The sequence below is a fragment of the Arcticibacter sp. genome (genome assembly GCF_045629565.1).
Taxonomy (GTDB): domain Bacteria; phylum Bacteroidota; class Bacteroidia; order Sphingobacteriales; family Sphingobacteriaceae; genus Arcticibacter.
In genome coordinates this window covers 115,344-171,998 of record NZ_JAZQRL010000126.1, presented here as the reverse complement: position 1 = coordinate 171,998, position 56,655 = coordinate 115,344, and the positions used below count along the sequence as shown (strand labels likewise).

The 56,655-nt window shown below is 44.0% G+C and carries 58 protein-coding genes and 1 pseudogene (2 of these 59 running past the window's edge); 33 read left to right on the top strand and 26 right to left on the bottom strand.

Annotation, left to right across the window (positions count from 1 at the left end; all coding sequences use genetic code 11):
• Positions 1-389 (bottom strand): annotated as a pseudogene (locus ACKI5J_RS18475) (IS256 family transposase); its annotated part reaches 725 nt to the left of the window's first position; the annotation flags it as partial.
• 149 nt (positions 390-538) lie between these two features.
• On the opposite strand from ACKI5J_RS18475, the gene nuoH reads away from it, so the two are divergent.
• The 8 genes from nuoH (at position 539) to ACKI5J_RS18435 (ending at position 10,205) form a co-directional block, all read left to right on the top strand.
• Positions 539-1,609: an NADH-quinone oxidoreductase subunit NuoH gene (gene nuoH / locus ACKI5J_RS18470; RefSeq protein WP_407431170.1), complete on the top strand. Its 1,071-nt coding sequence runs from the start codon at positions 539-541 to the stop codon at positions 1,607-1,609.
• 62 nt (positions 1,610-1,671) lie between these two features.
• Entirely contained in the window at positions 1,672-2,223 is a 552-nt protein-coding gene (locus tag ACKI5J_RS18465; RefSeq protein ID WP_407431168.1) for a 4Fe-4S binding protein, read from the top strand.
• A complete protein-coding gene (locus ACKI5J_RS18460; RefSeq protein ID WP_407431166.1) occupies positions 2,220-2,762 on the top strand; it encodes an NADH-quinone oxidoreductase subunit J in 543 nt (180 codons plus the stop codon). Before ACKI5J_RS18465 ends, ACKI5J_RS18460 begins: the two co-directional genes overlap by 4 nt.
• Entirely contained in the window at positions 2,759-3,064 is a 306-nt protein-coding gene (gene nuoK, locus ACKI5J_RS18455) for an NADH-quinone oxidoreductase subunit NuoK (RefSeq protein ID WP_407431164.1), read from the top strand. The genes ACKI5J_RS18460 and nuoK overlap by 4 nt, the downstream gene beginning before the upstream one ends.
• A 2-nt stretch (positions 3,065-3,066) precedes the next feature.
• A complete protein-coding gene (gene nuoL / locus ACKI5J_RS18450; protein ID WP_407431162.1) occupies positions 3,067-5,121 on the top strand; it encodes an NADH-quinone oxidoreductase subunit L in 2,055 nt (684 codons plus the stop codon).
• Positions 5,118-6,719: a NuoM family protein gene (locus tag ACKI5J_RS18445; RefSeq protein ID WP_407431160.1), complete on the top strand. Its 1,602-nt coding sequence runs from the start codon at positions 5,118-5,120 to the stop codon at positions 6,717-6,719. Before nuoL ends, ACKI5J_RS18445 begins: the two co-directional genes overlap by 4 nt.
• A 1-nt stretch (position 6,720) precedes the next feature.
• Positions 6,721-8,217, top strand: coding sequence for an NADH-quinone oxidoreductase subunit N (locus tag ACKI5J_RS18440; RefSeq protein WP_407431158.1), 1,497 nt, complete (start codon positions 6,721-6,723; stop codon positions 8,215-8,217).
• 86 nt (positions 8,218-8,303) lie between these two features.
• On the top strand, positions 8,304-10,205 hold the full coding sequence (locus ACKI5J_RS18435) for a class II glutamine amidotransferase (RefSeq protein WP_407431156.1): 1,902 nt from the start codon (positions 8,304-8,306) through the stop codon (positions 10,203-10,205).
• A gap of 14 nt (positions 10,206-10,219) precedes the next feature.
• Here the strand turns inward: ACKI5J_RS18435 and ACKI5J_RS18430 are convergent, their stop codons facing one another.
• The gene (locus ACKI5J_RS18430; RefSeq protein WP_407431154.1) at positions 10,220-10,834 is read right to left on the bottom strand and encodes a LysE family translocator; all 615 of its coding nucleotides are present in this window, start codon (positions 10,832-10,834) and stop codon (positions 10,220-10,222) included.
• A gap of 135 nt (positions 10,835-10,969) precedes the next feature.
• On the opposite strand from ACKI5J_RS18430, the gene ACKI5J_RS18425 reads away from it, so the two are divergent.
• On the top strand, positions 10,970-11,434 hold the full coding sequence (locus ACKI5J_RS18425) for a deoxycytidylate deaminase (protein ID WP_407431152.1): 465 nt from the start codon (positions 10,970-10,972) through the stop codon (positions 11,432-11,434).
• Here the strand turns inward: ACKI5J_RS18425 and ACKI5J_RS18420 are convergent.
• Entirely contained in the window at positions 11,421-11,906 is a 486-nt protein-coding gene (locus ACKI5J_RS18420; protein WP_407431150.1) for a CinA family protein, read from the bottom strand. The genes ACKI5J_RS18425 and ACKI5J_RS18420 overlap by 14 nt on opposite strands.
• Positions 11,907-11,988: 82 nt before the next feature.
• On the opposite strand from ACKI5J_RS18420, the gene ACKI5J_RS18415 reads away from it, so the two are divergent.
• Entirely contained in the window at positions 11,989-12,942 is a 954-nt protein-coding gene (locus tag ACKI5J_RS18415; RefSeq protein WP_407431148.1) for a 1-phosphofructokinase family hexose kinase, read from the top strand.
• Here ACKI5J_RS18415 and ACKI5J_RS18410 read toward each other — a convergent pair.
• Positions 12,932-13,903: a Gfo/Idh/MocA family protein gene (locus tag ACKI5J_RS18410; RefSeq protein ID WP_407431146.1), complete on the bottom strand. Its 972-nt coding sequence runs from the start codon at positions 13,901-13,903 to the stop codon at positions 12,932-12,934. The genes ACKI5J_RS18415 and ACKI5J_RS18410 overlap by 11 nt on opposite strands.
• Positions 13,904-13,909: 6 nt before the next feature.
• Positions 13,910-14,824, bottom strand: a complete 915-nt coding sequence (locus ACKI5J_RS18405; RefSeq protein ID WP_407431144.1) for an alpha/beta hydrolase — start codon at positions 14,822-14,824, stop codon at positions 13,910-13,912.
• 89 nt (positions 14,825-14,913) lie between these two features.
• On the opposite strand from ACKI5J_RS18405, the gene ACKI5J_RS18400 reads away from it, so the two are divergent.
• The 7 genes from ACKI5J_RS18400 (at position 14,914) to ACKI5J_RS18370 (ending at position 21,557) form a co-directional block, all read left to right on the top strand.
• Positions 14,914-15,747, top strand: a complete 834-nt coding sequence (locus tag ACKI5J_RS18400; RefSeq protein WP_407431142.1) for an alpha/beta fold hydrolase — start codon at positions 14,914-14,916, stop codon at positions 15,745-15,747.
• Positions 15,734-16,798 (top strand): DNA topoisomerase IB, encoded by a 1,065-nt coding sequence (locus ACKI5J_RS18395; RefSeq protein ID WP_407431140.1) that lies wholly within the window; start codon positions 15,734-15,736, stop codon positions 16,796-16,798. The genes ACKI5J_RS18400 and ACKI5J_RS18395 overlap by 14 nt, the downstream gene beginning before the upstream one ends.
• 343 nt (positions 16,799-17,141) lie before the next feature.
• Complete coding sequence (guaB, locus tag ACKI5J_RS18390) at positions 17,142-18,614, top strand: IMP dehydrogenase (RefSeq protein WP_407431138.1); 1,473 nt, start codon at positions 17,142-17,144, stop codon at positions 18,612-18,614.
• 5 nt (positions 18,615-18,619) lie between these two features.
• A complete protein-coding gene (locus ACKI5J_RS18385) occupies positions 18,620-19,204 on the top strand; it encodes a TIGR00730 family Rossman fold protein (RefSeq protein WP_407431136.1) in 585 nt (194 codons plus the stop codon).
• Between the two features lie 53 nt (positions 19,205-19,257).
• Positions 19,258-20,214 (top strand): thioredoxin-disulfide reductase, encoded by a 957-nt coding sequence (trxB, locus tag ACKI5J_RS18380; RefSeq protein WP_407431134.1) that lies wholly within the window; start codon positions 19,258-19,260, stop codon positions 20,212-20,214.
• Positions 20,215-20,295: 81 nt separating this feature from the next.
• Positions 20,296-20,877 carry a DUF4230 domain-containing protein gene (locus ACKI5J_RS18375; RefSeq protein WP_407431132.1) on the top strand — a complete coding sequence of 194 codons (582 nt, stop codon included), beginning with the start codon at positions 20,296-20,298 and terminating at the stop codon, positions 20,875-20,877.
• Between the two features lie 44 nt (positions 20,878-20,921).
• The gene (locus tag ACKI5J_RS18370) at positions 20,922-21,557 is read left to right on the top strand and encodes a hypothetical protein (protein WP_407431130.1); all 636 of its coding nucleotides are present in this window, start codon (positions 20,922-20,924) and stop codon (positions 21,555-21,557) included.
• Here ACKI5J_RS18370 and ACKI5J_RS18365 read toward each other — a convergent pair.
• Genes ACKI5J_RS18365 through ACKI5J_RS18355 form a run of 3 tightly spaced genes read right to left on the bottom strand, consistent with a single transcriptional unit; the run spans position 21,554 to position 23,180 of the window.
• Complete coding sequence (locus tag ACKI5J_RS18365; RefSeq protein ID WP_407431128.1) at positions 21,554-22,144, bottom strand: hypothetical protein; 591 nt, start codon at positions 22,142-22,144, stop codon at positions 21,554-21,556. The genes ACKI5J_RS18370 and ACKI5J_RS18365 overlap by 4 nt on opposite strands.
• The gene (locus tag ACKI5J_RS18360) at positions 22,131-22,628 is read right to left on the bottom strand and encodes an RNA polymerase sigma factor (RefSeq protein WP_407431126.1); all 498 of its coding nucleotides are present in this window, start codon (positions 22,626-22,628) and stop codon (positions 22,131-22,133) included. Before ACKI5J_RS18360 ends, ACKI5J_RS18365 begins: the two co-directional genes overlap by 14 nt.
• A 30-nt stretch (positions 22,629-22,658) precedes the next feature.
• Positions 22,659-23,180: a hypothetical protein gene (locus ACKI5J_RS18355; RefSeq protein ID WP_407431124.1), complete on the bottom strand. Its 522-nt coding sequence runs from the start codon at positions 23,178-23,180 to the stop codon at positions 22,659-22,661.
• A 65-nt stretch (positions 23,181-23,245) separates the two neighbouring features.
• On the opposite strand from ACKI5J_RS18355, the gene ACKI5J_RS18350 reads away from it, so the two are divergent.
• The 3 genes from ACKI5J_RS18350 to pncA are packed head-to-tail and all read left to right on the top strand — an operon-like array spanning position 23,246 to position 25,765.
• Positions 23,246-24,604, top strand: a complete 1,359-nt coding sequence (locus ACKI5J_RS18350; protein WP_407431122.1) for a dicarboxylate/amino acid:cation symporter — start codon at positions 23,246-23,248, stop codon at positions 24,602-24,604.
• 7 nt (positions 24,605-24,611) lie between these two features.
• The gene (locus ACKI5J_RS18345; RefSeq protein ID WP_407431120.1) at positions 24,612-25,112 is read left to right on the top strand and encodes a hypothetical protein; all 501 of its coding nucleotides are present in this window, start codon (positions 24,612-24,614) and stop codon (positions 25,110-25,112) included.
• A gap of 38 nt (positions 25,113-25,150) precedes the next feature.
• Entirely contained in the window at positions 25,151-25,765 is a 615-nt protein-coding gene (pncA, locus tag ACKI5J_RS18340; protein WP_407431118.1) for a bifunctional nicotinamidase/pyrazinamidase, read from the top strand.
• Here the strand turns inward: pncA and ACKI5J_RS18335 are convergent.
• A complete protein-coding gene (locus ACKI5J_RS18335) occupies positions 25,762-25,962 on the bottom strand; it encodes a DUF3606 domain-containing protein (RefSeq protein WP_407431116.1) in 201 nt (66 codons plus the stop codon). The genes pncA and ACKI5J_RS18335 overlap by 4 nt on opposite strands.
• A 155-nt stretch (positions 25,963-26,117) precedes the next feature.
• On the opposite strand from ACKI5J_RS18335, the gene ACKI5J_RS18330 reads away from it, so the two are divergent.
• Together ACKI5J_RS18330 and lysA are read left to right on the top strand one after the other, a co-directional pair.
• Entirely contained in the window at positions 26,118-27,428 is a 1,311-nt protein-coding gene (locus ACKI5J_RS18330) for an aspartate kinase (protein ID WP_407431114.1), read from the top strand.
• A gap of 42 nt (positions 27,429-27,470) precedes the next feature.
• Entirely contained in the window at positions 27,471-28,631 is a 1,161-nt protein-coding gene (gene lysA, locus ACKI5J_RS18325; RefSeq protein WP_407431112.1) for a diaminopimelate decarboxylase, read from the top strand.
• Here lysA and ACKI5J_RS18320 read toward each other — a convergent pair.
• The 7 genes from ACKI5J_RS18320 to ACKI5J_RS18290 form a co-directional block, all read right to left on the bottom strand.
• The gene (locus ACKI5J_RS18320; protein WP_407431110.1) at positions 28,621-29,214 is read right to left on the bottom strand and encodes a chemotaxis protein CheB; all 594 of its coding nucleotides are present in this window, start codon (positions 29,212-29,214) and stop codon (positions 28,621-28,623) included. The two genes, lysA and ACKI5J_RS18320, sit on opposite strands and share 11 nt — an antisense overlap.
• Entirely contained in the window at positions 29,196-30,020 is an 825-nt protein-coding gene (locus ACKI5J_RS18315; RefSeq protein ID WP_407431108.1) for a CheR family methyltransferase, read from the bottom strand. Before ACKI5J_RS18315 ends, ACKI5J_RS18320 begins: the two co-directional genes overlap by 19 nt.
• A complete protein-coding gene (locus ACKI5J_RS18310; protein WP_407431106.1) occupies positions 30,021-30,389 on the bottom strand; it encodes a response regulator in 369 nt (122 codons plus the stop codon). It lies immediately after the preceding gene.
• A 3-nt stretch (positions 30,390-30,392) separates the two neighbouring features.
• Positions 30,393-34,022: a response regulator gene (locus ACKI5J_RS18305; protein WP_407431104.1), complete on the bottom strand. Its 3,630-nt coding sequence runs from the start codon at positions 34,020-34,022 to the stop codon at positions 30,393-30,395.
• Positions 34,023-34,048: 26 nt separating this feature from the next.
• Positions 34,049-35,536, bottom strand: a complete 1,488-nt coding sequence (locus ACKI5J_RS18300; protein ID WP_407431102.1) for a response regulator — start codon at positions 35,534-35,536, stop codon at positions 34,049-34,051.
• Between the two features lie 119 nt (positions 35,537-35,655).
• Complete coding sequence (locus ACKI5J_RS18295; RefSeq protein ID WP_407431100.1) at positions 35,656-36,843, bottom strand: glycosyltransferase family 2 protein; 1,188 nt, start codon at positions 36,841-36,843, stop codon at positions 35,656-35,658.
• A gap of 3 nt (positions 36,844-36,846) precedes the next feature.
• Positions 36,847-37,770, bottom strand: a complete 924-nt coding sequence (locus tag ACKI5J_RS18290) for a glycosyltransferase family 2 protein (RefSeq protein ID WP_407431098.1) — start codon at positions 37,768-37,770, stop codon at positions 36,847-36,849.
• An 84-nt stretch (positions 37,771-37,854) separates the two neighbouring features.
• Here ACKI5J_RS18290 and ACKI5J_RS18285 point away from each other — a divergent pair, with 84 nt between their 5' ends.
• From ACKI5J_RS18285 to ACKI5J_RS18255, 7 genes are all read left to right on the top strand, one after another.
• Entirely contained in the window at positions 37,855-38,406 is a 552-nt protein-coding gene (locus ACKI5J_RS18285) for a hypothetical protein (RefSeq protein ID WP_407431096.1), read from the top strand.
• A complete protein-coding gene (locus tag ACKI5J_RS18280; protein ID WP_407431094.1) occupies positions 38,399-39,529 on the top strand; it encodes a SpoIIE family protein phosphatase in 1,131 nt (376 codons plus the stop codon). The genes ACKI5J_RS18285 and ACKI5J_RS18280 overlap by 8 nt, the downstream gene beginning before the upstream one ends.
• Positions 39,530-39,545: 16 nt before the next feature.
• On the top strand, positions 39,546-39,890 hold the full coding sequence (locus tag ACKI5J_RS18275) for an STAS domain-containing protein (protein ID WP_407431092.1): 345 nt from the start codon (positions 39,546-39,548) through the stop codon (positions 39,888-39,890).
• A gap of 11 nt (positions 39,891-39,901) precedes the next feature.
• Entirely contained in the window at positions 39,902-40,438 is a 537-nt protein-coding gene (locus ACKI5J_RS18270; protein WP_407431090.1) for a hypothetical protein, read from the top strand.
• 209 nt (positions 40,439-40,647) lie between these two features.
• Positions 40,648-41,763, top strand: coding sequence for an alanine dehydrogenase (gene ald, locus ACKI5J_RS18265; protein WP_407431088.1), 1,116 nt, complete (start codon positions 40,648-40,650; stop codon positions 41,761-41,763).
• Positions 41,764-41,820: 57 nt separating this feature from the next.
• Positions 41,821-42,174, top strand: a complete 354-nt coding sequence (gene queD, locus ACKI5J_RS18260) for a 6-carboxytetrahydropterin synthase QueD (RefSeq protein ID WP_407431086.1) — start codon at positions 41,821-41,823, stop codon at positions 42,172-42,174.
• Positions 42,175-42,273: 99 nt separating this feature from the next.
• Complete coding sequence (locus ACKI5J_RS18255; protein WP_407431085.1) at positions 42,274-43,398, top strand: porin; 1,125 nt, start codon at positions 42,274-42,276, stop codon at positions 43,396-43,398.
• 55 nt (positions 43,399-43,453) lie between these two features.
• Here the strand turns inward: ACKI5J_RS18255 and htpG are convergent, their stop codons facing one another.
• The 4 genes from htpG to ACKI5J_RS18235 form a co-directional block, all read right to left on the bottom strand.
• On the bottom strand, positions 43,454-45,337 hold the full coding sequence (gene htpG, locus ACKI5J_RS18250; RefSeq protein ID WP_407431083.1) for a molecular chaperone HtpG: 1,884 nt from the start codon (positions 45,335-45,337) through the stop codon (positions 43,454-43,456).
• 274 nt (positions 45,338-45,611) lie between these two features.
• Entirely contained in the window at positions 45,612-46,250 is a 639-nt protein-coding gene (locus ACKI5J_RS18245) for a uridine kinase (protein WP_407431081.1), read from the bottom strand.
• On the bottom strand, positions 46,243-47,073 hold the full coding sequence (locus ACKI5J_RS18240; protein WP_407431079.1) for a LysM peptidoglycan-binding domain-containing protein: 831 nt from the start codon (positions 47,071-47,073) through the stop codon (positions 46,243-46,245). Before ACKI5J_RS18240 ends, ACKI5J_RS18245 begins: the two co-directional genes overlap by 8 nt.
• A gap of 36 nt (positions 47,074-47,109) precedes the next feature.
• Positions 47,110-47,883: a DUF4905 domain-containing protein gene (locus ACKI5J_RS18235; RefSeq protein WP_407431077.1), complete on the bottom strand. Its 774-nt coding sequence runs from the start codon at positions 47,881-47,883 to the stop codon at positions 47,110-47,112.
• A gap of 17 nt (positions 47,884-47,900) precedes the next feature.
• Between ACKI5J_RS18235 and ACKI5J_RS18230 the strand changes: the two genes are divergently transcribed.
• Together ACKI5J_RS18230 and ACKI5J_RS18225 are read left to right on the top strand one after the other, a co-directional pair.
• On the top strand, positions 47,901-49,247 hold the full coding sequence (locus tag ACKI5J_RS18230) for an NfeD family protein (protein ID WP_407431075.1): 1,347 nt from the start codon (positions 47,901-47,903) through the stop codon (positions 49,245-49,247).
• A gap of 47 nt (positions 49,248-49,294) precedes the next feature.
• On the top strand, positions 49,295-49,774 hold the full coding sequence (locus ACKI5J_RS18225) for a Dps family protein (RefSeq protein WP_407431073.1): 480 nt from the start codon (positions 49,295-49,297) through the stop codon (positions 49,772-49,774).
• A 567-nt stretch (positions 49,775-50,341) separates the two neighbouring features.
• Here the strand turns inward: ACKI5J_RS18225 and ACKI5J_RS18220 are convergent.
• Positions 50,342-50,518 (bottom strand): hypothetical protein, encoded by a 177-nt coding sequence (locus tag ACKI5J_RS18220; protein ID WP_407431071.1) that lies wholly within the window; start codon positions 50,516-50,518, stop codon positions 50,342-50,344.
• 135 nt (positions 50,519-50,653) lie between these two features.
• On the opposite strand from ACKI5J_RS18220, the gene ACKI5J_RS18215 reads away from it, so the two are divergent.
• On the top strand, positions 50,654-50,908 hold the full coding sequence (locus tag ACKI5J_RS18215; protein ID WP_407431069.1) for a hypothetical protein: 255 nt from the start codon (positions 50,654-50,656) through the stop codon (positions 50,906-50,908).
• A gap of 4 nt (positions 50,909-50,912) precedes the next feature.
• On the opposite strand, the gene ACKI5J_RS18210 is transcribed toward ACKI5J_RS18215, so the two are convergent.
• The 5 genes from ACKI5J_RS18210 to ACKI5J_RS18190 all read right to left on the bottom strand — a co-directional run bounded on the left by ACKI5J_RS18210 (position 50,913) and on the right by ACKI5J_RS18190 (position 56,530).
• Positions 50,913-51,674 (bottom strand): SGNH/GDSL hydrolase family protein, encoded by a 762-nt coding sequence (locus ACKI5J_RS18210; RefSeq protein ID WP_407431067.1) that lies wholly within the window; start codon positions 51,672-51,674, stop codon positions 50,913-50,915.
• A gap of 57 nt (positions 51,675-51,731) precedes the next feature.
• Positions 51,732-52,355 carry an HAD family hydrolase gene (locus ACKI5J_RS18205; RefSeq protein WP_407431065.1) on the bottom strand — a complete coding sequence of 208 codons (624 nt, stop codon included), beginning with the start codon at positions 52,353-52,355 and terminating at the stop codon, positions 51,732-51,734.
• Positions 52,356-52,370: 15 nt separating this feature from the next.
• Entirely contained in the window at positions 52,371-53,756 is a 1,386-nt protein-coding gene (locus ACKI5J_RS18200; protein ID WP_407431063.1) for an MBL fold metallo-hydrolase, read from the bottom strand.
• A gap of 58 nt (positions 53,757-53,814) precedes the next feature.
• Positions 53,815-55,638, bottom strand: coding sequence for an ABC transporter ATP-binding protein (locus ACKI5J_RS18195; RefSeq protein ID WP_407431061.1), 1,824 nt, complete (start codon positions 55,636-55,638; stop codon positions 53,815-53,817).
• A 112-nt stretch (positions 55,639-55,750) separates the two neighbouring features.
• A complete protein-coding gene (locus tag ACKI5J_RS18190) occupies positions 55,751-56,530 on the bottom strand; it encodes an S-adenosyl-l-methionine hydroxide adenosyltransferase family protein (RefSeq protein ID WP_407431059.1) in 780 nt (259 codons plus the stop codon).
• 103 nt (positions 56,531-56,633) lie between these two features.
• Here ACKI5J_RS18190 and ACKI5J_RS18185 point away from each other — a divergent pair, with 103 nt between their 5' ends.
• Positions 56,634-56,655, top strand: the 5' portion of a protein-coding gene (locus ACKI5J_RS18185; protein WP_407431057.1) for a PhoH family protein. It continues 944 nt past the right edge of the window; 22 of the gene's 966 nt are visible here — the first part of the coding sequence; it begins with the start codon at positions 56,634-56,636; its stop codon lies beyond the right edge, outside the window.

The window sequence follows — 56,655 nt, the reverse complement described above, 5'->3', positions numbered from 1 at the left end:
GTAATTCGGGAGATCTCAGCTGCAGAAATATCCATGGCATACATCGAGAGGATATTGCCTTCCAGTTCTTCTGTAATAATCAGTTGCCGTTTGGGAACAACTTTAGGCTCAAAAGTACTGAGCCGATCACGGCCGTTTTCAAGTTCAAACTCGCCGGAACTTAAACTGCGTACTGTCTTCTTACTTTTGCCGTTCTTACGATTGGGCTGACCAGCTAGTTTACTTTCAGAAATATGATGCTCCAGTTCTCCGGTCATCATAGATTCCAGGAAGTGTTTCATCATTGGAGCTAGTACCCCATCCGTGTCAGTCATTTTCTTGCCCGCATATAAGCCAGCTATAGCTTCCTTTTTGAAGCTTTCGAAATCAAAATCTTCTTCTGTTGCCATATTCATGTCGATAGTTTAAAGTTACACTATTGACACAGTTTGGGAAACATCCTCTCGCAGACTCACTTTTATCACTGTAGATTCATATCTTATTAAATGCGCTGATTATCGTCTGTATTTTTTAAGTTTGCAAGTACGAAGCGATAAAATTGAATTTCTATATAACATATATTCTGATTGGTGTCCTGCTCTTCTCTTTCGCGGCGATCTTTGCCTTGTTTAGTGTTTATGCAGAGCGTAAAGTGGCGGGTTTCATACAGGACCGTCTTGGCCCGATGGAGAATGGCAAATGGGGAAGCCTGCAGACGCTGGCTGATGCTTTGAAGCTTTTGCAGAAGGAGCAAATCACACCTACTGCTGCCGATAAGATTCTGTTTGCACTGGCACCCATTGTCATCTTTATCTCGGTTTATATGGGATTCGCGGCCCTTCCATGGGCACAGGGAGTTATTCCGGCGGCTCTGAACATTGGAGTGGTCTACATCTTCGCTATTATATCCATCGAAGCGATCGGAATCCTGATGGCTGGCTGGGGTTCAAACAATAAGTACTCGTTATTAGGTGCGCTGAGATCCGTTGCGCAGGTAATATCTTATGAAATACCTGCGGGTATAGCCATTATCTCTGCGGTAATGATCGCGCAGTCGCTGGATATGCATGCCATCGCTTCCAGGCAGGGCCTGGGAACTCCGGAAGCTATCTGGTTCATGGGTTTCTGGGATGTGACGGATATAGGCGGGATCTTTTCCTGGCATATCTTTCAGGCACCTCATCTGATTGTTGCTTATGTGATCTATTTTATCGCTTCACTGGCTGAATGTAATCGTGCTCCTTTCGATATTCCGGAGGCGGAATCGGAACTGGTAGCGGGTTTTCATACTGAATACACCGGAATGCGTTTTGCGTTCATCTTTCTGGGCGAGTACGCGATGATGTTTCTCGTGGGCATGGTTGGGGTTGTGCTGTTCCTGGGTGGATGGAATACTCCCTTGCCGAATGTTGGATCGCTTAGGTTAGCGGACTGGACAACGGGCATGGGATGGGGCATCTTTTGGACCTTTTCCAAGGTTTTGCTTGTTGTGTTGGTTCAGATGTGGATCAGATGGACGCTGCCACGTGTCAGGGTTGATCATTTGATGAGTTTTTGCTGGAAGATACTAACGCCCCTGGCCTTTTTATGTATGGCTGTTTCGGGTGTTTGGCGTCTGTTGATCATGTAAGTAGAGGAGGTACCGTGATTATTAAAAAAACAATAAACGCTATCAGAACTTCATGGAGGGGTATGTCCCTTACCTTGAAGCATTTGTTTGCTGTGAATAAGCGGAGGAAGAGCGTTGATATAAAGTCAGACAACTACTTTGAGCAAAAGGAGGGTGTTGTGACGGTTCAGTATCCAAAAGAAAAGCTTCCAATCCCTGAGGTTGGAAGGTATCAGCTGGATGTTGTTATTGATGATTGTATTGTATGTGATCTTTGTGCGAAAGTCTGCCCGGTTGATTGCATTGAAATTGAAAGTATAAAAGGTACCGGTCCGATCGGTATTACCTCCGATGGGACAACTAAACGACTGCATGCTGCGAAGTTCGACATCGATATGGCTAAGTGTATGTACTGTGGCTTGTGCACAGTGGTTTGTCCAACTGAGTGCATTACGATGACCGACACGTACGACAGGAGCGTTACCAATGTAGCTGATCTGATCTATAAATTCTCGGAAATGACACCAGAAGAGGCTGAACAGAAACGGAAAGAGCTCGCGGCACAGCAGGCTGAAAAGCAGGCGGCGAAAGACGCGGCGGCATTAAAGGCATTTCAGGAGAGAAGTAAAATATGAACATAGAGCAGGTTGTATTCTATTTTCTGGCTGCCACAGTCCTGTCATCTGCCTTTATGGTGGTATTGAACAGAGATATGGTGCGTTCAATATTTCTGTTCTTCATGACGCTGTTCGCAATGTCGGGGCTTTTTATTTATGCCTTGGCGGATTTCGTTGCTGTAACGCAACTGATCGTGTATGTTGGAGGGATGCTGGTTCTGATGATATTCGCATTCCTGTTGTCCAGCAAAACTATTTTAAATACAAGTGCTGCACATAAGACGAGTTTGATCGGTCTTCATCATATACCGGGAATGATCATCTCCCTATTGTTTTTTCTGATACTTTTTGTAACGGTCTACCAGGCAAACCCTGAAGAGATCAGCTGGATCAGGAATGCAGGAAATAATACGTTAGTTGCCAGTGATAATACGATCCATGCGATAGGTGTAAACCTAATGACTCGTTATCTGATTCCGTTCGAAATCATTTCGGTCCTGTTGATGATGGCTTTAATTGGAGCAGCTCACCTGGCAAGAAGAACAAAGAAGCAATGATACCATTATCTCATTTTATGCTCATCAGCGGCCTTCTCTTTTGTATAGGCCTTTATGCTGTGCTATCGAAGCGCAACGCCATCATGATGCTGATCGGAATTGAGTTCATGTTGAACGCGGCAATACTGAATCTGGTGGCCTTCGGTAAGTATGATAAGCAGGTTATGGGCGGACAGATGTTTGCCTTGTTTGCTATCGTTCTGGCGGCTGCTACGGTAGCGGTTTCGTTGGCCATTATATTGAACGTTTATACATACTATAAAAATATTGATCCGACAACCATCGATCAGCTGAGGGACTAGTTTTGGAGGCACTTATATCTGAAAATATTGTATTCATTTCCCTGCTTATAGCAGTAATGCCTTTGCTGACATTCTTTGGGAGCCTGATCTTCCGGGGAAACCTGATCCGCAGCGGGTCTTTTGCCATATTTAACATAAGCCTTAGCCTGGTTCTGTCGGTTGTTCTGTTTGTGCAGGTTTGGAATGGCTCGTCTGTACATGAGCAGTTTCATTGGTTCACGATTGGTAGCTGGGAGTTGCGGATCGGCGTGTTGCTGAACAATCTGTCGGTCATGATGATGTTGCTGGTGTCGGGAATTGCGCTCCTTGTCAATATTTATTCAACGAAGTATATGCAGGGCGACCCCTATATCCGCCGGTATTGGGCGTATCTGGGATTGTTTTGCTTCTCTATGCTGGGCCTGGTGATCGTTGATAACCTGCTGCTGGTATATATGTTCTGGGAGCTGGTAGGCTTTTCTTCTTATCTGTTAATCGGTTTCTGGTTTACCCGCAGCACAGCTGTGCGTGCGAATAAAAAGGCTTTTATCATGAACAGGTTGGGAGATCTTGGTTTTCTGATCGGTATCATGATTATCTTTTCGCAGTTCCAGACACTCGATATTACCCGGTTATTCGGAGACGGGGGTCTTGTGGAGGCTGCGGTTGTTTCGGGAGGTTCCTGGGTGGGCAGTGCGGGGAGTATGCCTTCGGAATGGCTGACCATTGCGGGAATTGTTTTCTTTTTGGCTGCAGTGGCTAAGTCTGCACAGTTTCCCCTTCATACCTGGCTGCCTGATGCGATGGAAGGGCCGACTTCTGTGTCTTCGCTTATTCACGCGGCGACCATGGTTGCAGCGGGGGTTTTCCTGATCGCACGCGTTTATCCGCTCTTCGATGATACTGTACTGGTTATAATCGCCTCAATAGGTGCCTTTACGGCCTTTATGGCAGCTACAATTGCTTTGACGCAGAATGATATCAAACGTATCCTGGCTTTTTCTACTGTATCGCAGCTCGGCTTTATGATGCTTGCGATGGGAGTAGGGGCTTCTGGTTCTGCTTTGTTTCACCTGGTTACGCATGCTTTTTTTAAGTGTCTGCTGTTCCTGGCGGCGGGTGCGGTCATTCATGAGATGGCTCACCTGAAGGAGAAGTCGGGCAAAGACTTCGATCCTCAGGATATCCGGAATATGGGGGGATTGAGGAATTATATGCCTGTGACTTTCGTTACCATGGCTATAGGGTCTATGGCGCTTGTGGCATTGCCACTCACGTCTGGGTATCTTTCTAAAGACGCTATTCTGATCCAGTCGTTTGAGTGGGCAGAGGGGGCAGGCGGCTGGCATAGGCTGATTCCTGTTTCGGCAATGATCACCTCCTGGCTGACGGCATTTTATATATCGCGTCTGATCTTCAAGGTTTTCTTCGGTGAGTTCAGGCTGTCGGCGTTGACATCTGGTCTGCATGTACATGAGGCCCCCGCCGCAATGAAATATGTGCTTGTTGTTCTCAGTGTATTTTGTTTGTTTCCGGTGTTTTCGCTCAACCCACTGCTGTTTGAGGATGCCTGGATTTTGAATGGTTTTCCACAAGTTGAAAGCATGACGCGGATTAATGCGTTTCATACGGTTGTGCCGGCAGCTGTCAACTTGATCTCTATTGCGTTGATCTGTCTTTGTTACAGGTGGTATGCGGCCATGAAGACGGCGCCTGATTACAGTCGAAGTATGTTGTTTAAGTTTTCACAGGATCAATGGCATCTGGACAGGTTTTATTCATCGGTTCTGGTGAGCGGAACGACTGCCTTTGCAGGGTTACTGTATTGGATTGACCGTTATATTATAGACGGTATAGTCAATTCAGCCGGCGTGCTGGGAAGGTGGCTTGCGTCGGGTTCACGATGGATCGACCGGTATGTGGTTGACGGGCTGGTAAACTTTTCAGGATATTTAGTGGGTATTGTCGGAAACTTTGTTCGTCATTTCCAAACAGGCCGCTTGCAGCATTATCTGGTTACGATGCTGATCATTATATTGACACTTTTTATTTATAAATACTACACTGCAGCTATATGAGTTTGCTATCGATATTAATTTTCCTGCCTTTGCTGGCAGGACTTCTGATCCTCATCATCCCTTCTTCTGCAAGGAACAGCTATAAATATGTTGCTCTTGCTGCGGTGTGTATTCAGGTATTGCTAAGTGCTTACATTTATCTGAACTTCAATGGAGAGGTCTACTCAGGAGTTGATACACAGTCGAAGTTCCAACTGGTAGAGCGTGTGCCCTGGATCGATCTGAACCTGGGTGCAATGGGTAAGCTGCAGATCGACTATTTCCTGGGAATAGATGGCTTATCGATGCCTTTTCTGGTGCTGACATCTATTGTGATGCTGGTGGCGCTGATTGCGTCCTGGGAAATCAAGGTTAACCTGAAAGGCTACTTTGCGCTGTTTCTCTTGCTGGATACGGCCGTTCTCGGTGTCTTTTCGGCTCTGGACTTCTTCCTTTTCTACATTTTTTATGAACTGATGCTGCTGCCGCTTTACTTCCTGATCGGAATGTGGGGTGGTATAAGGCGGGAATATGCTGCTATCAAGTTTTTTCTGTATACGTTGTTTGGTTCTGTGTTTATGCTGCTCGTTATCATCGGGTTGTATTTCTCTGTGACAGATCCGGTTACCGGAAATCATACATTTAATATGCTAAGCATGATGGACCCGAAGAACTATGTTGACGGCTCTATCTTCTCTGTATTGGCAAACACTGAGTTTTTCGGCATCTCTGCACGGCTGATAGGCTTTATTGTGCTTTTCATTGCCTTTGCCATTAAGGTTCCTATCGTTCCGCTACACACCTGGCTGCCGGATGCACACGTAGAAGCGCCGACGCCGGTTTCTATCATCCTGGCGGGAATCTTGTTAAAAATAGGGGGCTACGGAATCTTAAGGGCCTGTGTGAGCATCTTTCCGGATTCTGCGGTTCAATCTGCGTGGTGGCTGGGACTCATTGGTGTGATATCTATTCTCTATGGTGCGCTGAACGCATTGGCTCAGAAAGACCTCAAGAGGATGATCGCATACTCTTCAGTATCTCATATGGGTTTCGTGCTCCTGGGCATCGCTTCCATTACTGCTGAAGGGATCAGCGGGGCGATGATGCAAATGATTAGTCATGGTTTTCTGTCATCTATGCTGTTTTTCCTGGTGGGAGTTATCTACTCCAGGGTGCATGACCGCTCGATACCTAACTTCAGAGGACTTGCGTTGATCATGCCGAAGTATACTGCTTTTATCATGATTGCTTTCTTTGCCTCCCTGGGGCTGCCCGGATTTTCTGCGTTTATCGCGGAGGCGTTCAGTTTAATCGGTGCGTTTAATTCTTCTTCGATCAATGGATTGCTGCCAAGGTGGATGGCTGTATGTGGCTCTGTCGGAATATTTTTAAGTGCCTGCTACTTCCTGTGGACATTGCAGAGGATGTTTTTTGGAGAAACGAGATTGATGGGTGGCGATAAGTGGAAGGTGCTTCTTACTGACGTTAACCCAAGAGAGGTGACTGTTCTGTGTATTTTGACATCTTTTGCACTGGTGTTAGGTATTATTCCATCTTTGGCTTTTGATAAAATGAACGCTTCTGTGCTTGAACTGATTCGTTTAGTAAACGTGAAATAATATGAACGAATTTGCAAGTCAGGTACCATCGCTAATGCAAAGTATCCGGGAGGGGATTCCATACTTTCTTCCTGAGGTTGTGCTTATAATGACTTTCGTTTGTGTGATCGTTACCGACCTCTTCTTTCCCGGAAAAAAATCAATATATACCCTCATCGTTGGAATAGCAGGTATTTTGGTATCGCTGGTTTTCGCCGGATATCAGTTTGAAGCAATTGGTGAACCTCTGCTCTTATTTCAGGGATCTCTTACTCTTGATCGTACTGCCGGCATCTTCAAAATATTGTTCAGTGGAATAGTGCTTGTATATGCTCTTTTTATACGGGGCAATACGCGCTTGCAGGATCACGTAAAAGGTGCGGGAGATTTGTATCTGCTATTGCCAGGGGTACTTCTGGGCTTAAATCTGATGGCAATGTCGTCGGGGTTGCTGATGATCTATCTTTCGATTGAGATGATATCCATCGTTTCGTATCTGATGGTGGGCTATGTATCCGATAGTCCAAAGCAATCGGAAGCGGCCATGAAATATGCTTTATTCGGTGGTGTCTGTTCGGCCATTATGCTTTATGGGATTTCTCTTCTGTATGCATTTACAGGAACACTGATTTTGTCAGATCCGGCGTTTATGAATGGTTTATCGGAAATGCCTCCGGCCGCAGTTGCCATCGCCGTTATACTGGTGCTCGTTGGAATTGGATTTAAGTTGTCTTTTGTCCCGCTTCATTTCTGGAGCCCTGACGTTTACGAGGGGGCGCCTCTTCCGGTAACGGCGTTCCTGTCTACAGGGCCCAAGTTGGCCGGATTTGCTATTTTACTGCGTTTCCTTGATCCGTATTATGCTTTTCAGGCTAGCAGTCAGACAGTAGTCTTTGATTTTATGCCAGTGCTTTCGCTGATAGGGATCAGCTCGATGATTGCAGGAAACTTTGCGGCTGTGTGGCAGAACAATGTCAAGAGGATGCTCGCGTATTCGTCAATCGGACATACCGGCTTGTTGATGATGGCTGTAGTAGTTCATTCTGCAAATGGAGTAAAAGCGTTGTTATTCTACCTGATGATGTACGCGATAATGAATATGGCCGCCTTTATATTTGCCGCGAAGATTGAAGAGGGGACAGGCGCAATCCATATATCCGATTACAAGGGCTTGGGCAAAAAATTTACACTTGAAATGGTTTGCTTTGTGGTGATACTGATGTCGCTCACCGGCTTACCTCCATTGGCTGGCTTCATGGGAAAAGTCCTTATTTTTACGGCGGCTATAGAGCACTATTCGGTAACAAGCTCTGTTTGGTTGCTGATGTTATTAATCGTAGCCGCCATAACCACCGTTGTTTCTTTATTTTACTACTTTAAAATCCCTCTTAATGCCTTTCTGAGAAGTTCTGAGAATGTAACGGGCACAGCGCCACGGCGTGACTTTCTCACGTATATTGCAGTGTTTTTGACGCTTCTGCTCCTGGTCTGGGGAATTATGCCCGGGATGCTGATATAAGTTAGATGTTTAAACTTGTGTCATCTTTTAATATTTAGTTCATTTTTACTTTAAATGTGCTAATTTTGCGGGCTCATTGATATTCCATGAGCGAAGCAATAAAACATGAATGCGGCATAGCATTCATTCGTCTATTAAAACCCCTTTCTTTTTATCAGCAGAAATATGGTACGGCCTTATATGGCTTAAATAAACTGTACCTATTGATGGAAAAGCAGCATAACCGCGGTCAGGACGGAGCGGGAATTGCGACCATTAAGCTTGATGTGACGCCGGGTAACCGCTATATCAGCCGCTACCGTGCGATGGGTTCCACAGCGGTATCGGAGGTATTCGAGTATGTGCAAAAAAAATTCGCAGACATTCAGGCTATTCCCGAGTTGTTTCAGAACGCCGAATGGCTGAAAGAAAATGTGAGTTTTACTGGCGAGGTATTGATGGGGCACCTGCGTTATGGTACGCATGGTAAGAACAGCGTAGAAAACTGTCATCCTTTTCTGCGTCAGAACAACTGGATGAGCAGGAATCTGGTCATTGCCGGTAACTTCAACATGACGAACGTGGACGAGCTGCTGGATCAGTTATTCGAGCTGGGGCAACATCCCAAGGAGCGTGCAGATACGGTGACGGTACTGGAAAAGATCGGCCATTTTCTGGATGATGAAAATCAGCAGCTTTTTGATCAGTTTAAGCAGGAGGGACATAGTAATGCGGAGATCAGCAGGCTGATTGCCGAGAATATCGATGTCGCGAAAATCCTTAAACGGTCAGCCAAGACATGGGACGGCGGTTATACGATAGAAGGAATTTTTGGGCATGGCGATGCTTTTGTCATGCGTGATCCTTCAGGAATTCGACCTGCCTATTACTACCAGGATGATGAAATTGTGGTGGCAGCATCTGAGCGTCCAGCTATTCAAACGGCCTTCAATATTCCGATAGAATCAGTGAGAGAAATAAAGCCGGGTCACGCACTGATCGTTAAAAAGAACGGCCAGGTTTCGGAGGAGATGTTTCGTGAGCCGGAGGAGCAGAAGTCCTGTTCATTTGAGCGGATCTATTTTTCAAGAGGAAGTGACGCCTCTATCTACCGTGAGCGTAAACAACTGGGAAGATTGCTTTGTCCGCAAATCCTCGACGCCGTTGATTATGATTTAAAGAATACGGTCTTTTCTTTTATTCCGAATACCGCTGAAGTAGCTTTTTACGGGATGGTAGAAGGTTTGCATAAATATATCAAGCGTTATCAGAAGGACACGCTCCTGAAGAGGAGTGACAAGATCTCTGATAAAGAACTTGAAGAAGTGCTGAGTATCGCCCCACGTGTTGAAAAGATTGCGATTAAGGATGTAAAGCTTCGGACGTTTATCACCCAGGATGCTGACAGGCAGGATATGGTATCGCATGTTTACGATACTACCTATGGACTGGTGAATGCGTATACGGATAATTTGGTCGTACTAGACGATTCTATTGTAAGAGGAACAACATTAAAGCAGAGTATTCTGAAGATTCTTGATCGTCTTAAGCCAAAGCAAGTTGTTGTGGTGTCTTCTGCTCCGCAGATCAGGTACCCCGACTGTTATGGTATAGACATGTCAAGAATGGGCGAATTTGTTGCGTTTGAAGCAGCAATTGCTTTGCTAAAAGAGACGGGTAGGGAGAATGTTATATATGAAACCTACGAGAAATGTCAGCAAGCGGTTATTGAAGGAAAAGAGAAGCAGGAAAATTTTATAAAGGCGATATACGCGCCGTTTACTGATGATCAAATATCTGCCAAGATAGCTCAAATCATATCTCCGAAGGAGATAAATGCTAAAGTTGAGGTAATCTATCAGACGCTGGATAATTTACACAAAGCTTGTCCTGATCATTTGGGTGACTGGTATTTCTCAGGTAACTATCCTACTCCGGGAGGTAATAAGGTTGTAAACAAGGCATTCATGAACTGGATGGAAGGTAAGAATCAGCGAGCTTATGTGTAGGCTCGCTCTGCTAGCTAGGATAGCAGATCGTATATAAGCTTCAAGGCAAAAATCATAATGAGAGAACCCGCCACTCTGTTTAAGAGTACGATGGTTCTCTCTTTAATTTTATACCGTAATTTGTTTGCATAATAGGCTTTAACGGAATCCATGCTAAATTGTGTAATCAGGATGGAACCAAAGAATGGGAATACCTGTTGAGCTTGTATCTCACCGGTAACGGAGATAATGCTGCTGGTTACTGTGATCCAGTAGATGAGTAGTGACGGGTTGAAGATGCACATCAGGAAACCTTTAAAAAAGTAGCCTGTATTTCTTTTGGTGGATGTAATGTTGTCGTAGTTGATCTTAACTTTCTTAAGCAGGTAAAAGAAGCCTATACCCATCATCACGGCGGCGCCTGTGAGTCCGATTACATAACGGTATTCGTTCTCAAACTGGATGAAAGAGGAGCCGTAGAGGGCGAGGGCCACATAAATTATGTCACTCATCAGTACACCTCCGGCAAGGGAGATACCTGCATGAAAGCCTTTTTCAATACTTGTCTTTAGCAAAGCGAAAAAAACCGGTCCAGTTGCAAAAGAAAGAACTATGCCAAGTCCTATACCAGAAATAATTGTTTCAAGCATCTATTAGTGGTTGGAAGTGTGCGAATATCCAAAAATCCTCATAATATCCTAGCAGTATTATAAATTAAATTATTTTTGAGAGGTGTTTAGATTAGACTTAATCATATACGCAGGAATGTTTTATTTATTGTTTAGATGAAAACAGAGAGACCGAGTTTCGAAAGTATATTTATGAATCTGGCAAGTGACCTTGCACAGCGGTCGCACTGCGTTAAGGCGCAGGTAGGTGCAGTTCTTACTAAGGATACGCGAATTATTTCCATCGGATATAACGGCCCACCCGCAGGCACCCATAACTGTGATGAAGAATTTCCTGAGACCGGCTGCGCGCGGGACGCAAAGGGAAGCTGTTCCCTGGCGTTGCATGCTGAAGAGAATGCGATATTATATGCCTCTAAAAATGGAGCTGATCTGGAGGGATCTACCCTCTATGTGACGCTTTCGCCCTGTCTGCCCTGTGCCCGACTGATATTTTCTTCGGGTATAAAGAAAGTACTGTACAGGAACTCCTATGCTGCCTATAAAGGCTTGGCTAATGATGAAGGGGTAGACTTTTTGAACCGTTTTGGTGTGGAGACATTGCAAATTACGGTAGTTTAGTCAGCTCGTCAAGGAGAATAGTGGCGATGGTATCGGAAGTCTGGCTGATGATTTCGTCGGGGCTTCCCTCGAAGTATAGCTTCGTCATCCAGGCTTTTTCTTTGATATATCCATTGACGAATATCGTTCCCACCGGCTTTTCGGGAGACTCACTTCCTCCCGGTGAAGCCAGACCCGTTACAGCAACCATTACGTCCGCAGGCATCAACCTCCTGAGTCCCTCAGCCAGGAGTTGAGTGACTTCCTGAGATTCGGCAGTATATTTCTCAACAATTTCCTCGCTTATGTTAAAAAGACTTTGTTTGACTGAGACGTCGTAGCATACTATTGAACCCTTTAGGATTTTCCCGCAATCGGGAACAGAGCTAAAATCGTATATAAGTTTTCCGGTAGTAACACTTTCGGCAAAAGAGATGGTGAGGTTCTTTTCCAGGAGTGTGTGACAGCAGGCGATGACTGATCTTGATACCATTCGTTTTTAGTTTGTGTAGATTACGCTTAATAACAAACACCATTGTGCTTGGTTTGTATTAAATTGCATGAAAGGAACTAGTATGAAAAATGTCTTAACGATAACATTGAACCCGGCAGTTGATAAAAGCAGTATGGTAGACCGCATTGCTCCGGAGAAGAAACTGCGTTGTGAAGCACCTGTGTTTCAACCCGGTGGAGGCGGAATTAACGTTTCGAGAGGACTGATCAGGCTGGGAGTAGATTCTACATCGTTCTTCCTTGCGGGAGGACGGACTGGTGCGCTACTTGAGGAATTGGTGGAAGAAGAGCGTGTGAAAATCAATCCGTTCCGGGTTTCAGGAAATACACGGGAGAATTTTATAGTAGTAGAGGGCAGTACAAACCAACAATACCGCTTTGGTATGCCCGGAAACGAAATCACAGAGGAAGAGCAAAACGGGATTTTGAAGGCGATCAGCTCCATTACTCCGTTTCCTGACATCGTGGTGATCAGTGGTAGTCTTCCCCCGGGTATCTCACCAGCCTTTCTCAGAACGCTCGTTAAGCTGGCAAAGGACAAGTCGGCCAAGGTGATAGTTGATACATCCGGCGCGGCCTTGAAGGAAGTACTTGAAGAAGGTGTTTATCTTGTGAAACCGAATCTGGGTGAGCTGGGCAACCTTACTGGCATTGATTCGCTCGATAACGATTCGGCAGACGAAGCCGCTCAGGAGCTGGTCCACGCAGGCAAGGCAGAGGTCGTTGTTGTTTCTATGGGTGCTCAGGGTGCTTACGTAGTGACGAAAGATTTTAAAGAATATGTGCCTGCACCCGCTGCAAAAAAACTAAGTACGGTTGGAGCGGGTGACAGCATGGTGGCAGGTATGATTTCGGTACTTGCAAGTGGAGGTGATTGCTCGGAAATGGCCCGGATGGGTGTGGCGTGTGGTACGGCAGCTACTATGAATCCGGGGACTGGCCTGTTCAAAAAGCAGGATGCAGACCGCTTGTTTAAGTGGCTAAATAAGCAGTCTGCAAACGCTGTTACGACGTAAAGGTATCGAGAAGTGTCATGACTTCTACACCTGTTTCGGCTGAGCAAGGATTGGGTCCTTTATCCAGAAAGTAATTGACCACTTGCTGGATAAAGGGAGCCTGAATGTTTTCAGGAAGCTCAAATTCAATTCTTTCTTCGTGCCCGTTTTTGGTAAGGATATAATGGTTGCCAAAAACGGAGAAGCTGATCTTTCCTTCCGAACCCATGATGGTACATTGGTCGAGTCGCTCTTCTTTTGGGACGTTAAAGCACCACAGGCCTTTGAATACTACCCCGTTTTCAAAAAGGAGCGATCCGGAAACGAGGTCGTCGGCCGGGTAGCGCTGCGCCTGGTTTAGTGAACATCCTCTGGCGTCTTTTACCTTCCCGAAGAAAAAGAGCATCAGGTCGAGCTGATGGGGCGCCAGATCGTGAAACAGTCCGCCGCCAGATATCGCCGGGTTTAGTCTCCAATTATCATCTGTCTTAGTTATCAGATCAGATTCTGCGTGCTGTAACATATGAAGGTCAGCGTACCGGATGTCGCCTATTTTTTTGCCATCAATAAGTTCTTTAACTTTATTGAACAGCGGGAGTCCGCGGCGGTAATGTGCTACGGTTAGCTTAACGTTTGTTTCAGCTGCTGCCCGGGCCATTACTTCTGCCGACTCACGTGAAAGCGTCATCGGCTTTTCCACATAGACCGGCTTGCCTGCGCGAAGTGCCTCGAGCGTGTATTGCTCGTGCGAGTCGGGTGGAGTAGCGATGTATATGGCGTTTACTTCCGGATCATTTATTAGCTCGGTGGCATCTGAATGCCATTTAGGTACGCCGTGTCGCCTTGCGTAATCTTCTGCTTTGACAGGATCACGGCGCATGACAGCAACCAGTCTTGAATGGTTAACTTTATTAAACGCTGGTCCGCTTTTCTTTTCCGTCACGTCTCCGCAACCGATAATTCCCCAGTTAATAGTGCTCATACGGTATTAATTGATTTTTTTAATTGCTTTTAGCCAGTGCTCAACCCTGTCTGTCCAACGGTCAGGTGTACGACCTGGTACCTGACCGAAACCATGCCCTCCGGTAGGATATAAGTGCATTTCTGCTGATACACCGTTTCTGATAAGTCCTTCATAGAATTTAATGCTGTTGCCTACCTTAACGCCTTTATCATCCCCGGCATGTACTAACAGTGTGGGAGGTGTCTGGGCCGTGATTTGCAGGTCGTTGGAAAACTGTCTGATCATCGCTTCGTTCGCATCAGTACCCAATAGGTTGTCTCTGGATCCTTTGTGCATAAGACTGTCGCTGAGATTGATTACCGGATAAATCAAGACCATAAAATCAGGTCGCAGATTGGTGTTTTCTTTATTTTCAATAACAGCTTTGCTGAATTGCGTACCTGCTGTTGATGCAAGGTGTCCGCCTGCCGAAAACCCAAGAATGCCCACCTTGGAAGTGTCAATTTTCCATTCAGCGGCCCTCATCCGGATCGTTTTAATTGCTTGCTGAGCGTCTTGTAAAGGGCCGATGGTCTTGTCGGCCATAATTTTATCGGAAGGGAGGCGGTACTTCAGAACAAATGCAGCGACCCCGAAGGAATTGAATTCTTTTGCGATGTCCATCCCCTCATGAGTGTATGCAATGGCTCCGTATCCTCCCCCGGGAATGATGACTACTGCCGCTCCTGTGCTTTTTTCAGCCGTTGGAAGATAAATTTCAAGTGTTGGGGTCGTAACTTTAGTGTAGCGGATCTGTCCCTGATCGTTCACTGTCTTTTCTTCAGCGTAGTCAACTTTGATCGAATTCGGTATTTTCCCGCTATACAACGGAATAACTGTTTGTCCGGAACCCTGCATAGATGCGAAGATAAGAGACAAAATCATTAAATATTTGCTCATTTTGGCTAAGTTTTCTGCAATATAGTGATACTGTACAAAACACCTGACGAACCAAGTGGAAAGTTTTTTGTTAACCTGTAAAGAACGATATGATAGAGGAAAAACAACTGGAGATCGACGATCTGCAGATTTATTATAAGATAAAAAAAGCTGGTAAGGCGGAGTTAACAGTGGTATTTATCCACGGATTCCCGTTTGATTCCAGCATATGGGACAAGCAACTGGAAGCACTTCCTGATAATGTATGCGGTATTTCCTATGATATCCGCGGGTTTGGAAAGAGTAGAGGAGGTCATCATTTTTTTAGTATTGATCTTTTTGCTTCTGACCTGATACGCTTTCTTGAGAAGCTTTCCGTTCAGCGGATTGTACTTTGCGGCGTGTCAATGGGAGGTTATATCGCTTTGCGGGCAGCGCAGCGTTCGTCTGATCACCTGGCAGGACTTATTCTGTGTGATACAAATGCTTCAGCGGATTCCAACGAAGCTAAACTGAAACGCTTTGAATCAATAGAAGAAATTACCGGTGGAGGCAAGGCGCAATTTACCGAAGGTTTTCTGAAAGGTCTTTTCAGCAAAAAGACAAACCAGGAGAACCGGCAACTCATCGACCAGATTGGCCATATCATCTCAGAAACGCATGACGACAGTATTTGTGCGGCACAGCTTGCCCTGGCATCCAGAACGGAAACCGTTTCTTTCCTGCCAGCTATCTCTGTTCCATGTCTGATTATTCGCGGAGCAGAAGATCAGATGATGTCTCTCGAACAGGCGGAACAGATGGACAGTCAATTGAATTCTCATGGGATTTTGGAAATAGCGGACGCCGGCCATCTTCCCAATGCAGAGAACCCTGAAGCCTTCAATGAGGCGATCAACCATTTCTTACAGAAGATAAGCAAGGGTTCAGATGACAGAAGTTGAGCAATTACTGGAGGAAAATGATCTTTTCTACCTTTCAGACAGCACCAAAGGCATTACACGTGTTAAAATAAGAGATGGATTTGTATACCATGATAAAAGTGGAAAAGAGATTAATGACGAGAAAACGCTGGAAAGGATTCGAAAGCTGGCTATTCCGCCAGCTTGGGAAAACGTTTGGATAGCGCCAAAAAAGAATGCGCATTTACAGGCCACGGGAATTGATCAAGCTGGGAGGAAGCAATATCGTTATCATACCAGCTGGTCTGAACTGCGTAATGAAAGCAAATTTTACCGGCTTCTTGAATTTGGGAAGAAGTTGCCGGAATTCAGGCGCAACCTACAGAAGGACCTGCGCAGAAAGAATCTGGATGAGCGTAAGGTTTTAGCGGTAGCAGTTAATTTTATGCAAAAGACGAATATCAGGATTGGCAATGAGTCATATAAAGAATTATACGGATCTTACGGTCTTAGCACCCTGCGCGACAAACATATCCAGATAAAGGGAAGCAAGATGAAGTTGAGCTTCAAAGGAAAAAAAGGTGTTATGCATGATATGGACATCACGGATGTGAAGCTGGCCAGGTTGGTTCAGAAATGCAAAGATATACCGGGACAAGAACTTTTCCAATATTACACTGCAGGAGGAGAGCGATGCTCGATAGATTCGGGAATGGTTAACAGGTATATTAAAGAGATAACCTGCTGCGATTTTACCGCAAAGGACTTTCGGACCTGGTCAGGGACGCTGGAAGCACTCAGAGCCTATGCGACTATTGATTATCCGGAAAGCGCTACAGCAAGAAAAAGAGTGACCAATGAGGTCCTTGATAGGGTATGCCGAAAGCTTGGTAATACGCGCACGGTTTGCAAGAAGTATTATGTCTTCCCTCCCCTTATAGCCGCATATGAAGAAGGTGTACTGATGTCTTACCTGAAGAAGGTGAATAAGGAGTCGTCACTGGGGACGGAAACATCATTAAATCAGGACGAGAAGGTTCTGCTGTCTTTCCTGAGAGCGGAAAGGAAGAAGAAGTCATCGCTTAAATCCTGAAATATACAGCGATAATTTGCTGTACGCCTCCAACTACAGTCCACATCTTCACTTTTAATTTGTTGTAAGTTCTCATAAGTAGGTGTTTTTATACCTACTTACTAGACAAAACCCTGCCAGGATTGAATCGTGAATGTTTTTATGCCGAATTTTGTGTTTTGAAGCTGTGAGCAGGCGCACATCCTCCACAATATCGCCTGTCTTTCTCCCAGATCTTCCGATAAATGGGAAAGTGTCTTATTCTGTGGACACCTTGCGGTGAATTTAGCATTCAGATGATATTCGCTTTTGCAATATTTCCGGATTTTTAGTAGCTTTGCCCCGCAAATAATCACTATTTGCTATGCAGCTCGATCCAGAAAAATTCGTTTCAGAAGGTCTCACATACGACGACGTTTTACTTATCCCAGCTTATTCCGAAGTTCTTCCGAGAGACGTGAATACCAGCACGAACCTCACGAAATCTATTCGTTTGAACGTTCCTATTGTATCCGCAGCAATGGATACGGTTACGGAGTCGGATCTGGCGATTGCGATTGCCCAGGCCGGGGGTATAGGTATTCTGCATAAGAACATGACGATAGAGCGTCAGGCTGAACAGGTAAGGAAGGTAAAGCGTTCTGAAAGCGGAATGATTCAGGATCCGGTAACGCTTCCGGAAGATGCTTTGGTTGGTACGGCGAGCAAGATTATGAAGGATAACGGCATAGGTGGGATTCCAGTGATCAATCAATCCGGTGTACTGGTAGGTATTATCACCAACAGGGATCTGCGTTTCCAGAAAGATATGAATTTGCCTTTGAGTAAGGTGATGACCAAAGTGAATCTGGTGACGGCACCTCATGGGACGACCTTATTGCAGGCAGAAGAAATTTTGCAGGAATATAAGATAGAAAAGCTTCCTGTAGTTAACGCGGAGGGTAAGCTCGTTGGGTTGATTACGTTTAAGGATATTCAAAAATATAAAAACTACCCGCAGGCTTGTAAAGACGAACACGGCCGTTTGCGGGTTGGCGCGGCAGTGGGAGTTGCGTCAGACAACCTGGATAGGGTAACGGCATTGGTTCAGGCAGGAGTGGATGTGGTTACTGTAGATACAGCACACGGACATTCTGCAGGAGTTATCAATATGGTTAAAGCGATTAAGGGCCTGTTTCCGGATCTTCAGGTAATTGCCGGAAATATCGGTACAGCTGAAGCTGCGATTGCGCTTGCTGATGCGGGCGCAGATGCTGTAAAGGTCGGTATTGGTCCGGGCTCTATCTGTACTACCCGTATCATTGCAGGGGTGGGTGTACCGCAGTTGTACGCAGTATATGAATGCGCTAAAGCCTTAAGGGGGCGTGGAATTCCGGTTATCGCCGATGGCGGAATTAAGCAAACCGGCGACATAGTGAAGGCAATTGCTGCCGGAGCAAGCACCATCATGGCAGGCTCGCTATTTGCGGGCGTGGACGAGTCGCCAGGTGAAACCATTATTTACGAAGGAAGAAAGTTTAAGTCATACAGAGGTATGGGATCGGTTGAGGCGATGGAAAAGGGGTCGAAAGATCGCTACTTCCAGGATGAGACGGATGTTGTGACCAAGCTGGTGCCGGAGGGAATTGTTGGCCGGGTTCCTTATAAGGGTACGCTAAGCGAAGTTATTTACCAGTATATAGGCGGTTTAAGAGCGGGAATGCACTACTGTGGTGCTGCTACTATAGAGGATCTGCAGAAGGCGCGCTTTGTAAGAATTACCGCTGCGGGAATGAGGGAAAGCCATCCTCACGACGTAACGATTACTAAGGAGGCACCAAATTACACGAGCAGATAATCAGTATGAAGAGCGTATGTGTCTACTGTGGGGCTTCTTTCAATGGTGATCCGCAACTTGCGAAGGCAGTTGAGCAATTAGCTACAGAATTAACGGAAAGAGGGATTGACCTGGTATACGGAGGCGGTAGCGTGGGCGTGATGGGACTGATTGCGGATGCTGTTATGAACCGTGGAGGAAGGGTTACAGGTGTGATCCCGCAGTTTCTGCTTGACCTGGAGGTTGCTCATCGTGAGGTCACCCAATTGGTCGTGACGGAGAACATGCACCAGCGTAAGAAGAACATGGCTGATATTTCTGAAGGATTCATCATTCTGCCCGGCGGCTTCGGTACTCTGGAGGAATTTTTTGAGGTGCTCACCTGGCTTCAGTTGGGACTACATAACAAGCCTATAGGTGTACTGAACGTAGGTGGCTACTATGATAGCTTGTTCGCTCAGCTCGATGTGATGGTGAATAGAGGTTTTCTGAAGCAGCAGAACCGTGATCTTGTATCGAATGAATGTGATCCTGCCGTTTTGCTTACGAAGATGGAACAGTTTAGTGTCCAGACCGATGGCATGTGGCTTAAAGACCGTAATCTTACTTAGGGCTGATCAGGATTGCTTATTTAAGTTATAAATTTGTACTAGAAAATATTTTTATGTATCAGGAAAAAGAACATGTTCAATGCCTAATCATAGGCTCCGGTCCCGCCGGATATACTGCAGCTATTTACGCAGCCAGGGCGGATCTTAAACCGGTACTATATACCGGAATTGTACCGGGGGGACAGCTAACGCAGACGACGGATGTAGAAAACTTTCCTGGGTATCCTGAAGGAATTATGGGTCCGGCGATGATGGAGGATTTCCGCAAGCAGGCGGAACGATTTGGAACGCAGATCAGGTTTGGTTACGCCACTTCCGTTGATTTTTCTCAAACACCCCATAAGGTTATCATTGATGAAATAAAGACAATCACTGCGGATACAGTTATAATTGCAACCGGAGCGTCGGCGAAATGGCTGGGACTTCCAAGCGAGCAGAAGTATAATGGTTTCGGTGTATCTGCATGCGCCGTGTGTGATGGGTTCTTTTTTAAGAATCAGGAAGTAGCAATTGTTGGAGCAGGTGATACTGCAGCAGAAGAAGCGACCTATCTGGCAAAGCTTTGCAGCAAAGTTCATATGCTTGTCAGACGCGACGAATTCAGAGCTTCCAAGGCGATGCAACGTCGTGTCCTGAATACTGCAAATATTGTGATCCATTATAACACCGAAACGGAAGAGATTGTCGGAGATGGGCTGAATGTAACGGGGATCCGTGTTATAAATAACAAGACCCAGGAGGAAAAAATTATCAATGTGAGCGGTTTCTTTGTGGCAATCGGACACAAACCGAATACGGATATTTTCAAAGGCTGGCTGGACATGGATGAAACCGGTTATCTGATAACGAAGAGCGACTCCACTCAGACCAACATTGAGGGGGTATTTGCCTGCGGGGATGCACAGGACAAGATTTTCCGCCAGGCTGTTACCGCTGCGGGAACCGGCTGCATGGCTGCGCTGGAAGCGGAGCGGTATCTTGCAGCGAAAGAATATGAAACGGTTATTTAGAGAATAGCCATTGCTTAAACAAATAGAAGTGCCATAATTAGGCACTTTTTTCGTTATATACACATCGTACTCACAACATTTATGAGATCAAGAACCATATTTACCATCGTTATATCCCTTGCAACGGTAGCTTTTTTCGCATACCTCTTCTTTTACATTAAGAAAGAAACGTTTGAAACAAAGACGGAGATTACCGAGGATGTTATGATAGAAAAAATAACGAACATTGGTAAACTAGAGCTTGTGAAGTACAATATGAAGGATGTGATTGAAAAGAAGGAGCTGAGGACTCTGCTGCCGGATAGAAGGATACTCCTGGTTGCAGCTGGTGAAGTAGCCGGATGCATCGATCTGACCAAGATCAAGAAGGATGACATTGAAAATGTAAGTCTGGACTCAGTTACTGTATACCTTCCTGAGCCTGAAGTATGCTATTTTAAGCTCGATCATAAGAGATCCAGGGTTTACGATGTTACCGGAGCCTGGTTTTCTACGGATACGAAAGCAATGGTCGAAGATATTTATAAGATTGCTGAGCAACGTATCCTGGAGAATGCCAAAGAAATGGATATTCTGGGAAAGACCCGTGAGAATGCGTTTATAATTTTCAAGCCGATCCTGGAAAATATTTCAGGTAAAAAGGTAGGGATCAAGTTCAAATAATTAATTTAGTTTCTTATACAATTGTACCCAAGATTTAACGTATCATGAAATTCACTGCCTCTCCGCTTACACCTCTGAAATTTCTGGCTTTTACCTTGATTCCGTTGGCGATTATTTCTTCGTGCAATACGGATGGTGAGAAAAAAGAAGTTAAGTCGGAAACGCGTGTAGTTCTTCCGGAACCTTTCCGCGCTCATAAGGTGGTGGAAGTACGACCTGGGCTTACTTTTGATATTTTAAGCTGGGGAAGGGGATCACAGCAAAGTGGTGCTTTCATCATTCTGCGGTCAGATTCCTCCACAATAAAATACCGCTCGGTATCCGGTGAGCTGGAAGGAAAGATAACGGATGCATGGAATATGGATATGGATTCTGACGGCAACCCTGAGATCTTTATTCAGGCCATATCAGGAGATGCGGACGGCAATCTCCTGATGTATGTGTATGAATTCAGTGATAATGGCTCTGCGCGGGAGATACGCTTTCCAGATTTAACATCCGCAACAACAAAACAGTATAGAGGTAAGGACTCTGTTTATGTAAAAGAGGGATCATTGTTCAGGGAATTTCCATTATTTGAAAGCAGTGATACTTCCGGAGTTAAGGCTATTGGAAGAAAGAAGCTCGAATACTTGCTTAGAGGAAATAGTTTTTCTGTTAAAGAGCACAAAGAAGACTAATTGAATTGCTTTTTGATGCGCTCCAGTTTGGTGATCATTTCATTTAGTCTTTCCTGTTCTTTTCTTCGGTAGGTGATCATCCATCTCCAACACATAATGAACCACCCGATGGTAAACATCAAGCCGAGGATGCTTTGCCATACTGGCGATATGTAATAAAGCTCAATAGCAAACAATGCCATAGCCAGGCCGATGAAGACACTATATATTTTATAGTTACGTGTGTTGAAATTATATCGATCACGCTGGTATTTCTGAAGGTAGGTTATATAAGATTCAGGTTTCTGAAGTATGTGTTTTTCGGATGAGAAGCGTCGGTAGTCTGTCAGTTGCACTATTAAGTAATATAGGCAGCATGCGATCATGATTGCAATGGAAAGATGAGTTGTCCACAGTAAGAATGAGGCCTCCAGCCAAATCCACCCAAATATCAAGATCCCTGCGAGCATAGCCAGAGCCTCGGTCAGCAATTTGCCCGCTATGGAAGATCCGGACTTCCTGACATCTCTCAGTATATCCTCATGATCCATATTTGGACCATTCATTTGACCGTTCCACAAATCTTTCAGTGCATCAAAATCTTTCATACCGGTTATATATTTCAGTCAGCTTGTGTTTGATACGATGTATTTTCACCCTTAAGTTTCCTTCTGATACACCTGATATTTCCGCAATTTCAGGGTAAGGAATCTCGTCGAGTACCATGGTGATTATAAGGCGTTCGTTTTCTTCCAGTTGGGCTATACATTTGTATAGTTTTTCTACCTGTTCGTTTCTTTCCGAAATTTCCTCCCGGCTGTTCTCAATGATGTAATCAGTCAGGGGAGCTCTGGCTTGTCGTTTTTCGACACGAAGCCAGGAAAGGCAGGTGTTAACCGCAATGCGGTATATCCAGGTTGAAATCATGGCCTGATTGCGGAAGCCGTCAAGATTTTGCCATACTTTCATGAAAGTCTCCTGCATGAGGTCATGTGCGGCAGCATCGTCTCCGGTGTATCCGTAGCATAGATGGTAAATTTTCTTTGAGTTTGTTTTGAAAATCTCACCAAACAGAACTTCCTTTTTCGCCATTTTTATTTAGAGCTGCGTATTTGCGAATTGTTACAGCATATAATGGTCTTTGTAAAACCCGCTGATTTGGTCGGAAGACCGTGAAAGCAGATCATTATAGGGTTGCTTATAATCGAACTGGAGGTCTTCATGAAGTTTCGGGAATGCTTTCCTTATTTTTTCGAGTTGGCGAATAAACAGGGTATAAAGGGCTTTGTTGGACTGACGCACCCCTGCGTGTACGACGAGCATTTCGGAGAACCAGATGAGCAGTGTGATTTCGACCTCTGTCGACGACGTATAACGAATATGGCGGGTCAGTACCCTCAGATGTTTACGAAGTTCTTTTACTTTCAAGCTAGGGTGTCGGTTTAGGTTAGTGAGCGGCTCTTGTAAAGATTCCTTTACATCTTCCGCATAAGCGAGTGGATCTGAAGATTCAAAAAGTAAAAAATGAAGATATTCTTTGTTATCTTTCTTGAAACGAGCGAGCTTCAGGCATATTTCTGCTAGTTCTGCCTGACTGATGTTTTTAATCGTTTTTTTTATCTCCGCAATTCCGTTGGTTTTCATCAGTACGCCTTTTTATTGTGGGGTAAAGTTAAAAAAATTACATTTGTCGCGCTTATTACGTCCATATGAAGTTAAAACAAGCGGGGTTCACTGCGATTATAACGGTTTTTATAGCCGCACTTTTACTCTTTCTGAATCATTATAATATAGTCGCTATCCCTCCAGTTGCGTTACTCTTCTCCAGATGGCTTGCTATTGCGGGACTTGTCTTTTTTGGATTGATGAAACGCTCACTAACATCCTGGATTCTGATCTCCATGGTGATAGGCGCTGAAATAGGGAATGATTACCCGGAGCTTGCTATGCAGTTGCAGGTATTGAGTAAGATCTTCCTGAAGATGATAAAGACCATCGTTGCCCCTCTTTTGTTTGCCACACTGGTTTATGGTATTGCAGGCCATGCTGACTTAAAGCAGGTGGGGAGAATGGGCTGGAAGTCAATTGTGTACTTTGAGGTCGTTACGACTATTGCTTTGTTTATCGGTCTGGCTGCGATTAATATCACTAAGGCCGGTGTCGGGATAGCAGTACCCGAAAGTATCCATGAGGAGCTGCCTTCAGTGCCCCCTCAGACCACCAACGATATTATACTACATATCTTTCCTGAAAATATTGCCAAATCAATTGCGGAAGGGCAGATTTTGCAGATCGTAATATTCAGCGTGTTATTTGGTGTGGCTCTGGCTATGGTGCGCGAGGATAAGCGACTCCCTATGCTTAAGTTCACAGAAAGCCTCTCCGAGGTTATGTTTAAGTTCACCAATATCGTGATGTACTTTGCTCCGATCGGCGTAGGTGCAGCAATCGCGTATACTGTGGGACACATGGGACTGGGGATTCTGGTAAATCTCTTCCAGCTCCTGGCTACACTATATGTTGCTTTGATCGTGTTTCTCGTGGGGGTTCTGCTTCCCATTGCGTTGGTGGTGGGCGTGCCGATAAAACGGTTCTTGCAGGCGATCGCAGGTCCGGTTTCTATTGCTTTTGCAACCACGAGTTCTGAAGCCGCATTGCCAAGAGCTATGGAAAACCTGGAAAAGCTCGGAGTGCCGAGGAAAATCGTGGCGTTTGTAATGCCCACTGGATATAGCTTTAATCTGGACGGAACGACGCTTTACCTTGCTCTCGCATCCGTGTTCGTTGCCCAGGCAGCAGGAATGGAAATGACGCTGGGTCATCAACTGATCATTGTATTTACGCTGATGCTGACCAGTAAAGGGGTAGCTGGTGTTCCGCGCGCATCATTGGTGATCTTGTTGGGTACTGCGTCATCATTCGGCATGCCTACATGGCCGATTTTTATTATATTGGGCATCGACGAATTGATGGATATGGCACGTACTTCGGTAAACGTAATCGGAAATTGCCTGGCTACAATTGTTATAGCAAAGTGGGAAAATGAGTTTAATCCCGTAGAGGATTAGTAAGAATATGAAGGACAAGGGAAAAAAGATATTTCTGGCGGCGAGTATAGTGCTGCCATTTTTACTTTACTGTGGTTATTACTACGGGATGATGATTAAGAATGCCCCGTACAAATTTTCTGAATTTGAGACGCTGACGTTCAGTTATGGGACCGGCGATTCGCTGTTAAATCAGTTTGATTCGAAAACGCAGCACTTTCAGTATGTTAATAAAAGCGGTGCTGTAGTTAAAGGGAAGCTGAAACTTACTAAAGATGATCTGCTTTACCTGCACCGTAAAGCTGCTGACTACGGGTATTGGGATTTTCCCTCGGATATGACTTCGAAAGTGAGAAATCCTGAGTTACCGCGATATCACATTAAGTTTCAGTATCAGCGTAAGACGAAGGAGGTCTATTTTGATCTCGACTATAACGGAAATCCTCGGTTAAAGGATGCTGTCAGGTTGCTGATTGAAACGATTAACAAAACGATGGACGAAGCAGTGAAGAGGACAGAAACAAAATAACGTTTGTGGATGTTGGAGTAGTATAGCCTATGTTAAATATGGAAGCACTATTGTTAATTGATGTCCAAAATGATTTCCTTCCGGGAGGCTCTCTGGCCGTAGAGGGAGGAGATGAAGTGATTCCAGTAATTAACAAGTTACAGGAGCACTTTCAGCTTGTAATAGCGACACAAGACTGGCATCCAATTTCGCACAAGAGTTTTGTCTCCAATCATTCGGGAAAGTCAGTTAATGATGTTGTTGAAGTGAGGGGAAAGAGCCAGATATTATGGCCTGACCACTGTGTGCAGGCTTCGGAAGGGGCGTCACTATCGGGAAAATTAAGTCAGCACAGGATTGAAGCTGTATTTAGAAAAGGAACTAATCCTGAGATTGATAGCTATAGCGCCTTCTACGATAATGGGCGTTTAAAATCCACAGGTGTTGCAGAGTTTTTAAGAGGCAGGGGTGTAAAACGGTTGTACATTGCGGGTCTCGCAGGTGACTTTTGTGTTTACTATTCTGCCAAAGATGCGATCAAGGAGGGATTTGTAACCTATATCATAGAAGATGCCGTCCGGTCGGTATATCCAGAAAAATTCCCTGCTGTTGTTGCAGATATTTTAAAAGAAGGTGGGTTTGTGATAAACAGCATTGACTTACTCACCAGTTAGTCAGCGAGCTTCGATATCTTTTTGTTTTTTAAAAGATATTCCTGCACTGCTGAAATGCTGTTTGAGCGAGAAGCTTTCACTGCTGATTTGATACTCTCTCTACTAACTCCCCATTTATTAGCCCAATAGTTGAGGTCTTCTTCGACGTGCATACTGATGAGCATTTTTTCGTTATACCTTAAATTCGTACTGTTCATAACTAATGTTTTTTATAAAATTGGCAAAAGCTCATTTTGTTTTAATTATTTTAAATATTTATCCGAGTCTATAAATGTATATTCAGCACCAATAATCCCATGGTTTTAATTATTTTTATCGGCTAGAATAATAACCATAGGAACAGCTCTACATAATGAAAATTAAGAAATTTGGAGGTACATCAGTCGGAAGTCCCGAAAAGATGAAGAACCTTCTTCAGATAATCCAGACGGACGAAAGGCAAATAGTAGTTTTATCCGCTGTGGCCGGTACTACGAACAGCCTGGTCGAAATATCTCAGGCGTATCTTGCCGGTGATAAACGTACAGCAAAGCAGCTTACAGACCTATTATTCGAAAAATATCAGATCTTTGTTGATGAATTATTCTTTACTGAAGAGGGCAGAAAGAATGGTACGGACCTGATTAACTACCATTTTAGCATTATTGGTTCATTCAGTACTGACCTGTTTACTCCTGTTGAGGAAAAGGTTATTCTTGCTCAGGGAGAATTACTTTCTACTACGCTTTATCACTTTTACCTTTCGGAACAGGGAATCAGATCTGTATTGCTTCCTGCGCTCGACTTTATGAAGATCGATGATGATAATGAACCAATGATCGATTATATCGCGACGCATTTGAAGCCGCTATTGGAAGCTAAGCAGGATCACAACTTATTTATCACTCAAGGCTATATTTGTCGAAATTTCTTTGGTGAAACCGATAATCTGCGCAGGGGCGGAAGTGATTATACAGCCTCTCTTATTGGCGCCGCCATACTGGCCGAAGAGGTTCAGATCTGGACGGATATTGACGGAATGCATAACAACGATCCGAGGATAGTGAAGGGAACGACTCCAATCGCCCAGCTATCGTTTGATGAGGCAGCCGAGTTGGCTTATTTTGGTGCTAAGATATTGCATCCACAAAGCGTATTTCCTGCGCAAAAATATAAGATTCCGGTAAGATTGTTGAACACTATGGATCCATCTGCTCCCGGAACTCTTATATCCACAACGAGTGAGCGAGGTAAAATAAAGTCTATAGCAGCTAAAGATGGCATAACATCGATTAAAATACAATCGAGCAGGATGCTCCTTGCTTATGGTTTTCTGCGTAAGGTGTTTGAAGTGTTTGAACGTTACAAAACGCCTATTGACATGATCACTACATCTGAGGTGGCAGTATCAGTGACGATAGATGATACGCGTTTTCTGGCGGAAATATTGAACGAGCTAGAGGTATTTGGTACAGTCGATTCCATATCTGAACAATCTATTATTTGCGTGGTAGGAGATTTCTCCTATCAGTCGCATGGATTTTCATCGAGGGTATTCGAAGCATTGAAGCATTTGTCTATCCGGATGATATCATACGGAGCCAGTAACTGTAATATTTCACTTGTCGTTGATACTTCTGACAAGACGGAAGCGTTACGTAGTCTTCATAACCGTCTGTTTTAAATTACATGCTTCACATTACATAAAGAGGCTTATACAAACCATATGTTTTCAAAAGAAATTTTGGCCGGATTTGGTGTGCGCAAAACACCTTTCTATTTTTATGATTTAGCACTGCTGGACGGCACACTGTCTGCATGCAAAAAGGCGGCCGATCAATACGGTTTTCATGTGCATTACGCAATGAAGGCCAATTTTAATCATGAGGTCCTTAAGGCTATTCAAGCCCACGGCTTTGGGGCAGATTGCGTTAGTGGGAATGAGGTGAAGAAGGCGATAGAAGTTGGCTTTCCTGCCGAAAAAGTAGTATTTGCCGGTGTTGGTAAATCGGATGAAGAGATAATCTCTGCGTTGGAATTTGATATTTTCTGCTTCAATGTGGAGTCAGTTCAAGAGCTGCATGTGATTAATGAGCTTGCTGCTAAGGCGGGGAAAACGGCGCATGTGGCTTTACGCATCAATCCCAACGTTGATGCATATACCCATCATAACATTACCACAGGTCTGGAGGAGAATAAATTCGGCATTAACCAATGGGAGCTGCCTGCTTGTGCTGAATTCCTTAATACCGCGGAGCATATTTGGCTTGAGGGGATCCATTTTCATATTGGTTCGCAGATAACAAACCTGACTGTTTTCAAGAGTCTGTGTATACGTGTGAACGAAATTAAGACCTGGTTTGAAGAGAGAGGCTTCAATCTGCGTATATTGAACGTGGGCGGCGGCCTGGGCGTCGACTATATGGAGCCCGATCAGAATAACATACCTAACTTTGAGGGCTATTTTACAATATTTAATCAGTTTCTCGACCGGAAGCCAGGTCAGGAGGTTCACTTCGAACTGGGAAGGGCACTGGTAGCACATTGTGGTAGCCTGATAAGTAGAGTACTGTATGTGAAGAACGGTATCAAAAAACATTTCCTGGTTCTCGATGCCGGTATGACAGAGCTAATGCGTCCGGCTCTCTATCAGGCTTATCATAAAATAGAAAATCTAACCCGGGGAGAGGGTAATGAGCAAGATCAGAAATATGATATCGTAGGTCCTATATGTGAATCTACGGATTGCTTTGGAAAAGAAGTTCAGCTTGGAGAGTCGTTCCGGGGAGATTTGATTGCCATACGGACGGCGGGTGCCTACGGTGAAGTAATGTCGTCACGTTACAATCTGAGAGAGCAGTCAGAACCTTTTTATTTCAGAAAGTAGTAGCAGAGAGTCTGTTAATGAAATAGGCCATCTCATTTGTTTCTAAGACATAGTCAACTTTTGCAGTTTGCAGTGCCTGGTTAGGCATGAAGGAAACTTCAGCCGTGGCCGGGTTCTGTACAGCTGTGATTCCTCCTGCCTGTTTGATCATCTTCAATCCCTTTGCGCCGTCTGAATTTGCTCCGGAGAGCAGTAGGGCTGCTGCCCGGTCTTTGTATACTTCTGCTACGTTTTCAAGCGTCACGTCAATACAGGGTCTGGAGTACTGGATTTTTTCAGAGTAATCTAACGACAGGGAGCGGTCCTTTTCGATAAGAAGGTGATAATCTGCAGGTGCCAGGTAGATAACGCCGTTCTGAAGCTGATCTTTTTCTTCCGCTTCGACTACACGAAGCGAGGTTCGGGTCATTAGAAGTTCTGCAAGGGTTGAGTCATAAGAAGCTTTTCTATGTAGAACAATTACTATCGGAAAGTTCAATGCCCCGTCGATCTGAGGAAGCATTTTAAGTATTACGTCCAGACTCCCCGCAGATCCTGCTATCACAACGAGCTCTATAGGACTTTTCAGGCTATCTTTCTCCATATTTTCTCCTTATCTATTTTCTTAAACCTGGAAATGATTGATGAGAAGCGCAGCGTTTCTTTGGATCCCAGAGCGAGGTAGCCGAGATTATCGAGACTCTGCTCGAACAGGTCAAAAACTTTAGCCTGAAGATCCTTATCAAAATAGATAAGAACGTTGCGGCAGAGTATAAGCTGAAACTCGTTGAACGAGCGGTCTGAGACAAGGTTATGGGTGGAGAAAATCATTTTCTCACGCAGGCTTTCGTCAAACTTCGCCTTATCATAATTAGCTGTGTAATACTTTGAAAATTCATTGATACCTCCTGACTGGATGTAATTCTCTGAGTATTGTTTCATCTGACTGAGAGGAAAGATTCCTTTCCTCGCTTTCTCGAGTACCTGCGGATTGAGGTCGGTTGCATACAACAAAGACTTATGGAAAAGATTTGCCTCTTTCAAGAGTATCGCCATAGAGTAGACTTCTTCGCCAGTAGAACAACCGGCATGCCATATCCTGATAAAAGGGTAGGTACCGAGGGTGGGCAGTACTTGCTCCCGGAGTGCTTTATAGAACATGGGGTCGCGGAACATCTCGGTGACAGTTACGGTAATCTGTTCAATAAAGTGAGGAATATATCCGGCATCATTCTTAATCCGATACCTGAATTCGGCGAAGCTCATAAACCGGTCTATCGTAAACAGGCGGTTAATCCGGCGCTTTATAGATGCCTTCGAATATTCAGTAAAGTCGTATCCGTATATTTCCAGAAGATCGTTCAATATTATCTCTACCTCATCGTCCTGGATAACGTTTAAATCTAACATCTATATCTTTAAATAGTGACTCAATACATTTAACAGAACGTCAATGTCAATAGGCTTCGATATGTAAGCATCGGCACCTGCGGCGATACACTTTTCGCGATCACCGATCATCGCTTGTGCCGTTACAGCAACTATCGGAATCTTACTGATTGACTCGTTTTTCCTGATCTCAGCTATAGCCTGATAGCCATCCATGTCAGGCATCATCATATCCATAAGAACTATGCCAATATCGGGCTGCGCCAATAGCAAATTAATGCCATCCTCAGCTGAAGCGGCCGTGAGGCAGACAAACTTCTTCGTTTTCAGTACGGCAACCAAGGCGAAAATGTTCCTTGGGTCATCATCAATGATCAGTATTTTGTTCATCGTCTATAAATATCTATCGTAGAGCCAAACTCGTAGAAGTGAAATTAGCTGATCAATATCTACAGGCTTCGATATATAATCTGAAGCACCTGCAGCAATGCATTTCTCTCTGTCGCCAACCATTGCTTTAGCCGTTACCGCCAGTATAGGAAGATTTTTATGTTTCGGCTTTTGGCGGATTTCCATTATAGACTGGTAGCCGTCCATTTCAGGCATCATCATGTCCATCAGCACGACATCGGTATGGGGATTTTCGTCTAGAATTCTTAACGCCTCTTTGCCGTCAGTTGCGGATATTACCTTCATCTTTAACTGCTCGAGTGCTTTGGTCAGCGAAAAGATATTCCTGACATCGTCGTCGGCAATCAGTACAGTCTTGTTCTGAAGTATTTCATTCAGCGCCACGGCGTTTCGCATTGCCGCTGCGTTGCCAGATACAGGATGCTTTGCTTCCACCAGGTGCAGAAACAAGGCAACTTCATCCAAAATGCGCTGGTAGGAATGAGCCGTCTTCATGACGATGCTGTCTGCGTATTGTTTGATCTTGCTTTCTTCAGCTTTCGACAGGTTCTTGCCGGTGAAAATAATGATCGGAAGATTCTCCAGTCCCGGACTCTTCTTAATCGTTTCTAAAGTAAGGTAGGCATTCATGTCCGGAATTCCCATATCCAGAATAACGCAGTCGACTTCTTTTCTTTGTAGTGCATCAACGCCATCGGCTACCGATCCTTTTATTTCTGCGTTTACATTGTAGGTGTCGAGGAAATAAGCCAGGGCGCGTGCATGCTTTGGATTTTCCTCAATAATGAGGACTTTCTTTGGGTCTTTATTCAATGCGCTTTCGATACTGGAGAACATGTGATGCATCTGTTCAATAGCAACAGGCTTATTGATAAAGTCGACCGCACCTTTGATAAGGCTTTCTTTTTTTACTTCCATGGACGACATAATGTGTACAGGTATATGCCGCGTCTGAGGGTTGCTTTTTAGTTCTTCCATAACTTCCCACCCATCTTTTACGGGAAGCTGAATATCCAAAAGGATGGCCAGTGGTTTATATTGACGAGCCATCTGTACCCCCTGATCTCCCCGGACGGCCACGATACCTTTATAGTTGTTTTTGCGGGTGTATCCGAGTAACGCCCTGGCAAAGTTGGTATCATCTTCGATGATAAGTATGAGCTTGTCTTCGGGGCCTAAGTTGTCCCGATCATCGTCAAGATCAGGAGGAATGACAGTCGTCACGTACCTTTTTTTAGTACGCTCAAGTCCTTCGCCAGGTTCGTTAACGCTGATCTTTGGCGGGGCTGGCGGAATTTCAAGTTCCACCAAGTCTTCCGTCTCTGTCGGTTTAGCGATAAATTGCGGATCTATGGGGATGCTGATGGTGAATTTACTTCCCTTACCAGGTTCGCTTTCCAATATCAGTTCACCGCCCTGAAGTTTCGCAAGTTCCCGGCTGATGGATAGTCCCAGTCCGGTCCCTCCGTATTTACGTCTGGTGGAGCCGTCTGCTTGTTGAAACGCTTCAAAGATATGATCCTGTTTGTCTTTAGGAATGCCGATTCCGGAGTCTTTTACCGAGAAGTTTATAAAACCTTCCCGATCAGACGGATCAATACTGAGCGATACAAATCCTTTTCTTGTAAATTTAAGGGCGTTAGAAAGAAGGTTTTTGAGAATCTGTTCAAATCTCATCTTATCAATTGAGATGCTGACAGGGACACCCTCTGTAATATTGGTGGTGAATGATAAGGCCTTCTCCTTTGCGAGAGGATTAAACAGGGCATGCATATCAGAAACGATCTCTTTTACTGATGTAACCTGATATTCGAGTTCCATCTTACCAGCTTCTATCTTAGATAAGTCAAGAATTTCATCTATCAGAGTAAGAAGCCCGTTTCCTGAACTGTGGATGACTCTTCCATACTCTATCTGATCTTCACTGAGATTTTCTTCAGCGTTTTCAGAAAGAAGCCTTGACAGAAGCAGGATGGAGTTTAGGGGAGTGCGCAGCTCGTGAGACATATTCGCGAGGAACTCAGACTTGTATTTGGTGCTGAGTTCAAGTTCTTCCGCCTTTTTCTGAATGTCGAGATTACGTTCAACAATGAGCTGATTTTTTTCTTCCAGTATTTTGCTGCGTTCCTCCAGTTCCTGGTTGGCTTGTAACAGTTCCTCTTGCTGGACCTTTAACTCTTCTTCAGAAGCCTGTAATTTCTGTGCCTGTGCTTCCAGCTCCGTGTTGAGGTTTTCCAGTTCGCTGTGCTGAGCCTGCAATTCTTCTGATTGGGCTTGGGTCTCTTCCAGTAATTCCTGCAGCTTGGCCCGGTTCTGCGCTGTGTTAAGTACTACACCGGCACTATGTGATATCGAATTGAAGTATTCTACCGTGATGGGGCTGTATTTTTCGATTGAGCCTATTTCAATTACTCCTTTAATCTTATTTTCGAATACGATAGGAAAGGCGGTAATCGTCCGGGGTTTGACACTTCCACTTGTAAACGAAATAACCATATCCTCCTCGCTTACATCAGTAAGAGATATGGGCTGTTTGTTAGCTGCGCATTGGCCGACAATTCCTTCGCCTAGTTTAACGACTTCACGCCTGGATTCGCCTGTAAGTGCATAGCTGCTTACTAACTCCAGGTTTTCTTCATCCTGCATGAGGTAAAATGCTCCGACAGTGCTGTTGGTATATTTGATAATATGATCGAGGATACCCTGTGTAAGGGGCTTAATCTCGATCTCTCCAATCATCCGGTCATTTAACGAGGCAACGCCTGCTTGAAGCCATTCACGATCAGACAACGACTGAAATGAATAATCCAGGGATTCGGCCATTTTGTTCAGGGAGAGTGCAAGTCCGCCCAGACTGTCAGCATCCGTTTCATTTTTTACACGAGTGGAATAGTCTCCGGCAGATATCCTTCTTGCTATCTCATCGATAATTACCAGTCTACGCGCAATATGCTCGTCTTTTTCTTTAAGTTCAGCGTAGAGCGAAGCCCGGCTATCGAGATCTTTTTTAGCTCTCCTATATGAAACGAGCGCAATTACGAGCGATAGTAGGGCGGCAATAACAATCAGGACCGGTGTATACGTGGAGTACGTATTGAGGCTTTCTGTGCGTTTTGCCAGAAGGGTGCGTTCGATCTGCTCCATGGCGACGACGATTTCTCTGGCTTGGTTCATAAACTTACGCCCCGATATCATATCATCCGGTGATATCTTGCCGGTCTTGCTTCGAAGCTCAATAACGTTTGATAACCGTTCAAGCCTGTTATTTAATACGGTCTTCAATCTTTCACAATTGCGCAGCTGTGTGGGGTTGTCCTGCGTGAGCTCTCTGACCTTGGCAATATGACTTTCTATTTTTTCGCTTGCATGATTAAAGGGCGTCAAAAACTCAGGCATCCCGGTCAGTAAATAACCTCTCTGGCCCGTCTCGGCATCTTTTAAGACTGAAATAGTGCTTTCAAGTTCGAGGATCACGGTGTTAGTGTGGTTCACGAGAGCAGAGCTCTTGACCAGGTTTTGAATGGCAAAGTAAGAGGCGGCGGAGCTCATCAGTAGCAAAAGCACTGACAACCCATATCCGATCCTTAAGTTGGTAGTAACCTTATTATTCATTGATCTTTTCAATTGTTATTCGCAAATTAAGTAAGTGGAGTTCCCTTGTATGAGGGTATAGTGAAATAGAAAGTCGATCCAAGGTTCGAGTTGCTTTCCACTCCAAATGCGCCACCATGCCGCTTAATGATTTCGGAGCAGATGTACAGTCCGATTCCAAGACCTTGAAAGCGGTGGGAGGTTTCTTCCACCCGGTAGTATTTATTAAATATTTGAGACTGTTTATCGGCAGGGATCCCGACACCGAAGTCGATAACCTTTACTAGTATATGTCCCTCAGGTGTAAGTGAATTCTCTACAACAACTTCTTTTGTATCCGGCGAATACTTGATGGCGTTCGTTAGATAGTTTAATATAACCTGTTCAATTCTTATCTCATCGCCATACATCAGTGCGTCGACGGTGCCCCTACGGATAATCCTAACGTCGTGGTTAGTCTGCGTGATAATATCAATGGAACTGGCGAGGAGATCTTCAAATTTGAATACCTTCTTATTGAATTTCATCCGTCCGCTTTCGATTTTAGATATGTCTAGCAGGTCGGCAATCAGGTTATGGAGTTTGTCAACCTGAAACTGCGCGCGTTTAAGGTAGTTGCCACTGTCTGCCGACGCCTCAAGTTCAGGTGCAAATGCTCGTTCCAGAAGCTGCATGTAGGCTTTTATACTGGTGAGAGGCGTTTTGAGTTCGTGACTAGCAATACTTAGGAATTCATCTTTTCGCTTTTCCGCTTGCTTCTGATCTTCTATATCAGTAAAAGTGCCCACCCATTTAATAATGTCATCTCCCTCTGTTATTGGTGTAGTCCTCAAAAGATGGCAATGATAGCTTCCTTCTGATAGCGTTTTGATGCGGACTTCCATTTCAAGTGGCCGGTTTTCTCTGATTGACGCTTCCCAATGTTCCTTGATTTGGGGGTCATCCGGATGAGTTTCAGGAAACTTTTCCTGCCTGTTGCTGTATTTGTACCAGTGCTGGTTTACAAATTCTATAGTTCCATCGCTTTTCGCGGTGAAAGCGATCTGCGGGATACTTTCAAGGGTAGAGCGGAGCTCCTGCACCCGTTCCCGCAATTCTGCCTGAGCCTGTTTACGGAATTCTATTTCTGCCCTTAACGCCAGATGAGCTTCATTAAGATCTCTGGTTTGTTCGTAAAGACGATGAAGCGTTTTGACCTTGAGAATAAGAATATCGGGATCTACGGGCTTGGTTATATAGTCTACGCCACCCGAAGCATATCCTTTGGTTATAAAACGCTTGTCCGTATTAACAGCTGAGAGGAATATTATCGGAATATCTTTGGATTTACTATACCCTGATATATTTTCGGCAACTTCAAAGCCATCCATACCAGGCATCTGAACATCAAGGATGATCAGGGCGTACGTGTGTTTTAGTATTTTTTTTAATGCCTCCTCTCCAGAAAGGGCAGTATCTACTTCAAAGTTATTTATCTCTAAAATTTTTTTTAATGAGAATATATTTTCTGGTTTGTCATCAACTATTAAAATCATTATAGAGTATAATACGTTAAGGGAGTGCTTCGCGGCACGCCGGTATGTCAAATGTCTAGTTAAGACGTCTCATTTAGATACAAATAACATTCAGTAACATCTGAAGACGAATAAGTGTTTTAGTTTTTTTTACTATCTTTTCGTTTTGATTTCTCCCATGTTGCACTCTGTTTCCTGGTGCAATATCTGATTATCCCCCGAAAGACAGCATAATTCATCACGCAAAAATAATAAGGGACAAAAAGTGCCTTAATCTTTATCTGCTTATTTTCAAGTATAGATCCCGCAATGGCTGAAATATAGAAAATAATTTGCAGTATCAGGATAATGGTATAGAGCGATTGGTCATCAGAAGATAACAGGAAGACGTTCAATACAAAGATCAGTATAAGTAAGAAGGGAGTTATGGTCCATCTGAGCACACGGTGGCTGATATATTGAAAGCTGAGCACTCCATATTTGAAAACGTTAAGCAGAGGCAGCAGTTTAATGATTGATTGAATGCCTCCGGCAGCAATGCGGATCTTTCTTTTTAGCTCTTCACTTACGTCGGCCGATGCATGTTCAATTGCATAAGCGTCAGGTTCATACACTATCCGGTAGTTTTTCATGGCAATCAGCATAGAAATCATGAAATCATCCAGAATGATATCACTACCCACTGGCTGGTACAGGTCGCGTCTGATGCTAAACAGCTCTCCCGCCGCACCAACAACAGAGTGTAGCTCAGAATCCCATTTTTTAAGTGTGGATTCATATCGCCAATAAAAGCCTTCACCCGCGGAGCTGGCGTCAGCTTCTTTCCCGGAAAATACACGTTTTTCACCAGCAACCGCGCCGACCCGGGGATCTTCATAGTGCCGGCAAATGAGCTGAAGCGCATCTTCGTTCAGGAATGTGTTGGCATCGGTAAAAACGATTACATCAGAGCTGACCTGTTCAATTGCGCGGTGAACCGCATGAATCTTTCCATGTCTTGAGGGCGAATGAAGAAGTTTAATTTGCGGATACTGCGCTACAATTTGGGGTGTCTGATCTGTAGATCCATCGGTTACAAAAATAATCTCCAGTTTGTGTTGGGGATATTTTAGTGCCAAGGTGTTTCGGATTTTATCGTGCATATACTCCTGTTCATTATATGCGGCGATGATAAGTGTACAGCTGGGAAGAGAGGAAATGTCCAGTAATTTTTCCGGTGTTTTTTTGCCGGTAAGACGTTTCAGTTTAACAAGGATGAATAATAAAATGCCATATCCGATGAAAGTGTAAAATACGATAAAGACAGACAGCCAGAAGGTTATTTCCATATGTTACTTAATTTTGTGTACCGGATAACCGAGTTCCGTACTATCCTTGTTGTGACTCAGGTTCCATTTCACTGCGCGAACTAGCTGTTTTGCCAGGTCATACCGTCCTTCGAACATATATCTGAGCAGATTTCTGGGGAAAACCACGGCCGCAAAATACGCATAAAAGGTGTATTTACTGAGCAATGGAGCATTTCTGCGGATGAACAGTATCCTGTTCCTGTTCATGAAATATTCTTTCAGGGCGCTTTTCTTTCCGACCGAGACTGATTCTTTGTGATATATAAGGGCTCGTGGATCCAGCCAGATTTCAAATCCAAGGTTCCTGATCCGCTCACACCAATCCATTTCTTCATAGTATAGGAAGAAGCTTTCGAACATCAATCCTGCTTTCTCCATCGCCGACCTTCTGACCATCATGGCAGCACCATGAATAAACCCTGTCTTTCCAGTGCTATAGTCATACTGTCCCTTATCTGGCTCCAGCTCTCCAATACACTTGTTTCTGGCTGTATGGTATTCCATTGGGGTAAATCCAGCGTATTGGATGATGTCTGGCTGGTCGAAATATCTGATCTTGGGCGAAATCATCCCTATCTGTGGATGCTGGTCCAGTAAAGTGACGAGCGATTCAACAAGACCTTCTGTAAACTCTGTGTCGTTGTTGACAAAGAAAATATAATCGCCGTCCGCTAATTTGATACCTTCGTTATTACCTCCTGCAAATCCCCGGTTGGTTTCTAAGCGCAAAAAGCTATGACCGGGGTATTTCTCGTGCCAATCGGGAACCGGGTTTACGAGGCTGCCATTATCTACAACTATGATTTGAAGTGCTGGATATTTATTGTGTTCGGCTATGGATTTTAAAAGTGTTTCTGTAACTTGAGGCTGATTGTAATTGACTGTGATGACAGAAACTTTTTTCATTCGGGCAATTATTTTTTTACTATTGGAAGAATTTCCTGTTTCATCAAAGGGATCTAAGGTAAAAATATAATTAATATTTGAACATTGGGAAGCGAGAAGCGTATAAAGAATGAGATAAGGAAATTCCAGGAGCTTGATGAGGCAAAGGTTTCGGCAGAGAAGAAGCTCGATGAGTTAATACATCTGCTTGATAACAGTAAGCTCGATAGTGACAGTATTGAGAAGCTACATATAAAGTTTAACGAGGCTATCGAACGTAAATCATTGTCCCTGCAGGATCTTGATGAGTTTAAGAAATTGGATGACAATTCATTGTCGCGACTCGAAAAAGCAGATGACCTCGAAAAACTGCTGTCTAAGTATAAACTTGACAGTAACGATTCCTCCCGAATGATCTCTGCCGATAAAGGATCAGGTATCTCGCTGATGATCCTGGCTGTGCTTCTGATCTTGCTTGGATTTGCGATGGTTATCATGCCTGCGCCGCCGTATTTCGAAATGTTTACCATTTTTTACTTCAGTCAGAATGACGGGGTGACTTTGATGGACCTTATAGCGTTGGTAATTATCTTCACTGGCGTATATTTGTTTTTTAACTCACTGAATAACCTGAAAAGAACCAATCCGCATGGCTAAGAAAATATTGTTGGTGGATGACGACCGTTTTATGCTTCAGCTGATATGTCGGGCTTTGGGAGCTAAGGGGTTCAGTTGCAGGACTGCGAAATCAGTGCGTGAAGCTCTTGATCTCTTGTATGAAGAAATTCCCGACATCGTTTTGTCTGATTATTCAATGCCTGAGATAGATGGTTTTGAGTTCAGGAAGGTACTGCTGAGAGACAAGCGGTACAAAAATATTCCTTTTGTTTTTTATACCTCTTTTGCCGATGAAAGTACCATGCAGAAGGGGCTTGAGATGCAAGCCGTTGACTACATTGATAAGAACACGCCGGTCCATCTGGTGGTTTCAAAACTCAATAATATCCTTGACACGATTAGGAAGCAGCATGAGAAATCATTGTTTGAAATTGGAGCTGCAGCAGAGGCTCTCAACCTACGCTCTGTACCTCTTGCCGCACCAAAGGTAGAGGGATTTAAGCTTCAGTTTCTTTATCAAACCTATAACCATTACCCTGGCGGGGACTTTATTGACTTTATTAAAACGGATGAGAATTCTATTTTTGTAATTCTTGGTGACGTGATGGGGAAGAAATGGGGAGCCTGGTTTTTTTCCTTCAATTTTTTAAGTTACATACGTTCAGCGATTCGCCTTTGTGTATTTGACGGCATTTCGTCGCCCGCCAGTATCCTCAACAAGATTAACCGCATCGTTTGTCTTGACCCCGTTTTGGGAGATGTGCTTTCCACGCTTTCCCTTATGATGATTGATCAGGCGGCCTCTAAGGTTTATTATGCGGGAGCAGGCGATTTACCGGTTATTCACTTCCGAAAAGCTGATGGACGCATTTCCTGTGTACAGTCAGAGGGACTTCTACTAGGGATACTTGAAAATGGAATGTATCAGGAAGATGTCCTGGAAATGCATACAGGTGACCAGTTAGTAGCAATAACTGACGGAATGATTGATTTCGTAGGTGAAACAGGAAAGACGTCGGATTACGCTCTGTTTGTCCAGAAGCTCGGACGGCTTCTTGGTCAAGCAGATACTTACAAGGAGATCAAAAACGAGATGTTCTCGGATAATGTGGACCAGAGTGTAGTCGACGACAGAAGTTTGGTTATAATCGAAAAAGTATAATAGACAGCATTTAGTTATGATTGAAATAACAGCATATAGTAATTATCACATTGCAACCATCATGATTGCCGAAGCCAATATGGAGCAGGCTGATGTTTTCAAACACGAACTCATCACAGCGATAGATTCGGGGCAGAAACAGATTCTCATCTCATTTGAAAACGTCCAGTATATAGACAGTTCATTTCTTGGTGCGTTGGTTGCTTCACTTAAATACGCTTTGACAAAGGGGGGAGATTTGGCGGTATATGGTCTTAATGAAAACATCCTTAACTTGTTTGAGATGATTAGAATGGATAAGGTCTTTAAGGTGTTTAAAGTGGTACCCGCTTCGTATGAAGATGGATGGGTTGCCGGATAGTGTAAAACCATATGTTTTTAAACAAGCAGTTTTTCTTTGATAATAAAGTACAGAGCATTCAGCCATTGATGTATGAAGTCATAAGCTTCATCAGGGAGAATGTCTCTCCGGAGCGCTATGCGGTTAAGGTTAATAATTGTCGGCACGTTATTGTGGAGCTGTTGACAAATGCTGTGAAGCATTCTGGTGCAGAGAATAGCGTACTGAATATTGATATCAGTGATAAGGTAATTAATATAAGAAAGACCGATAACGGAAAGCCTTTTTATCTGAAGAAATACGGACATTTACCCCTACACGGGTCATTTGTCGGTGAGCAGATCGAAATACATAAAGATGAGCTTTATTGTATTTATGCCATCGTCGATTCTCCCTATTCACTTTTATTTGAAGTTGTTGAGTATCCCATACATTCTCCTGATCAGATCATGGAAATGGAGGAACATTACGGCCTATTGATTTTGCTTAAATCGTCAGATTCGGTTCGATACCTTTTTAAAGAAGTTGACGGATTAAACCATTTTGACATTTCTGTCTCCCTGGGATGATCCGTTAGATGTCCGATGAAGAAAATTACTTTTTGGGAAGTATATCACTCCAAGCATTAGGTATTTAAATTCTATATTGATCTGACAATTTGTTGTAAATAATAGCGTTTTCTCTCTATATAATTTGTCATATTTGTATATTTACCTGCTTTTCCTGTCTTATCTCTTAAATAAGGCATCTTTATTTTAAAAATATTAAACATTAGTTTATGCGTATTGCAGTTCCTGCAGAAATTAAAAATAATGAGAACAGGGTTGCTATGACTCCTGCCGGAGTTACTTATTTGACCCGCTTTGGTCATGAGGTTTTCATAGAAAGAGGTGCTGGATTGGGCTCAGGCTTTTCTGATAAGCAATATCAGGACGCAGGGGCTGTGATCTTAGACAGCCCCGCCGACATTTGGGCGATGGATATGATCATGAAGGTTAAAGAACCCATTCCTTCCGAGTACCGGTACTTCCGTTCTGGACTGATTTTATTCACATACCTCCACCTTGCAGCGGAGCCTGAGTTAACGAAGGCGCTGATCGACAATGAAGTGGTTGGTATAGCTTATGAAACGGTGCAGTTAGAGAACGGATCTTTGCCCTTATTAACGCCCATGAGCGAAGTAGCCGGTAGAATGGCAGCCCAGGTGGGTGCGAGATTTCTCGAAAAGCCGGAAGGTGGCAAGGGAGTGCTACTCGGTGGAGTTCCCGGAGTCAGACGAGCCAGGGTAACGGTCATCGGAGGGGGAGTAGCAGGAACGAATGCGGCGAAAATTGCGGTGGGACTCGGTGCGGATGTGACCATTATCGACCTTAATCCCGATCGTCTGCGCCAGTTGGATGATATCTTTGGCAGCAATATCAACACGCTCATGTCGAACCCTCACAACATTGCTGAAGCGGTCAGAGAGTCTGATCTCGTAATAGGCGCTGTGTTAATTCCGGGTGCTAAGGCGCCTACTCTTGTATCAGAGGAAATGGTTATGTCGATGGAGCCCGGCTCTGTTGTGGTTGATATCGCAATAGATCAGGGGGGCAGCTTCGAAACGTCAGACCGCATCACCACTCATGATAATCCAGTGTTCATGAAACATGGTGTAGTGCATTATTCTGTCGCCAATATGCCAGGCGCGGTACCTCATACATCAACGCTCGCATTGACAAATGTTACCGTACCCTATGCTATCCAGATCGCTAACAAAGGATATAGACGGGCTTGCCTGGAGAACGAAGCTCTGCTTAAGGGTGTAAATACTTTAGGCGGATTTGTAACCTATAAGGCTGTCGCTGATTCGCACGCTTTGGCATACGAGGACGTTCGGCGGCTATTGCAATAATAATTTTTAGGGTCAAATGTAGGTTTTGTCTTATCTTTGACCCTATTCCTTTCCTACATGGTTATTTACAAACAATTTTCATTTGATTCCGCGCATTTCCTTCCCTATGTAAGTGAAAACCATAAATGCGGAAGAATGCACGGTCACACGTATACACTTACCGTTTTCCTGGAGGGCGATGTGGATCCTCTTACCGGATGGCTGGTAGATTTTACAGATTTGAAGGATGCGGTCGACCCACTGGTTAAGAGTTTGGATCATCGCCTGCTGAACGAGATCCCTGGTCTTGAGAACCCTACAAGTGAACGTCTTGCCGAATGGTTTTGGATCAAAATAAAGCCTTTAATGCCCTTGCTTTCTAAGATTGAAATCAACGAAACGCCTACCTCCGGAGTTATTTACACAGGATAGTATCTTGAGCCACTGGCGGCTCTCACATGCGGCAGTGATTTGGCGCATATTTATATCGCTGGCTAAGAAGTAATATTGCATGGTTTACACCCGTTCAATATGCGTACCTGTTCTATTCTTGTATTTCTTATTCTGGCTTCGATACCCTATCAAAGTATCGCTCAGGAAGACTCCACAGCTATTAACTTTTCGAATTTTAAGCGGAACACGATACTTTCAGGTCTGGTTCAATTAAGATACACCTATTCCATGACCGACAGCGTGGATGTAGGGGGCAACGCATGTCTGGATAAAGGAGTAAGCAACAGCTTTTCGCTTAAGCGTGTAAGAGTTATGTTGCGAACGGATATTAATAATCATTTGGACGCCAATATAATGGTTAATCTGGCCGATTTTTCCGGCAATCCACAGGCAAAGGTTCTGGAAAACGCCTTTATCCGTTATCGTTTTAACAGCGCTTTTAATGTTCAAATGGGACAGTTCCGGCCATTCTTTGGCGCAGAAGATATATACCCCGCCGACATTATTAAATCCCTCGACTATTCTAATCAATATTATTTATTCAGTGCAAGCGGATGGCAGGGATTCCAACTTGGGATCACGCTGTATGGAGAGCTGCATCCAGGGAATGTTCCTCTGCATTATTATGTAGGTGTTTATAACGGTAACAACAGAAACCAGGCTATGGATAACGATAACGGAAAAAACTTCTATGCCAGGCTGGAAAGCGGATATTTTAAAAATCTCAAGCTAGGAATAAACGGAGCTCTGACAGCACTTGAGGGAGAACACGTTTCTGCGATGGGGGTCGATATGTCGGTATTCATTCCCTTGTCAGAACGTCTGAAGCTTGACCTTTCGGGGGAGTATAAACAGGGTGCTAATATAGCAGCCTTCCGAACTGCCGGCACGACCCCGGTTCATTCCGCAGGAACTTATCTAAATCGTGGATTTTATCTGTTTCCTAATCTTAGGTACGAATATAAGCATCCAAGGCTTAGATCTATCGAATTATCTTCGCGTTATGAGTGTCTCGATGAGAACTACCGTATAAATAGAAACCAACGGCAAACACTTACCCCCATGCTAAGCCTTGAGTTTACTGATGACTATTTTGCGCGGTTGCAGTTAGGGTACACCATGGAGATGTTCAATCACAGTACCACCGTAAACCCCAAAAAGAGATATAATATTGCAGTAGCACAAATGCAGGTCCGCTTTTAACAGAAAAGCCCCCGGGACGAAGAAGCGACCGGGGGCTTTTGAAAGGGGGATAGGCTTATATTAACCGAACACTTCTCTTAACAAATTCAGTAAGATCTGCGCCTGTTAACAGACCTTGAGATAACATAGCCAGATCAACAGCTTGTTTAGCGAGGTTTATTTTTTCCTCTTCGCTTTCACTCGCAAGGATTCGTCCGATAAGCGGATGGTTACCGTTTACCGCAACCTTGTAGCTGTCAGGGAATGAACCATAAAAGCCCATTCCACCGCCCATTTGCGCCATGTCTTTCATACGTCTCATAAACTCATCCATCGAAACGTGAACCGGTAGCTCGTCTGGACTGATGCTTTCCACTTCTACCTTATATGTTGGCTTCTGGATGGCTTTATCGAAGATATCTTTCACCACCTTAACCTGATCTTCAGTCAAAATATGCGCAGGACTGTCATCTTTTGCGATTAATTTGTCCGCAACATCAGCGTCAACACGCTTAAGTGAAGTTTTTTCAAGCTTTTGTTCAAGCTGATTAATGAAGTGGTTATCGATAGGGGAGTCCATAACCAAGACATCATAATCTTTCCTGTTGGCAGACTGGATATACGAATCCTGCTTAGAAGCATCGTTCGTATACAGATATACAAGATTACCGTCCTTATCTGTCTGAAGAGGCTGAACTTTAGCTTTGTATTCTTCGAGGGTATAATACTCATTCTTAGTATTTACCAGCAGAGCGAAATCTTTTGCTTTTTCATAAAACTTCTCTTCACTCACCATTCCGTATTTAATAAAGAGGCCGATGTCTTTCCATTTCTCTTCATAAGCCTTACGGTCTTTCTTGTAAAGGTCACCCAATTTGTCCGCTACTTTGCGGGTGATATAATTGTTGATTTTCTTTACATTGCTATCTGCCTGCAGGAAACTTCTGGATACGTTCAGTGGAATATCCGGAGAGTCAATTACTCCATGCAATAACATAAGAAACTCCGGAACGATATCTTTTACCTCGTCAGTAATGAAAACCTGGCGGGAAAACAACTTAATTTTATTACGCTGAATATCGAAGTCGTTCTTCACCTTCGGGAAGTATAAAACTCCTGTGAGGTTGAAAGGATAATCAACGTTGAGGTGAATCCAGAAAAGAGGATCTTCAGAAAACGGATAAAGCTCTTTATAGAATGCCAGATAATCCTCGTCTTTTAGATCAGCAGGGGCTTTTGTCCAGATCGGATTAGGGTTGTTAATGATATTATCAACTTCTACAGAGGTATACTTTGGTTTGCCTTCTTCATCCTCGCCGTCAGGCTCACTCTCCGTTGTTGTACCGAATTTGATCGGCACCGGTAAGAAGCGACAGTACTTATCAAGGATCTGCTGAAGCCTGGCCTTGTCAAGAAACTCTTCCGACTCTGAATTAATATGGAGGATAATGTCTGTACCTCTGGATGTGCGGGAACCCTCTGTTATTTCAAATTCAGTGCTGCCATCACATATCCAGCGTGCCGGCTGCGCGCCTTCCTGATAAGAAAGCGTCTGGATTTCAACATTGTCTGCCACCATGAAGGCAGAATAGAAGCCCAGGCCAAATTTGCCAATCAGTTCGTTCGCGTCCTTTGCATCTTTGAATTTTTCCACGAATTCCGTAGCTCCGGAAAACGCAATCTGGTTGATATATTTTTTTATCTCCTCTGCAGTCATCCCGATACCAGGATCAGAGATTGTGAGTGTTTTCTTCTCTGCGTCGAAGGCAACTTCAACTTGTAACTTGCCGAGCTCTCCGGTATACTGGCCCAGGGATGATAAGCGTTTGATCTTTTGTGTCGCATCTACGGCATTAGATACAAGCTCACGTAAGAAAATTTCATTGTCAGAATATAAGAACTTCTTAATAATGGGGAAGATGTTCTCGGTGTGGATCGAAATAGTTCCTTTCTCTTGCATAGTCTTTTGAAATATGTTAAATGTTTCAATGACTTTAGATCAAGGCTTGTTCCAATTATGAAAGAATGACAATCTGACATAAAAAAGAGCCACTTACTTCTTTTTTCCTGGACAATCTTTACATCGTTTTCCTTTTTTATATTTCTTGCAGCATTTTTTGCTTGCACAACAAAAAAGACATTTACCTATTCCCTTAAAAGATCCAGGATCGGTCGGGATCTCGCTCTTCTCACTTATCAAATTCTCCATTGGTAGATTTATTCATGCAAAGATGCTAATAATCAATGAGAACTGAGTCTTTTAACTCGGTCGCCAGCTCTTTAGTAACCTCTATAATGTCGTCAGCAACATGAGAGTTATTAATGATAATCTTATCAGCACTATCTTTATACGGTAAAAGATACGAATTGTAGGCAGGCAGTACATGATTGGTCCATTGATACATAATCATGTCATGGTCATACCCTCGCTCTCTGATATCCCGTTTCAGCCTTCGGTTCAAGGTAATCTCTTCATCTGCATCCAGGAAGATCTTCATATCGAATAATGAAGCAAGCTTCGCGTAGTGGAATACAAATAGCCCTTCAACGATAATAATAGGAGCCGACTTGATGGTGAGCATTTTCGCCTTCTCCTTGTCTACATTGAACGTGTATTCTTTTTTCTGAACAGATTGGCCGCGAAGCAATATCGAAAGATCGTTTAAGAGCTTTTCATCTTCAATGCATTCGGGGAGATCAAAATTCACCCAGCCATTTTCATCCCGCGGTTGATCTTCTATTGGCCTGTAATAGTCATCCTGCGATATAAGACTAACCTGATCATCTGTAAAATGATGCAGGAAACAATTAAGAAAGAATGTTTTGCCGGAGCCGCTTCCCCCTGCTATTCCGATGACGAAAGGCTTATTCATTGGGAACACCGTAGTCTATAGTCACTAAGAAACGTTTGTCGAGCACACCCAGAAGATCAGCCGTAGCTTGGGTAATGACAATTATAACGTCTTTGGTCGTGGTGTTTTCAGTATACTTACCAACAACCTTTGCGAACGTAGTCTTGCCTGTCATCGGGTTGCTGATACGGACGACTGTACCCACAGGAGCAGTTTTGTGAAGTGCAAGCATTTTTGACGAATCCAGGTTCTCATCAGAGATCCATGTCGCGATTCCTTTCTCCGTCTTTTCTTTCAACCCGTATCGGTTCACCGGCATTTGCGGAATGACCCTGTCAGAATCGGATTTTGCCACTTCAAGAACCGTTTCCACTGGGGGCAAAGGCGCACCTGCTCCGGGCTTCACTTTGATCACTTGCCCTACTGCCAGACCATTACCCTTTAAATTATTCAGTTGCTTTATGGACTCTACATGTGTATTGAACCTGCGGGCTATTGCAAATAAGGTTTCTTTAGGGCCAACCTTATAATCTACAAGTCCGTCATCCTGCTTTTGAGCGCTGGTTGCTTGATTAACCGCCGGCAGGACGCTGACAAACGGACGCTCAGTTGGAACTTTTACTAACGAGCCCGGCCGTAAGATTTGAACCTTGTTAAAGGACTGAATATCTTTTGCCGCCACTTTGTACAAGCGGCCTATAGAGTAATATGATTCTTTTGGATTTACAGAGTGGATAATAACTAATTTTCCATTGTTGTTTTCACGGCCGACTGAGTCTAGCCGGCTGTTTGCAAATACACCGCCTGAAACAAATATGCAAACACTTGCTAAAATAAAACGCATTTATTTTTTCTGTATGTTTAAATTAAAAGGTTACAATTATACTAAATATGCCACAATTTCTGCTTTGTTATTCCTTATGCAGAATAAATGGTCTTGCTCGATATAGAACGGTTCGGGATTGAGTTTTTGTATGTTATGCTCAAGGATTTCTTCGTGAATCACGATACCGTTAGTCCGTATAACCAGGTATTGTGATAGAATTGAATTCTCGGCGGCATGAAATGAAACACATTCTTTACCATTGTGAACAAGGTATGAAACCGGCCCAACGGGTGTGCCTATCTCTTCAATGCTTTTCAGGAGGTCCTGGTCTGTTGTTATTTCGGGGAAATAAATGTTTCTGCCAAGTGGTATAAAACTGCTGATATTGCTTTTCTCGATTATTCCCGAAACAGGGTTAAGCAACTCATACTGCTTCTGCTGTACCGTTGGGTTATACACAACGAGGCCCTCTGCAATTGCACTGTCTAATGTGCGGTTATAGATCTGCCAGGCGATACTTCCGGAAGTGTCTAGTGCAATGATTGCCTTATGCTCGGGAGTCTTTTCATTTACATAGCTGTGTAGATAGACCAAGCTATGGCAAGCCATATCGAGTCCCCAGTGCCAACTGTCCTGCACGGTTACCTCTTTGAAAAGCGTCCTTCCGGTTTCAAAGTTAAATGCCGAGTAGCTGGCAGTGCGATTTTCAGAATTCCGTGTTTCGACAGCAATAATGCGGTTCGCGGCATCAGTTTCAACCTTCCAAATTATTCCCTTAAAGTTTGCCCGAAGGGACGGTTTTAGTGTATATTTAGTGGTTGAAGACATTTTCAAAATTAGCAAATATGAATCGTTCTGCTATTGTTAGAATTATATTATTGACTTTCACATTATTTTTCCCCGTCTTGCTGTGGAGTCAGTCAGCAAAAGTATATGTGTTTGATCTGCACGATGAGATTGGCCCCCCATCATGGAGGCAAACGAAAAAGGCATTTGATCAAGCTAACCAGTTGGGTGCCTCCACGGTCATCATCCGGATGAATACCTTCGGTGGGATGGTCGAGTATGCTGATTCGATCAGATCTGCCATTTTGAATTCGCGTATGAAAACCATTGTTTTCATTGATAATAATGCAGCGTCAGCAGGAGCTTTGATATCAATCGCCTGTGACAAGATCTATATGAAGCCAGGTGCAAGTATCGGTGCAGCCAGCGTAGTCGATACCAAAGGTACCGTACTGCCTGAAAAATACCAGTCATACATGCGTGGACTCATGCGGGCAACGGCCGAGGCTAAGGGCCGCGATCCACGGATCGCCGAAGCCTTTGTAGATCCGGATGTGGAAATAAAAGATGTTAATCCCAAAGGGAAGGTTCTTACATTAACCAGTAAAGAGGCAATTAAAGTTGGCTATTGCCAGGCCGAGGCTGCTGATGTTGAGCAAATTTTTACGGCGGAAGGACTGGACCTCAAAAATCGTATAGATCACCAGGTGACCACCATTGATCGCATCATTGCGTTTCTGATATCTCCGGTGGTTAGTGGTTTTTTGATTCTTCTGATAATAGGCGGGATCTATTTCGAAATGCAAACGCCGGGCATAGGATTTGCTCTGCTCGTTTCAGTCGTAGCCGCAGCATTGTTCTTCGCGCCGTTATATTTGGAAGGTCTGGCTGCTCATTGGGAGATCGGCCTTTTCCTGGTCGGAATTGTTTTGCTGCTGCTGGAAGTATTTGTTATTCCGGGTTTTGGAGTAGCAGGGATCTTAGGTATTATTTGTATAGTGGCCGGATTGGCCTTGAGTATGGTTTTGAATGACTTTTTTGACTTCAATGTTACAGGCTCTGAACAGCTGACCACGGCGGTAATCATCGTGCTGTTCTCTATGGTTGCTTCTATCGTAATATCCGTTATACTCGGAAAATCGATCATGAAAACACCTGTTTTCAGAAGGTTGGTACTGGAAGATGAACAGCGGTCTGATCTTGGATATGTTAGCGGAAAGCAGTCCGCCGGCATTGTCGGAAAAGAAGGGTTTGCTAAAACCGACATGCGTCCGTCCGGAAAGATTGAGATCGAGGGGGTTTGGTACGATGCTATTGCACTCGACGGATATCTGGAGAAAGGTACACCCGTTTATGTTGAGAAGCAGGAGAATTATAATGTATTTGTAAGAAAGATGATTTCGTAGAAACCTTATGGCGAGGACTTCGGTTATTGATATAAAATAATGCATTTATGGAAGCTGAACAAATCGGATTAAAGGACACGGATGTACGTCCAGTAGTTGACGAGCTAAATGATTATCTTGCCAATTATCATATCCATTACCAGAAGCTAAGGGGAGCCCACTGGAATGTGAAAGGAAAGAGTTTCTTTACGCTCCACGTGAAGTTTGAAGAGTTGTATACTAATGCAGTAGCAACGATTGACGAACTTGCTGAGCGAATTCTCACTTTAGGAAAGGCTCCTTTAAGTACTTATCAGGACTACATTAATACGGCGACGATAAAGGAGATTAATACCATCGGAATGGAAGATATCAAGCTGGTAGAAGCCATTCTGGAAGATTTTAATGCCCTGATTGAAATGGAGCGTAATCTCATGGAAGCGACTGCTGCAAGCGGTGACGAAGGAACGAATGATATGATCAATCGCTTTATGCAGTTTAAAGAAAAGAATACCTGGATGCTGAGAGCATTTTGCGGAAAGAGTTAACATCCGTTTTAAATACTATTAATCTGAAGGCTTGATTTTGTATAAATCAGGCCTTTATTTTTGACGAGGTAATTAAGATTAGTTGCAGGCGATATAGGAGAGAAGACATGCCCTGCATGTATAAGTGACTTCTTTCACTGTTCGATAAGTGTAAGGTATTTTCAGTATAAGACAGGCAATGTTATTAAAGATAACGATTATATGAAGGCGACATTAGCCGCACTTAATGCCGTGATTAGTCCGACTTGGTGTGCGTAAAGTCGGACTAATCACGGCACTAAGTGGGGCCGTTTACACCTTCATATAAAGGCGTTTTACTTTAAGCCCTTACCTTTCTCCATACCTGATCTGCTAAAAAGCGGACAGCCTTCTACCGTTCTACCTTGTTCCGTAAAAAAATACAGCGTATGTTCAAGCAGACAGTAAGGAAAGGGTAGGGGATATACCAGGTCCCCTTGTTTGTGTTTATCCGGCGGGTACTGCCACTATAACCTGCTCTTTTCAGCGATCATATCAGCTAGCTTCGCTTTCATCCAGAATAAATTGAAAAACCAGCAAATGAGTTGACTAGTTTTCTACAATGATATCCTGAGCTGACAAAGAGTATTTTTCTGTAAGTTGTTGGATAGTAAGCAGCACACTTTCATATGCCTTTACCGTGTTTCTCACAACCAATTGTTGAATCAACTGGTTGGTATTGCGGTCTTTGAATATGTAAGTAATATAGATATTGTCATTAATCATAATGAACATAACAAATCTGGTGTCTTATTGTTTCAGGATGAGCAATATTTTAATCGTCGGAGACTGGATGCAGTTATTAGGCCATACCTCACAAACTAATTGCTGATGGAGTGGTTATTAGAAGTTCAAAGATCTATGAAACAACTATTTTTTATATGTCATGAAACAGAAACTGCCGTTCAGGCGGGAATTAGTAATGCAGGCATTCCTTGTGTGGAGAAGGAAAGAATCGCAGCAATGAATGCCTTCATTACTATTAATCATCAAAAGCCAATCATCCCGTTATGGGATGATGACGATGAGTTTGAAAACGTTTTGGACACGTATACTTTTATTACCGTTGACGATGCCAACAAAAGTATTTACAATGACACCAGTCTTGATCAGTAGACGGCTATTTCCGGAATACCTGTAAGACGCTGCCGGCCATTAACTGTGCCCCTGCTATGGAGGGGTGCACTCCATCGGGTGCCCAATACGATACGGGAGCAAGTTCAAGCGCTTTATCGAATATCTGCTGGTAGGGAATAAACGTCGCGTTAAACTCGTTCGCGATTTCCCTTGCTACTGCCCTGTAATCATGAAACAGCGGAAACCAGTCTGGTTTAACCGATGTTCCTTTGAGAGCAAAAGGCTCGCCGATGATTAGCTGCACATTCGGTAGTTTAGCTTTGGTAAGGCTCAGCAAATTTCTGTAGTCATTCCTGTAGGTTTCAAGCGTTCCTTTATAGGTTCCATTCATCATATGCCAGAAGTCGTTTACGCCAATCAGGATACTCAACACGTCGGGCTGGATCTCGATTGTATCGCGTTCCCAGCGGTCGGCAAGCTGATAGACCTTGTTTCCACTGATGCCTCTGTTGTAAATCTTCAAAGATTTTTCGGGGTAAGATCCCATCAGATTTGCTGATGCTAAAAATGCATAACCTGATCCCAGAGCCCCAGCATGATTGGGTTTTCCTTCGGTTTTGGATCTCCCAGCATCAGTTATCGAATCTCCCTGGAAAAGAATAACGGCGTTATTTTTCAAAAGAGTCTTCTTTTGCTTCATGGAGGGAATGGAGGCCAATGCAATTTCGGGAAGGGTCAAAGTAGCCACACTGGCGATTATAGTACTCTTAAGGAAAGAACGTCTCGGAATTTTCATGGAGTTCATAATGGATTAGGTTAAGCTTCGTTTAGCGCGTCGAAGATATAGAGTTTTTCGCAAATTTCAGGAGAAGTGCTTTACAAGACTATCGAAATTATCAAACGTCAGATCATATCGCTCGGCCACTGCAAATCCGTAGCTCACAAATACAAAGGGGATGCCGGCCATTTCACTTTCAACACGGTCAATATCGGTGTCTCCTACATAAACCGGGCTTTTCAGGTTGTGCTTCTTAATAAGCAGCTTTATGTTGTGATTTTTTGGCTTCAGATTAAACCCATAAGCCATTTCATCGACAATATATTCAGCGATTCCGGCGCGGCTCGTAAACAACGTAATGATGCCTTTGGGACAATTGCTTACGATAAAAAGCTTGTATTTTTTAGATAGCTCTTTGATTCCTTCTTTCACGCCAGGATACATCGTTCCACCGCCTGAAGTGATGAGCTCGCGCCTGCGTGCGTTAACCGCATCGGCAATCCGTTGCCTGGTATCGTCATCCTGGCCTGGCAGAAGTGTTTCCAGAACACTTTTCCCGTTAACACCCATCATGGGTTTCAGGTCGGCGGCGGTTAAGACCTTGTCAATTCCAGATGTCTTAAGTCCGCTGTTCCAAGCTTCCAGATATAGTTCTGTCGGATCCCATAGGGTGCCATCCATATCAAAAATTATGCTGTCAAACTTCATATAGTTTCGATTAATTTAAAGCGCGAATAGTTGTCCTTTTACAGGAATCGATACAGCGTATCCTCTGGACATCAGGTCCTCTCCCAGCATGCGCATACTCTCTGGTTCTCCATGTACAAGGAAAACCGACTTCAAACGTGCCTTATCCTGGGATGTTACCAAATTGACCAAATCCTCGTGATCTGCATGTCCGCTAAGAGCATCCGTTCGTGTGATTTTAGCATAGACCGCCAGCTCACGATCACGGAGATGTACAAATTGGTCACCTCTTAGCAAGCGGTGACCCAACGTTCCTTTGGCACTGTATCCAACGAACAGAATAGTACAATAATAGTTTTGTAAGTTATGATAGAGGTGATCCTGAATCCGGCCACCCTCAAGCATACCGGCAGAAGAGACGATGATGCAGGGTTCGAGGTAATTGGAAAGTGATTTGCTTTCCTTCATGTTCTGCACATAATGTAGGTTGTCAAATTCAAACTCATCACCATTATAATTATAAAAAGATTGGGCATCTTCGTTGAGATAATGATGGTGCTTGCGGTATACTTCTGTAGCGTAATTTGCCAGAGGACTATCAACAAAGATTTTTACGGGAGGTAGCTTGCCTGTGGAAAAGATTTTGTTGAGTGAGTAGACGAGAGCCTGGGTACGTCCGATACTAAACGCAGGGATAATTAGTCTTCCGGGCGTCTTAATACAAGTTTCTTCGATGGTTCGGATCAGCGTTTCTTCGATGGTTTCGTCTTTACTGTGGTAGCGGCCACCGTAGGTGGATTCGCACACGAGGTAGTCAACCTGTGGAAGAGGCAGAGGATCCACGATGACGGGATAATTTTTTCTGCCGACATCGCCAGAAAACGCAATGGTCTTCGTTGATCCGTTTTCATTAATCTTTAACACTACTGATGCAGCTCCCAACAGATGTCCGGAGGGTATGAGTTCAAGTTCGATGTCACCGTTTAACCTGAATGGCCTGTTGAAGCCGATCGTGACGAACTGACCGGCTGTCTCCATGACGTGCTTTTGCAGATATAACGGGCGCGGACCCGACACACTTCTTGAGCGACGACTCTTCTTTCGCATTCTTCCCATGAAGAGGTTTACTGAATCAAGGAGCAGCAGCTCTGCCAGGTCAGCGGTCGGAGCTGTGCATAAAATTTGTCCTTCAAAGCCCATACGCAGCAAGGTGGGCAAATTTCCTGAATGGTCAATATGGGCATGTGTCAGAATGACTACGTCGATTTCCGAAGGTTTGAAAGGGAATACCTCATTCTCCTCTTGTCTGGTTGATTTCTCGTAATCAAGGCCACAATCTATGAGTATTTTGTATTTGCCGACTTCCAGCAAATGCATGCTTCCGGTAACCTGTTCAGCAGCACCCCAAATGGTTAATTTCATCTTAGGTTATATCGTTTCGGCGAGGCCGGTTATGGTAAAATTATTATAGAGAATAATGCTAAGCTTCAAACTGCAGGTTGCTCAGGTATTTATACAGACCGTTTTCGTTTTTCAGTAATTCAGCGTGAGAACCACTTTCTACAACGTTTCCTTTCTCCAGTACCAGTATGGAATCAGCTTCTCTTACAGTTGATAACCGGTGTGCAATGATAATGGAAGTACGGTTTTTCATGAGCACCTCCAGCGCTTCCTGAACAAGACGTTCGGATTCCGAATCCAGGGAGGAGGTAGCTTCGTCCAGAATAAGAATAGCAGGATCTTTAAGCAGCGCGCGGGCAATGGCTATGCGTTGCCTCTGGCCGCCAGATAGTTTGATTCCGCGCTCACCAACGAGTGTTTCATAACCTTCGGGCAGGGCCATAATAAAGTTATGGGCATTTGCCTGCTTAGCAGCAGAGATGATTTCGTCTTGAGAAGCAGATAGCTTTCCATAGGCAATGTTTTCGCGAATGGACCCTCCAAACAGCAAAACGTCCTGTGGCACGATCGCGATCTGGTTTCGGATATCGGTGAGCGGATACCGGCTGGAAGGTTTTCCATCAAACAAGATCTCTCCTTCGCTGGGCTCGTAAAAACGAAGAATTAAGGATGCTATGGTCGACTTGCCTGCTCCGCTCGGTCCGACAAGAGCAATACGTTGTCCGGCCTTTGCCTCAAATGACACATCGTGGAGAACGGTTATTTCCTTTCGTGATGCGTATGAAAAGCGCACATTCCTAAAGGTTAGATTTCCCTTGAGCAGAGACTTGCTGACGTTTTCCGCAGCGTTGATCGATACAGGCTCGTTATTCTCGTTCAAAATTTCAATGATCCGCTCCGTTGCTCCTAAGGCTTTCTGCACGTTAGCGTACAGTTCAGGGAATGTACCCATTGCTGCCCCCACAAACATGGAGTATATGATATAGGTGGTGAGGCTTCCAATCGTGATGCTGCCGTCGGCAACCAGTAAAGAACCATACCAGATCACGGCGACAATAGCCCCAAACAAACAGAAGATAATAAAAGAGGCGAAACCTCCTCTCAAAGTAGCTCCCTTGAGTGCTATTTTGACAACTTCCTTCAGGCTTTTGTCGTACCGGTTTGCTTCATAGGCTTCATTGGCAAATGCTTTCACCGAGCTTATGCCATGCAGTGTTTCCTCCACAACTATATTGCTGTCAGCCAAACGATCCTGGGCCTGTCTGGATATCTTACGGATTTTCTTGCCAAACAGCACTGCCGAAAGCACGAGGATGGGCAGAATGGCGAGGTTGAATAGTGTAAGTTTTGGCGATACTATAATCAGGAAGGAAATTCCACCAACAAGCAAAATTACCTGGCGTACCATCTCAGCGAGTGTAGTCGTGATAGTGTCCTGTATCTGTGAGAGGTCGGCAGACAAACGGCTGTTCAATTCTCCGACCCTTCTGCTGGCAAAAAAGTCCATCGGAAGAGTAATGAGCTTGAAATAGGTGTTTCGGCGTATATCGGCAATCGTTTTTTCGGCAACCTCTACAAATAGACGAATCCTGAAGAAGGAAACAAACGATTGAAAAAACAGGATAATGAAAGATACAATTCCTATCGCATTTATACTATCCGGAATAAACCATCTGGGAGCCTCCCCCTTAGCTACATCGATCATTGCGCCAAGCAAGGCCGGAAAAGCAAGGCCTGTCAGGCTGGATAACAGCAGAAACACTAACCCTATAACAAATTTCCATCGGTATGGTCTTAAATAAGAGAGGAGTCCTGAAGCTGTTTTAATGGTTTGCTTGTTAATCTTGGCTTTATTCAGTTCCTGTTCAGGGCTTGTGCCACTATTAAATCTATTTCGAGCCATTGAGTTTGTTTAAATGCCGTAAAAAAGCATGCAAAAATACATTATTATTAAAAAAATGACATAAACAAGCATCACCTATACGTCATATTACCCTTGTTAAGGTATGCTTTGATCAGGAATGAAATTCTACGGTAACAATGTCATTCAAATAGAGGCCAAGAAGCTTGCTGGCATTTCCTTTATTTATAGCGATCTCGAGATGGTTGCTTATCCCGAAAAGACAAAGCTTTTCTCCCTCGGGAACTTCGTTGTAGTGCCAGCTGAGGTGGCTGATCGTTTCGCCCCTTTTAAAGTTCAGCGTAAAGTTTCTGTTTCCCTGAACTCTGGTGAACAGATCCTTGGAGATATTGGTGATAACATTCTGAAACGAGTCGATGTAGATAACGCTTCCGCGGATGATGTCTTTGTCGATAACGGGACTAAGATTGACTTTCTGCCTCAGTTGTCCTACGGGCACACCGATGTCATCCAGCGGTACGCCGGAAGCAATCATGCAACAGGCTTTAGCAAATATGTCGGTCAGCGGGAAGTGCAGGAATTTCAGATCCTGAATAATGTTGATCTCTACGATTTCCGCGGGATCCTCCTCGAACATCAGTGAAAAAATTCCGTTATCTGAACCCACGAAATAATGGTCACGGTATTTAATTGCCAGGTAATGCGTGTTCTGGTTATAAACGCAATCTATCCCCACCAGGTGAACGGTGCCCTTTGGGAAATAATGAAACGAGTTTTTTAAAACGAAAGCTGCCTGAGGAATGTTAAATGCTGCAATACGGTGTGTAATGTCAACGATATTTACATCTGGCAGGAGACTGAGGATGCTTCCTTTCAGAGCAGCCTGGTAAAAATCTTTGTCGCCGAGGTCGGTTGTTAAAGTAATTACAGCCATTTAAAATGTAAATATTTATTGTTATTCTTGTGATAAGACGCAAGTGTGCAAATATTGAATTTTAATCGCACATACGTACCAGGAAACTTAAAAAAACGATAACTTGAACGAATTAAAGATAGATC

What these genes read in the sequence shown, in the direction of transcription:
- ACKI5J_RS18465 (WP_407431168.1), top strand. Translation starts at nt 1,672, where the DNA reads ATGTCCCTTACCTTGAAGCATTTGTTTGCTGTGAATAAGCGGAGGAAG.
- ACKI5J_RS18460 (WP_407431166.1), top strand. Translation starts at nt 2,220, where the DNA reads ATGAACATAGAGCAGGTTGTATTCTATTTTCTGGCTGCCACAGTCCTG.
- nuoK (WP_407431164.1), top strand. Translation starts at nt 2,759, where the DNA reads ATGATACCATTATCTCATTTTATGCTCATCAGCGGCCTTCTCTTTTGT.
- ACKI5J_RS18445 (WP_407431160.1), top strand. Translation starts at nt 5,118, where the DNA reads ATGAGTTTGCTATCGATATTAATTTTCCTGCCTTTGCTGGCAGGACTT.
- ACKI5J_RS18440 (WP_407431158.1), top strand. Translation starts at nt 6,721, where the DNA reads ATGAACGAATTTGCAAGTCAGGTACCATCGCTAATGCAAAGTATCCGG.
- ACKI5J_RS18435 (WP_407431156.1), top strand. Translation starts at nt 8,304, where the DNA reads ATGAGCGAAGCAATAAAACATGAATGCGGCATAGCATTCATTCGTCTA.
- ACKI5J_RS18430 (WP_407431154.1), bottom strand. Translation starts at nt 10,834, where the DNA reads ATGCTTGAAACAATTATTTCTGGTATAGGACTTGGCATAGTTCTTTCT.
- ACKI5J_RS18425 (WP_407431152.1), top strand. Translation starts at nt 10,970, where the DNA reads ATGAAAACAGAGAGACCGAGTTTCGAAAGTATATTTATGAATCTGGCA.
- ACKI5J_RS18420 (WP_407431150.1), bottom strand. Translation starts at nt 11,906, where the DNA reads ATGGTATCAAGATCAGTCATCGCCTGCTGTCACACACTCCTGGAAAAG.
- ACKI5J_RS18415 (WP_407431148.1), top strand. Translation starts at nt 11,989, where the DNA reads ATGAAAAATGTCTTAACGATAACATTGAACCCGGCAGTTGATAAAAGC.
- ACKI5J_RS18410 (WP_407431146.1), bottom strand. Translation starts at nt 13,903, where the DNA reads ATGAGCACTATTAACTGGGGAATTATCGGTTGCGGAGACGTGACGGAA.
- ACKI5J_RS18405 (WP_407431144.1), bottom strand. Translation starts at nt 14,824, where the DNA reads ATGAGCAAATATTTAATGATTTTGTCTCTTATCTTCGCATCTATGCAG.
- ACKI5J_RS18400 (WP_407431142.1), top strand. Translation starts at nt 14,914, where the DNA reads ATGATAGAGGAAAAACAACTGGAGATCGACGATCTGCAGATTTATTAT.
- ACKI5J_RS18395 (WP_407431140.1), top strand. Translation starts at nt 15,734, where the DNA reads ATGACAGAAGTTGAGCAATTACTGGAGGAAAATGATCTTTTCTACCTT.
- guaB (WP_407431138.1), top strand. Translation starts at nt 17,142, where the DNA reads ATGCAGCTCGATCCAGAAAAATTCGTTTCAGAAGGTCTCACATACGAC.
- ACKI5J_RS18385 (WP_407431136.1), top strand. Translation starts at nt 18,620, where the DNA reads ATGAAGAGCGTATGTGTCTACTGTGGGGCTTCTTTCAATGGTGATCCG.
- trxB (WP_407431134.1), top strand. Translation starts at nt 19,258, where the DNA reads ATGTATCAGGAAAAAGAACATGTTCAATGCCTAATCATAGGCTCCGGT.
- ACKI5J_RS18375 (WP_407431132.1), top strand. Translation starts at nt 20,296, where the DNA reads ATGAGATCAAGAACCATATTTACCATCGTTATATCCCTTGCAACGGTA.
- ACKI5J_RS18370 (WP_407431130.1), top strand. Translation starts at nt 20,922, where the DNA reads ATGAAATTCACTGCCTCTCCGCTTACACCTCTGAAATTTCTGGCTTTT.
- ACKI5J_RS18365 (WP_407431128.1), bottom strand. Translation starts at nt 22,144, where the DNA reads ATGAAAGATTTTGATGCACTGAAAGATTTGTGGAACGGTCAAATGAAT.
- ACKI5J_RS18360 (WP_407431126.1), bottom strand. Translation starts at nt 22,628, where the DNA reads ATGGCGAAAAAGGAAGTTCTGTTTGGTGAGATTTTCAAAACAAACTCA.
- ACKI5J_RS18355 (WP_407431124.1), bottom strand. Translation starts at nt 23,180, where the DNA reads ATGAAAACCAACGGAATTGCGGAGATAAAAAAAACGATTAAAAACATC.
- ACKI5J_RS18350 (WP_407431122.1), top strand. Translation starts at nt 23,246, where the DNA reads ATGAAGTTAAAACAAGCGGGGTTCACTGCGATTATAACGGTTTTTATA.
- ACKI5J_RS18345 (WP_407431120.1), top strand. Translation starts at nt 24,612, where the DNA reads ATGAAGGACAAGGGAAAAAAGATATTTCTGGCGGCGAGTATAGTGCTG.
- pncA (WP_407431118.1), top strand. Translation starts at nt 25,151, where the DNA reads ATGGAAGCACTATTGTTAATTGATGTCCAAAATGATTTCCTTCCGGGA.
- ACKI5J_RS18335 (WP_407431116.1), bottom strand. Translation starts at nt 25,962, where the DNA reads ATGAACAGTACGAATTTAAGGTATAACGAAAAAATGCTCATCAGTATG.
- ACKI5J_RS18330 (WP_407431114.1), top strand. Translation starts at nt 26,118, where the DNA reads ATGAAAATTAAGAAATTTGGAGGTACATCAGTCGGAAGTCCCGAAAAG.
- lysA (WP_407431112.1), top strand. Translation starts at nt 27,471, where the DNA reads ATGTTTTCAAAAGAAATTTTGGCCGGATTTGGTGTGCGCAAAACACCT.
- ACKI5J_RS18320 (WP_407431110.1), bottom strand. Translation starts at nt 29,214, where the DNA reads ATGGAGAAAGATAGCCTGAAAAGTCCTATAGAGCTCGTTGTGATAGCA.
- ACKI5J_RS18315 (WP_407431108.1), bottom strand. Translation starts at nt 30,020, where the DNA reads ATGTTAGATTTAAACGTTATCCAGGACGATGAGGTAGAGATAATATTG.
- ACKI5J_RS18310 (WP_407431106.1), bottom strand. Translation starts at nt 30,389, where the DNA reads ATGAACAAAATACTGATCATTGATGATGACCCAAGGAACATTTTCGCC.
- ACKI5J_RS18305 (WP_407431104.1), bottom strand. Translation starts at nt 34,022, where the DNA reads ATGAATAATAAGGTTACTACCAACTTAAGGATCGGATATGGGTTGTCA.
- ACKI5J_RS18300 (WP_407431102.1), bottom strand. Translation starts at nt 35,536, where the DNA reads ATGATTTTAATAGTTGATGACAAACCAGAAAATATATTCTCATTAAAA.
- ACKI5J_RS18295 (WP_407431100.1), bottom strand. Translation starts at nt 36,843, where the DNA reads ATGGAAATAACCTTCTGGCTGTCTGTCTTTATCGTATTTTACACTTTC.
- ACKI5J_RS18290 (WP_407431098.1), bottom strand. Translation starts at nt 37,770, where the DNA reads ATGAAAAAAGTTTCTGTCATCACAGTCAATTACAATCAGCCTCAAGTT.
- ACKI5J_RS18280 (WP_407431094.1), top strand. Translation starts at nt 38,399, where the DNA reads ATGGCTAAGAAAATATTGTTGGTGGATGACGACCGTTTTATGCTTCAG.
- ACKI5J_RS18275 (WP_407431092.1), top strand. Translation starts at nt 39,546, where the DNA reads ATGATTGAAATAACAGCATATAGTAATTATCACATTGCAACCATCATG.
- ACKI5J_RS18270 (WP_407431090.1), top strand. Translation starts at nt 39,902, where the DNA reads ATGTTTTTAAACAAGCAGTTTTTCTTTGATAATAAAGTACAGAGCATT.
- ald (WP_407431088.1), top strand. Translation starts at nt 40,648, where the DNA reads ATGCGTATTGCAGTTCCTGCAGAAATTAAAAATAATGAGAACAGGGTT.
- queD (WP_407431086.1), top strand. Translation starts at nt 41,821, where the DNA reads ATGGTTATTTACAAACAATTTTCATTTGATTCCGCGCATTTCCTTCCC.
- ACKI5J_RS18255 (WP_407431085.1), top strand. Translation starts at nt 42,274, where the DNA reads ATGCGTACCTGTTCTATTCTTGTATTTCTTATTCTGGCTTCGATACCC.
- htpG (WP_407431083.1), bottom strand. Translation starts at nt 45,337, where the DNA reads ATGCAAGAGAAAGGAACTATTTCGATCCACACCGAGAACATCTTCCCC.
- ACKI5J_RS18245 (WP_407431081.1), bottom strand. Translation starts at nt 46,250, where the DNA reads ATGAATAAGCCTTTCGTCATCGGAATAGCAGGGGGAAGCGGCTCCGGC.
- ACKI5J_RS18240 (WP_407431079.1), bottom strand. Translation starts at nt 47,073, where the DNA reads ATGCGTTTTATTTTAGCAAGTGTTTGCATATTTGTTTCAGGCGGTGTA.
- ACKI5J_RS18235 (WP_407431077.1), bottom strand. Translation starts at nt 47,883, where the DNA reads ATGTCTTCAACCACTAAATATACACTAAAACCGTCCCTTCGGGCAAAC.
- ACKI5J_RS18230 (WP_407431075.1), top strand. Translation starts at nt 47,901, where the DNA reads ATGAATCGTTCTGCTATTGTTAGAATTATATTATTGACTTTCACATTA.
- ACKI5J_RS18225 (WP_407431073.1), top strand. Translation starts at nt 49,295, where the DNA reads ATGGAAGCTGAACAAATCGGATTAAAGGACACGGATGTACGTCCAGTA.
- ACKI5J_RS18220 (WP_407431071.1), bottom strand. Translation starts at nt 50,518, where the DNA reads ATGATTAATGACAATATCTATATTACTTACATATTCAAAGACCGCAAT.
- ACKI5J_RS18215 (WP_407431069.1), top strand. Translation starts at nt 50,654, where the DNA reads ATGAAACAACTATTTTTTATATGTCATGAAACAGAAACTGCCGTTCAG.
- ACKI5J_RS18210 (WP_407431067.1), bottom strand. Translation starts at nt 51,674, where the DNA reads ATGAACTCCATGAAAATTCCGAGACGTTCTTTCCTTAAGAGTACTATA.
- ACKI5J_RS18205 (WP_407431065.1), bottom strand. Translation starts at nt 52,355, where the DNA reads ATGAAGTTTGACAGCATAATTTTTGATATGGATGGCACCCTATGGGAT.
- ACKI5J_RS18200 (WP_407431063.1), bottom strand. Translation starts at nt 53,756, where the DNA reads ATGAAATTAACCATTTGGGGTGCTGCTGAACAGGTTACCGGAAGCATG.
- ACKI5J_RS18195 (WP_407431061.1), bottom strand. Translation starts at nt 55,638, where the DNA reads ATGGCTCGAAATAGATTTAATAGTGGCACAAGCCCTGAACAGGAACTG.
- ACKI5J_RS18190 (WP_407431059.1), bottom strand. Translation starts at nt 56,530, where the DNA reads ATGGCTGTAATTACTTTAACAACCGACCTCGGCGACAAAGATTTTTAC.